General features: G+C 43.5%; 43 protein-coding genes (2 of these 43 running past the window's edge). 35 read left to right on the top strand and 8 right to left on the bottom strand.

Annotation, left to right across the window (positions count from 1 at the left end):
• On the bottom strand, positions 1 to 3,055 hold the 5' portion of the coding sequence (locus AACW75_RS06010; protein WP_237297674.1) for an HD domain-containing phosphohydrolase. Its footprint begins 116 nt before the window's first position; only the first 3,055 of its 3,171 coding nucleotides appear in the window; the start codon lies at positions 3,053 to 3,055; the stop codon falls past the left edge of the window.
• A 372-nt stretch (positions 3,056 to 3,427) separates the two neighbouring features.
• On the opposite strand from AACW75_RS06010, the gene AACW75_RS06005 reads away from it, so the two are divergent.
• The 21 genes from AACW75_RS06005 (at position 3,428) to AACW75_RS05905 (ending at position 30,323) form a co-directional block, all read left to right on the top strand.
• Positions 3,428 to 5,410 (top strand): type VI secretion system Vgr family protein, encoded by a 1,983-nt coding sequence (locus tag AACW75_RS06005; RefSeq protein ID WP_145570266.1) that lies wholly within the window; start codon positions 3,428 to 3,430, stop codon positions 5,408 to 5,410.
• 84 nt (positions 5,411 to 5,494) lie between these two features.
• Positions 5,495 to 6,055 (top strand): DUF6931 family protein, encoded by a 561-nt coding sequence (locus tag AACW75_RS06000; RefSeq protein WP_237297673.1) that lies wholly within the window; start codon positions 5,495 to 5,497, stop codon positions 6,053 to 6,055.
• 25 nt (positions 6,056 to 6,080) lie between these two features.
• On the top strand, positions 6,081 to 6,380 hold the full coding sequence (locus AACW75_RS05995) for a PAAR domain-containing protein (RefSeq protein WP_145570262.1): 300 nt from the start codon (positions 6,081 to 6,083) through the stop codon (positions 6,378 to 6,380).
• Positions 6,381 to 6,599: 219 nt separating this feature from the next.
• The gene (locus AACW75_RS05990) at positions 6,600 to 8,063 is read left to right on the top strand and encodes a type VI secretion system protein TssA (protein WP_145570260.1); all 1,464 of its coding nucleotides are present in this window, start codon (positions 6,600 to 6,602) and stop codon (positions 8,061 to 8,063) included.
• Positions 8,064 to 8,095: 32 nt separating this feature from the next.
• Entirely contained in the window at positions 8,096 to 8,617 is a 522-nt protein-coding gene (locus AACW75_RS05985; RefSeq protein ID WP_065111266.1) for an Hcp family type VI secretion system effector, read from the top strand.
• Between the two features lie 19 nt (positions 8,618 to 8,636).
• Complete coding sequence (gene tssB / locus AACW75_RS05980; protein WP_017110737.1) at positions 8,637 to 9,140, top strand: type VI secretion system contractile sheath small subunit; 504 nt, start codon at positions 8,637 to 8,639, stop codon at positions 9,138 to 9,140.
• Positions 9,140 to 10,618 (top strand): type VI secretion system contractile sheath large subunit, encoded by a 1,479-nt coding sequence (gene tssC, locus AACW75_RS05975; protein ID WP_145570258.1) that lies wholly within the window; start codon positions 9,140 to 9,142, stop codon positions 10,616 to 10,618. The genes tssB and tssC overlap by 1 nt, the downstream gene beginning before the upstream one ends.
• 38 nt (positions 10,619 to 10,656) lie before the next feature.
• Positions 10,657 to 12,051, top strand: coding sequence for a type VI secretion system contractile sheath domain-containing protein (locus tag AACW75_RS05970; RefSeq protein WP_145570256.1), 1,395 nt, complete (start codon positions 10,657 to 10,659; stop codon positions 12,049 to 12,051).
• Positions 12,051 to 12,473 (top strand): GPW/gp25 family protein, encoded by a 423-nt coding sequence (locus tag AACW75_RS05965; RefSeq protein WP_145570255.1) that lies wholly within the window; start codon positions 12,051 to 12,053, stop codon positions 12,471 to 12,473. The genes AACW75_RS05970 and AACW75_RS05965 overlap by 1 nt, the downstream gene beginning before the upstream one ends.
• Positions 12,466 to 14,217 carry a type VI secretion system baseplate subunit TssF gene (tssF, locus tag AACW75_RS05960; protein ID WP_145570253.1) on the top strand — a complete coding sequence of 584 codons (1,752 nt, stop codon included), beginning with the start codon at positions 12,466 to 12,468 and terminating at the stop codon, positions 14,215 to 14,217. The genes AACW75_RS05965 and tssF overlap by 8 nt, the downstream gene beginning before the upstream one ends.
• An 82-nt stretch (positions 14,218 to 14,299) precedes the next feature.
• Positions 14,300 to 15,238 carry a type VI secretion system baseplate subunit TssG gene (locus tag AACW75_RS05955; RefSeq protein WP_145570252.1) on the top strand — a complete coding sequence of 313 codons (939 nt, stop codon included), beginning with the start codon at positions 14,300 to 14,302 and terminating at the stop codon, positions 15,236 to 15,238.
• Between the two features lie 39 nt (positions 15,239 to 15,277).
• The gene (gene tssH, locus AACW75_RS05950; RefSeq protein WP_145570250.1) at positions 15,278 to 17,890 is read left to right on the top strand and encodes a type VI secretion system ATPase TssH; all 2,613 of its coding nucleotides are present in this window, start codon (positions 15,278 to 15,280) and stop codon (positions 17,888 to 17,890) included.
• A gap of 10 nt (positions 17,891 to 17,900) precedes the next feature.
• Entirely contained in the window at positions 17,901 to 20,468 is a 2,568-nt protein-coding gene (locus tag AACW75_RS05945) for an MFS transporter (RefSeq protein WP_145570248.1), read from the top strand.
• Positions 20,465 to 21,463 carry an ABC transporter substrate-binding protein gene (locus tag AACW75_RS05940; protein ID WP_145570246.1) on the top strand — a complete coding sequence of 333 codons (999 nt, stop codon included), beginning with the start codon at positions 20,465 to 20,467 and terminating at the stop codon, positions 21,461 to 21,463. Before AACW75_RS05945 ends, AACW75_RS05940 begins: the two co-directional genes overlap by 4 nt.
• Positions 21,453 to 22,178, top strand: a complete 726-nt coding sequence (locus AACW75_RS05935; protein ID WP_145570243.1) for a transporter substrate-binding domain-containing protein — start codon at positions 21,453 to 21,455, stop codon at positions 22,176 to 22,178. Before AACW75_RS05940 ends, AACW75_RS05935 begins: the two co-directional genes overlap by 11 nt.
• Before the next feature lie 3 nt (positions 22,179 to 22,181).
• The gene (locus tag AACW75_RS05930) at positions 22,182 to 23,132 is read left to right on the top strand and encodes an FHA domain-containing protein (protein WP_145570241.1); all 951 of its coding nucleotides are present in this window, start codon (positions 22,182 to 22,184) and stop codon (positions 23,130 to 23,132) included.
• Positions 23,129 to 23,617, top strand: coding sequence for a type VI secretion system lipoprotein TssJ (gene tssJ, locus AACW75_RS05925; protein ID WP_145570240.1), 489 nt, complete (start codon positions 23,129 to 23,131; stop codon positions 23,615 to 23,617). The genes AACW75_RS05930 and tssJ overlap by 4 nt, the downstream gene beginning before the upstream one ends.
• Positions 23,618 to 23,658: 41 nt before the next feature.
• Entirely contained in the window at positions 23,659 to 24,990 is a 1,332-nt protein-coding gene (tssK, locus tag AACW75_RS05920; RefSeq protein ID WP_237297672.1) for a type VI secretion system baseplate subunit TssK, read from the top strand.
• Positions 24,990 to 26,192 carry a type IVB secretion system protein IcmH/DotU gene (icmH, locus tag AACW75_RS05915; RefSeq protein ID WP_186437186.1) on the top strand — a complete coding sequence of 401 codons (1,203 nt, stop codon included), beginning with the start codon at positions 24,990 to 24,992 and terminating at the stop codon, positions 26,190 to 26,192. The genes tssK and icmH overlap by 1 nt, the downstream gene beginning before the upstream one ends.
• A 2-nt stretch (positions 26,193 to 26,194) precedes the next feature.
• Positions 26,195 to 29,587: a type VI secretion system membrane subunit TssM gene (gene tssM, locus AACW75_RS05910; protein ID WP_145570233.1), complete on the top strand. Its 3,393-nt coding sequence runs from the start codon at positions 26,195 to 26,197 to the stop codon at positions 29,585 to 29,587.
• A gap of 106 nt (positions 29,588 to 29,693) precedes the next feature.
• Positions 29,694 to 30,323, top strand: a complete 630-nt coding sequence (locus AACW75_RS05905) for a protein kinase domain-containing protein (RefSeq protein ID WP_339385027.1) — start codon at positions 29,694 to 29,696, stop codon at positions 30,321 to 30,323.
• A 155-nt stretch (positions 30,324 to 30,478) separates the two neighbouring features.
• Here AACW75_RS05905 and AACW75_RS05900 read toward each other — a convergent pair whose 3' ends face one another.
• Positions 30,479 to 31,708 carry a hypothetical protein gene (locus tag AACW75_RS05900; protein ID WP_145570231.1) on the bottom strand — a complete coding sequence of 410 codons (1,230 nt, stop codon included), beginning with the start codon at positions 31,706 to 31,708 and terminating at the stop codon, positions 30,479 to 30,481.
• Positions 31,709 to 32,028: 320 nt separating this feature from the next.
• Here AACW75_RS05900 and AACW75_RS05895 point away from each other — a divergent pair, with 320 nt between their 5' ends.
• From AACW75_RS05895 to AACW75_RS05865, 7 genes are all read left to right on the top strand, one after another.
• Positions 32,029 to 33,072 (top strand): response regulator, encoded by a 1,044-nt coding sequence (locus AACW75_RS05895; RefSeq protein WP_145570229.1) that lies wholly within the window; start codon positions 32,029 to 32,031, stop codon positions 33,070 to 33,072.
• Between the two features lie 32 nt (positions 33,073 to 33,104).
• Positions 33,105 to 36,782: a response regulator gene (locus AACW75_RS05890; RefSeq protein WP_145570227.1), complete on the top strand. Its 3,678-nt coding sequence runs from the start codon at positions 33,105 to 33,107 to the stop codon at positions 36,780 to 36,782.
• Between the two features lie 287 nt (positions 36,783 to 37,069).
• Entirely contained in the window at positions 37,070 to 38,041 is a 972-nt protein-coding gene (locus AACW75_RS05885) for a tripartite tricarboxylate transporter substrate binding protein (RefSeq protein WP_237297670.1), read from the top strand.
• 254 nt (positions 38,042 to 38,295) lie between these two features.
• Positions 38,296 to 38,793 carry a tripartite tricarboxylate transporter TctB family protein gene (locus AACW75_RS05880; protein ID WP_029225202.1) on the top strand — a complete coding sequence of 166 codons (498 nt, stop codon included), beginning with the start codon at positions 38,296 to 38,298 and terminating at the stop codon, positions 38,791 to 38,793.
• A gap of 10 nt (positions 38,794 to 38,803) precedes the next feature.
• On the top strand, positions 38,804 to 40,324 hold the full coding sequence (locus tag AACW75_RS05875) for a tripartite tricarboxylate transporter permease (protein WP_017076147.1): 1,521 nt from the start codon (positions 38,804 to 38,806) through the stop codon (positions 40,322 to 40,324).
• 247 nt (positions 40,325 to 40,571) lie between these two features.
• Positions 40,572 to 41,330: a sulfite exporter TauE/SafE family protein gene (locus AACW75_RS05870; protein WP_017076148.1), complete on the top strand. Its 759-nt coding sequence runs from the start codon at positions 40,572 to 40,574 to the stop codon at positions 41,328 to 41,330.
• Between the two features lie 278 nt (positions 41,331 to 41,608).
• The gene (locus AACW75_RS05865; protein WP_017076149.1) at positions 41,609 to 41,800 is read left to right on the top strand and encodes a hypothetical protein; all 192 of its coding nucleotides are present in this window, start codon (positions 41,609 to 41,611) and stop codon (positions 41,798 to 41,800) included.
• A gap of 99 nt (positions 41,801 to 41,899) precedes the next feature.
• On the opposite strand, the gene AACW75_RS05860 is transcribed toward AACW75_RS05865, so the two are convergent.
• Positions 41,900 to 42,313, bottom strand: a complete 414-nt coding sequence (locus tag AACW75_RS05860) for a VF530 family protein (RefSeq protein ID WP_102553252.1) — start codon at positions 42,311 to 42,313, stop codon at positions 41,900 to 41,902.
• A 409-nt stretch (positions 42,314 to 42,722) separates the two neighbouring features.
• On the opposite strand from AACW75_RS05860, the gene AACW75_RS05855 reads away from it, so the two are divergent.
• Positions 42,723 to 43,883, top strand: a complete 1,161-nt coding sequence (locus AACW75_RS05855) for an HD-GYP domain-containing protein (RefSeq protein ID WP_145570225.1) — start codon at positions 42,723 to 42,725, stop codon at positions 43,881 to 43,883.
• A 184-nt stretch (positions 43,884 to 44,067) separates the two neighbouring features.
• Here the strand turns inward: AACW75_RS05855 and gnd are convergent, their stop codons facing one another.
• The 5 genes from gnd to AACW75_RS05830 form a co-directional block, all read right to left on the bottom strand.
• Entirely contained in the window at positions 44,068 to 45,516 is a 1,449-nt protein-coding gene (gene gnd / locus AACW75_RS05850) for a decarboxylating NADP(+)-dependent phosphogluconate dehydrogenase (protein ID WP_004733587.1), read from the bottom strand.
• A 28-nt stretch (positions 45,517 to 45,544) separates the two neighbouring features.
• A complete protein-coding gene (pgl, locus tag AACW75_RS05845) occupies positions 45,545 to 46,279 on the bottom strand; it encodes a 6-phosphogluconolactonase (RefSeq protein WP_017072696.1) in 735 nt (244 codons plus the stop codon).
• Positions 46,276 to 47,778 (bottom strand): glucose-6-phosphate dehydrogenase, encoded by a 1,503-nt coding sequence (zwf, locus tag AACW75_RS05840; protein ID WP_029224719.1) that lies wholly within the window; start codon positions 47,776 to 47,778, stop codon positions 46,276 to 46,278. The genes pgl and zwf overlap by 4 nt, the downstream gene beginning before the upstream one ends.
• Positions 47,779 to 48,232: 454 nt before the next feature.
• The gene (locus AACW75_RS05835) at positions 48,233 to 48,928 is read right to left on the bottom strand and encodes a response regulator (protein ID WP_017072698.1); all 696 of its coding nucleotides are present in this window, start codon (positions 48,926 to 48,928) and stop codon (positions 48,233 to 48,235) included.
• Positions 48,929 to 48,997: 69 nt separating this feature from the next.
• Positions 48,998 to 50,647 (bottom strand): sensor histidine kinase, encoded by a 1,650-nt coding sequence (locus tag AACW75_RS05830; protein WP_145570223.1) that lies wholly within the window; start codon positions 50,645 to 50,647, stop codon positions 48,998 to 49,000.
• Positions 50,648 to 51,264: 617 nt separating this feature from the next.
• Here AACW75_RS05830 and AACW75_RS05825 point away from each other — a divergent pair.
• The 6 genes from AACW75_RS05825 to AACW75_RS05800 all read left to right on the top strand — a co-directional run.
• Positions 51,265 to 51,492, top strand: coding sequence for a hypothetical protein (locus AACW75_RS05825; RefSeq protein ID WP_017072700.1), 228 nt, complete (start codon positions 51,265 to 51,267; stop codon positions 51,490 to 51,492).
• 342 nt (positions 51,493 to 51,834) lie between these two features.
• Complete coding sequence (locus tag AACW75_RS05820) at positions 51,835 to 53,265, top strand: TolC family protein (protein ID WP_017072701.1); 1,431 nt, start codon at positions 51,835 to 51,837, stop codon at positions 53,263 to 53,265.
• A gap of 3 nt (positions 53,266 to 53,268) precedes the next feature.
• Positions 53,269 to 54,243 (top strand): HlyD family secretion protein, encoded by a 975-nt coding sequence (locus AACW75_RS05815; protein WP_017072702.1) that lies wholly within the window; start codon positions 53,269 to 53,271, stop codon positions 54,241 to 54,243.
• 7 nt (positions 54,244 to 54,250) lie between these two features.
• Positions 54,251 to 55,573, top strand: coding sequence for an ABC transporter permease (locus tag AACW75_RS05810; RefSeq protein WP_145570221.1), 1,323 nt, complete (start codon positions 54,251 to 54,253; stop codon positions 55,571 to 55,573).
• Positions 55,570 to 56,724, top strand: coding sequence for an ABC transporter permease (locus AACW75_RS05805; protein ID WP_145570219.1), 1,155 nt, complete (start codon positions 55,570 to 55,572; stop codon positions 56,722 to 56,724). Before AACW75_RS05810 ends, AACW75_RS05805 begins: the two co-directional genes overlap by 4 nt.
• Before the next feature lie 565 nt (positions 56,725 to 57,289).
• Positions 57,290 to 57,671, top strand: partial view of an alanine/glycine:cation symporter family protein gene (locus AACW75_RS05800; RefSeq protein WP_017072705.1) — the start only. The gene runs 1,160 nt beyond the window's last position; only the first 382 of its 1,542 coding nucleotides appear in the window; it begins with the start codon at positions 57,290 to 57,292; its stop codon lies off the right edge, out of view.

Genomic DNA, 57,671 nt, shown 5'->3' with positions numbered 1-57,671 from the left:
ACAGTTCTATATCGAGGTGCTCGTCCAACGCCATTTTGTACATAATATCGACAGCAACACTAATCGGCTTCGCCTTCTTATAAGGCCTATCCGCAGCGGTTAATGCCTCAAAAATATCGGAGATCACCAGAATACGTTCTGGAATGGAAAGATCGTCGCCAGTCAACCTCCTTGGATACCCAGTGCCTTTGAGTGTTTCATGGTGCGTCGATGCATAGCGAGGAACACGACTTAGTTCTTTCGGGAATGGCAGATTTTCAAGCATCTTAACCGTGCCAAGCATATGCTCATTTATCTTGAACCGGTCTTCAGCAGTTAACGTGCCACGTGCAATACTCAGATTGTAGACTTCGCCTAAGTTGTATAGGTGCTCCGGCACATCCATTTTGATTTGATGTTTCGGGTCAAACTCTAACGGCCTATCTCTTTTCACTATATGTTCAGGCTTATCACTTAACAGCGGCTCTGTCGCAGGCAAACTTGAAATCGGTTCTCGATTTAAGGCTTCTACCGGTGATAGGCCAAGTTGATCATCAAAGTTACGGATCCAAGTCGTCTCAGCTATCGAACGAATACGAGCCACTTTGTCATCGCTCATGAACTCACCACCAACGTTTGATATCGCGATAAAGGCAAAGTCATCTTGTAGTTGTTGCTTTGTCGCAGTTAATTCATCGGTTATCTGCTGCGCTGGCAGCGAACCTTCAAGTTGTTTTCTCAAAGCGGTAATTTCCGCATCACGCCAAAGCACTTCAAATCGCGTTCTCACCTCGTGAATTCGATTGTAGTTAGCCTCAAGCTTCGTACCTTTATCGACAATGTGTTCCGGTGTCGTGATCTTGCCACAATCATGAAGCCAAGCCGCAATTCTAAACTCACGACGTTCATCATCATTTTTAAACTCAAAATCTTTGAAATGATCACTTTGTGATTTCTCAGCCGCGTCAGCCAACATCAAGCCAAGTTCTGGTACACGGTTACAGTGCCCAGCAGTATAAGCGGATTTATCATCAATCGCTTGAGCGATGAGCTTGATAAATGATTCAACAAACGCCTCTTGAGTTTGCTCATGCTGTTTAAGTTCTGTCGACATCTCTTTGACTGCAACTGACAACTCCCATATTTCCTTAATTCGAGTATCCAGCACGGTCACACTGTCATAATCACGCAACTTAATCTTGCTCGTCTCTGCTTTTAATTGACGAATAGGACGAACAATAGGCGCACCAAAGATCCAAGCTACCGGTAAGGTTAGGCTCATAAGAAACACAGTCACGCCAATGGAGGTCGCCACTCGCTTGTTCACAGCACTGTAAATTTCCGCTTCTGGTATCGCTACTGCAAAATATTCAGAGTAATGCTCACCTGTCTCAATCTTTTTCAGATATAAGCGCTTAGCTTCACCATTGAGCACAATCTTAACCATGTCGCCTTCGGTGGTCGCTGTCGCGGTTCTATCATAGAGCTCAGTGTAAGGAATAGTTGTGCCTGTATTTAGGGCCGGATGTTGAAACCACTTTTGCGACAATGCGATTTTCTGTTCATCCGTTAATGCCTTTATGGCTTGGTTGATGATTGGTAACAGCTGCTGATGTTTATTCTGCAGCACAATGTGGAACTGATTTGGATAGCTCGCTTTCAAGTCCGAGAGCGCTTCATTAACTTTAAGGTTTGAATGGAAAAACTTACCCAAAGAAAACGAAAGCACGGGTTTCGCATCGAGTATCGCAAAATATTCGCCATTCTCAACAGCATCCAGTGCCGATTCCATATCGGAAAACTCAACAAGATCGATATTAGGGAAGTCTGCTCTCAACTGAGGTGTAATCGACCACCCTGACAGAATCGCGACTTTTTCACCTTCAAGTTCAGCGTAATTCGATAGGGTTTGAACATCACCTCGAGTGACAACAGAGAAAGGCAGTTCATAGATAGCGTCAGTGTATAAACCTTTCACGCCATTGCTTTCGTAGTTCTGAATCGAATGTAGGCCATCAATGCTTCCTTCATTAAATTTGCCGGTTAACGCCGCCCAAGAAAAGCCATTCACAAACTCAAATCTGACTCCACTCATCTCACTTACCATTTTTAGAAGATCAATCGCGTAGCCGTGTGGTTCTCCAGATACAGAGAAATCCATCGGACCCCAATCATTTTGATTCGAGAACAGCAAAGGTGGTGTTTTTTCTATGATGGCTTGTTGGTCAGAAGACCAATTGATTTTACTGGCCTGAGGAAGTTCGACTGTCGTATCCGCATCGCGGTTAGAGGCGATAATGTTGCCGGATTTAGAATATAAGAAAGATTCAACCTGACTGTCTTCATCCAAACCTAACGCGCTTGCAGATAGCTTACTCGCCAAAGAAGACAATACGATATCGATACCTATTACATGCTGCGTGTCGCTCGAGTCCTTTGATTCAAACGCTAAAGAATAAGTTTGGCCCGTGATCTGGAGATGTTGGAAAAGGTAAGGCTGCGTTTTTTCAACAGTCTCTGTATTCGCGGATTCATACCAAGGTCTTGTCGTCGGAAAGTAATTGCTCGGCTCCGTCTTTGACTCTCTGAGGTTAAACTCAAAGTCATAGTATTTGGTCGTGCGGGTACGGCCGGCTTCACTGTCACTGATCTCAATCACGACCCAACGATCTGAGCTATCAGCACCGATTTTATCTCTAACAAACGGAGAAGATTCCAGATTAATGATTTGGAAGAAACGCTCGTTAGAAGAACCTATATAGATACTGTAAAACAGTGGATTGTCTTTTATCGCTTCAGAGAGAATTCCACGCGACTCTTCTCGAGAGATTTGATGGCTAATAGAGCGATGTACTGAAGAGAGTAAACGAGCGGTATTTATCGCATCAGAATCGACGTTACCGATATAGTCGCTTAAGTCCTGAGATACCATGGTCAACTTAGACAAGGTATGTTCAGTCGCCATTTTCTTACTGAAGTAATATTGAAGTGAAACCGCCACGATCGCCGTAAGCACCGTCGCAAGTAAAAACATCCCTCCAACGGTAAACCGCAACGAGATTTTTGTGTTTGCCATTATTCTATCCTTGAATAACCACTAGTCCAGAAATGTAACATGCTAGCAATATTTATATTATTACTACGCCATACCACCTCTAGCAACACATTATTCTATATATCAATTACGAACTCCCCATATCCCCCTCTACGTCGCAATATCATTGTATTTAAATGACATTTAACAATATAAACCAGCAGCCAATTACCATAATTAATTTAATGGTATTAGTTTTCATAAAATAGAAACACCTCACGCCTTTGTTGTCAGGCTTATTATATTATTTACTTTATGCTATAAATTTAGATATAAAACTTTAACATTAAGCCAGTTCGTTGGTATCTACATAACCTTGTGTTAGAACATCTTCGAGCATTATCAGGCGAGCCTATGACGGACAATTTCTCCCCTTCTGCCTGCACCATTGTGGCAAAAGATTCTAAAAACAACGAGCATGCAATCAGTGATTTTACTATTTCTGAGTATTTATCGAAGCCTTTTAAAATCGAGTTAACAATCATCTCAAAGAACTTTGTTATCGATGACCAACTTGGTCAAAAACTCTCTATTACCCGCTTCGTTAATGACACTGATAACTTAACCGCTACCCGAGTATTTAACGGCATTGTCACTCAAGTTCAATTATTGGGTATGGACAGCAACCTGCAATACTCTAGTTACCGCGTCACTCTAAGACCGTGGTTTTGGTTATTGAAACACACTCACTCTTTCCGGGTTTATCAAAGCCAATCGACTAAAGACATTGTTTCAGACGTGTTAACCCAAGCAGGTTTCAGTGGCTCCTTTAAAGCAGGCACGATGCCCTCATCGAAACGCGAATATTGCGTTCAATACGATGAAAGCGACTTTGATTTTGTAACACGCTTATTGGCAGAGGAAGGCGTTCACTACTTTTTCCAACACAGCGATTCCGATCATCTAATGATGCTTCAGGACGCGCAGAGCCCTTTTCAAAAATCGGATGCTAGCAAACTCGACATGATTGAGGTCCCTTCAGGCAGTAATCCACTCATCAATAAATGGATGCCACAAGGTCAGTTTCATGGTGCCAGCATCGAGTTAACCAGTTATGACTACTCACAGACTAAACTTGTGAGTAGCAAAGAGAAGAAATCCAGCCATACGATCGCTAACAACACCAAGTTAACGAAACAGTTTTACCCGAAACTTGGCATCACCGGTGGAATGGAAGATCTCGCCAGCAACCTAGTTAAACGACGTATCGAACAACTAGAACAAAACTATCAAACTGTCGAAGCCGAAGCACAGCACGATTCATTTGAATTAGGTACGTGGTTCTCACTGTCATCCCACTTAGACAAATCTCAACTCGGCGATTATCTGGTCACAGAACTCCACATTCGATACAACACTGACAATCACTGTGAGGCACGCCTCACCCTACTTGATACTTCAATTCCTAATTACCCGACACCGCAAGATAAGGCCAGAATACACGGCCTGCAAAGCGCAATTGTCGCAGGAAGCACCGCGGGTGAGATCAATCAAGATGACCAAGGCAGAGTTCGTATTCAGTTTCACTGGGATACGGAAGCCTCTGGTGACAAAACAAGTTGTTATGTGCGCGTCGCCCAAATGATGGCAGGCAGTGGTTATGGTGCTCAGCTTATTCCGAGAGTAGGACAAGAGGTACTGGTCAGCTTTATTGATGGCGACCCTGACCAACCGATTATTACAGGAAGTGTTTATAACAGTAAAAATCCGCCGCCTTACAAAGAAGCTAACTCGACGAAAACAGGCATTAGCACGAAGTTGAGTGGGTTGGCGAATGAGCTCTATTTCGATGATAAGAAAGACAATGAGCTCTTGTACATGCACGCGAGCAAAGACTTCACCAAAGAAGTCGAGAACAACCTGACTGAGACAATCAAAGGCGAACTGCTTCAGAAAACAACGAAGCAAGTTACCGTCTCAACAGAAGATAATTACACACTTAGCTCAGACAAAGCGATCAGTGAGAAAGGCAAATCCATCTCGCTAGAAGCCGATGACAAAATAGAGCTAACGGTAGGATCGAGCAAGATCACCATGTCCTCATCTTCCATCAGTATCGAAGCCAGCAATATTGATATCAAAGCGAGCAGCGCACTCAACCTCGAAGGGATGAATGTGACGAGCAAGGCAACATCCGCCAACAAGATATCAGGTGTAACAACCGCTCTCGAAGCAACAAGCTCCAACAGTATTAAAGGGCTCAGTGTCGCCATTAAAGCGGATACAACACTCTCAGCTGAAGGCTCATTAAGTGCCGAATTCAAATCAGGTTTGAAAGGCACTTTTGATGGCGGAGTGATGGGCGAGCTGAAAGGCGCAATTGTTAAGGTGAATTAATGTATTCAAAAAAGTCACCTATCAATCTCAATCGCGATGGAAGTTCATCAGTCACCACGGACATAATTCAGGTAGAACGAAAACATGTATAAGAAAATTCCATATCAGACTGGCAGGCAACTGCTCGACAGGTTCTCGAGCTCTGACGAAGCACAAGCACTGATTGATGAAGATCTCAACATTGATGATTCCATTGAAGCTTTGTTGGAAAGCGAACTCTATTTCGACTTGGTTCAGTTCCTTGCGCACGGGCTGCCTGTTCGAGAAGCCATTTGGTGGGGTGCACATACACTCGATGCAAGAAATGATGTGTGGTCTACAATGCAAAAGCAGTGTATTTCAACAGCCAAGGCTTGGGTTAAGTCGCCTTCAGAAGAACAGAGACGAAAGAGTGAGCTATTTTCCAACAAGCTTAAATTAAATTGTGGCCCATCTTGGTTGGCTCAAGCCGTATTCTGGAATGGCGCTGGCAGTATTGTTGCGCCAGATTTACCTACGGTTTTACCCGACCCGTTCCTATACTCTAAGGCTGTGGCAGGTGCTGTAAATCACTCTGCAGCACTACCCAATTGGGATAAAACCAATGAATACTATAAGAAATCCATTGGTATTGCTCTAGAGCTTGCCAAAGGCAACCAATCATAAAAGTTACAGATGACAGGAGTTACTGATGACATTAGCTGCACGATTAACGGACATGCATGTTTGCCCAATGCAGACACCTGCGGTTCCGCCGATTCCTCACGTTGGCGGGCCAATCAGTGGACCCGGTGTACCCACTGTTCTCATTGGTAATATGCCAGCCGCCACGCTTGGGGACATGTGCGTATGTGTTGGAACTCCAGACAGCATCATTAAAGGCAGTGCTACCGTACTCATAATGAGTAAACCCGCTGCGCGTATGGGCGATACAACGAGCCATGGCGGCACGATTGTTCTTGGCATGCCAACTGTGATGATTGGAGGCTAAATACCTTACTTTTCATGGGGTTTCAAAAAACCGTGACATCGGTCCACTTTCTTAGATGAAGTTCAAAGTTTTAAGTAAATATCTATTTTGCATGAGACTTTTCACGAAAAAGCTCTAGAATTAATAAATGTTAACAAGTGTTTGCGAAACATAAGGATTATGTATCAAATATGACACTTTGGTGCGATCGGGATAACAATAGATTTTTACAGGATGTATATGACAGAAATCGCTCACCTACTTGTTCCAATCTCAGATGAAGAGCCTTCAGGCTCTTATTTGAAGTTAGATCGCAGTGCCTATCGCAGTTTAAGAAACTTTTACAATAGCGCTCAATCTTCATTTCGACAGCTGGTTGAAACCCCTGATGCATCGTCTGACCCCGCTATTGTTGACGCCAACGCAAAAAACTGGGCTGAGCTGAGAAAGGTCTCAGAAGAAACTCTTACTTCCCAATCTAAAGACCTAGAAATATTAAGTTGGTATGTCACTAGCCAACTTTTCACTTCACAGCCATTTCATAACTTTGCTAATGCTGTCCCTGCTTTAAATCTATTCATCGACCAATTTTGGGATACGCTTAATCCAATGCCGCCAGAAGCTAAACTCAAAGCTTCTGACGACGCAGGGAAAGCAAAGGAAATAACTGAGTTTCGGACTAAACCCCTACTTCAACTCGTAGGTGAGTCTGTTGACTCAAGTTCTGTGTATATCCCCTTTCAAATGCTCGATTTTTGCTGTGGTGTCACATTTGGTGATTACCTCACAGCTGAGCGTAAAGGCAACATTGCAGAACTGAAAGAAACAGCGTTAGGTTCATTTGATCAAAGCGTTTCACAGACACTCTTTCAATTGGCTAGTATTTATAGTGAATTGGAAGTTGCCGAAAAAAAACTAGCTGAAAAATGCCAAGCCGTTGGCGCAACCGTTATCAGTTTCAACTTCATCAAGGCCAACGTACGTGATCTGATTAAAGGGATACATTTTCTTGTTGGAGAAAAATTCACGCCTTGGCCTTTAGACAATGACTTCCACGTTCTACAGAGCACAGCTGAGGAACCTCAGCAAGGCGATTCGATACATTCGGCATCTAGGCAAGCGAATTCATCCTCGAACGACTCAGGTTCTGAACCTGAAGCAAGCCTAAATTCAGGGCAAGCTAACCCCGAAAATCAAGGCAACGGAAGTATTGCTAGTGGCAGCAGTCCAGTTCAAACAACTAACGGTCAATCCGCTCAAACTCAAATGACCGTACAAAATGTATCGAGCATCAACGGCATTGTGAATCGTGACCATGCGTTTCAAGAGATTAGAAGAATCGCGGAATACTTTAAAGAAACAGAACCTCATAGCCCTATCGCCTTCTTACTCGAACGTTCAATTCGTTGGGGTTATATGAGCTTTCCTGAGTTACTCAAAGAAATGGTTGGCAATGAAAGTGTCATAGCCCAAATCAATCAAATGACCGGAATGGACAACTTAGACAAGACAGACTTGTCAGGAAAGTCGGTTCCCGTAACAACTTTCGCTCCGGAGAAGATTCCGATAGCGACACCTACTATTAAAGAGCCAGCAGCAATATCGCCAGTTCCTGATAGTTCAAACAGTACGACAGATACAAACCAAACATCTGAATCTACTTCCACTTCATCATCGAGCAGCCTGCAAGATTTTGAGTGGTAGAGCACATTAATGCGTTGAGCAAGGAGAAAGTAATGGCTTCTATTTTTATGAGAATTGATGGTACGACACCAAAAGGTGCAGCAACTGTAGAGAAAATCGGGGGTAAAGATGGATTCTTTGCACTTGATAGCGTTTCTTGGAGTGCAGTGCGCGGTGTTGGTATCGATGTAGGTAATGCAAACAATGCGGATCAAGGCATGGTTGCTCTTGGTGAAGTCAACATGACTCGTGGCTGCGATGGTGCAACACCACATCTAACCACTTTTTTATATGCGCCGGGTCCAGAAGGTCGCACCGTTGAAATCGTAATGACAAAACCAAACCGTGAAGGTTCTGGTGCTGATCCATACCTGATTCTAACGCTAAAAATGGCTCGTATGTCTAGCTACAACATGTCAGGTACGGATGGTTCACTTCCAAGCGAATCTTTCAGCCTAACCTACACTGAAATTTCTAAGGCTTACTACATTGAATCCGACGGCGGTAAGATCGAGAAAGGTCCAGAGGTTGGCTTCGATGCTACAACAGCTAAAGTCACTTCAACTGCTAAGTAATTAAACAAGGAGAGTTACCGTGGCACTAAATTCCCAACATAAACGCGTAAGTAAGAACCGCGTAAGTATTACCTATGACGTTGAGACTAATGGCGCTGTAGAAACCAAAGAGCTCCCTTTTGTTGTTGGGGTTATTGGTGACTACTCAGGCCATAAGCAAGATAAAGAAGAAGTGGAAGATCGTACCTTCTATAACGTTGATAAAGACAACTTCGACACGGTAATGAAGCGCGTTGGTCCAGAGCTATCATTAAAAGTCGATAACGTTCTAGCGGGTGATGACAGCCAGTTTGCGGCGAGTCTTAAGTTCAATTCGATGAAAGATTTTGAACCTGAAGCGATTATCGAACAGGTAGAACCGCTTAAGAAGCTAGTCGAAACCCGTAATCAACTGAAGGTACTTCTTTCTAAAGCCGATCGTTCACGCGATCTTGAAAAGTTACTTAAAGAAGTTTTACAAAGTGCAGATACGATTAATGCTCTTTCTGATGAGCTTGGTATTAAAGAAGAAGGAGCTGAGTAATGAGTACTGAAACTGAGAATCAAGCGCAACCGGAGGCAGCGGAAGGCTCACTGAGCTTCCTAGACCGTGCGATTGAGGCAACCACTCAAACTCCCGCTGACACCACGAAAGAACTGTTTTCTGTACTAACAGAGCAAGCACTTTCTGGCACTGTGACGTGGGATAAAAACGTTACAAAAACGATTGAAAACGCTATCTCTGAGATCGATAAGAAACTGTCTCAACAACTTTCTGAAGTCATGCAACAAAAAGACCTACAGAAACTAGAAGGTTCTTGGCGTGGTCTTCAAAAACTCGTTAAAGAGAGTGAACTTGGCCGTGACTTAAAGATCAAAATGGTCGATTACACTCAAGAAGAGTTGCTTGATCAATTCGAAGATGCGCCTGCGATTGACCGTAGCCCACTATTCAATGCTGTTTACCAAGGCGAATTCGGTACTGCTGGTGGTGAACCTTACGGTACATTCATTGGCGATTACGAGTTTAGCGCTAAAGATGAAGATGTTGCTCTACTTCGCTACATGGGTGAAGTTGCTGCCGCGTGTCACGCACCATTCATTGCCGCTGCAAATGCAGAGATGTTTGAGTTTAACGACTTCCAAACATTCTCTGAAGGCAAACCAGTAGCCGCTGGTTTCGACTCTCCTGCTTACGCAGCGTGGAATTCTTTCCGTGAGAGTGATGATGCTCGTTACGTAACCCTAACACTGCCTCGAACTCTGGCTCGTCTACCATATGGTGACAAAGGTTTGAGCACTGATATCTTCGCTTATGAAGAGCTTGGTACAGATATGGATGGCAACCCTAAGCCAACCAGTAATGACCAATTAGTTTGGTCGAACGCTGCATATGACCTGGGTCTTAAAATGACTCAAGCTTATACCGCTTCAGGTTGGTGTACTTCCATTCGCGGACTTGATAACGGCGGTAAGGTAGAAAACCTTCCTAACTTAACTTACAAGTCTGAAGCTGGCGATCTACTTCAGCAATGCCCAACCGAAGTGAACCTAACTGACGAGCGCGAGAAAGAGCTGTCAGACCTTGGTTTCCTTCCTTTGGTTCACTACAAAAGCTCTAACTACGCAGTATTCATCGGTGGTCAAACAACGCAAAAGCCTAAAACCTTCACTGACCCTGACGCTACGGCGAACGCTGCAATTTCTGCTCGCCTGCCTTACATCATGGCGAGTAGCCGTATCGCTCACTATTTGAAAGTAATGGGCCGAGACAAATTAGGCTCGAATCTTGAAGCTCCAGATATTAAACGAGAGCTACAACTGTGGATCGACCAATACACCAACGCTGGTGCCATTGGTAATGAGCAACGTGCAAGAACGCCTCTTTGCGAATCTCGCATTGAAGTGGTCGAGCAGCCAGGTAAGCCGGGAGCCTACTCAGCTGTCGCTCATTTAAGACCTTGGTTACAACTTGAAGAACTGACTACCTCAGTTCGAATGGTTGCTAAGATTCCAGGCTAATATGGATTTGGCCGGAGCAATCCGGCCAAAAATTTTGTATGAAGTTAAATACAGAATGGCAAAACAAATTCAACCAATTAGATGACACAGATAATACCTTTATGAAAGAGGCTTTATCTCTGTTATCTGATCTAGACAAACACTCCTTAAGCTCTAAACCCTCACTAATTTCATTGATATCAACACTTATATCAACAATAGATAAAGAGCTCAGCTTACAACTTGATGAGGTCTTACATGAACCAGAGTTCCAAAAGCTAGAACGTAACTGGCTAAGCCTTCAACAACTCGTCTCCTTGCCCGTCAGCTATCAAAGATCTCATGTGAAGCTGCTCGATATGAATTGGGCAGAAATTTCCAGCGACGTCAATCAAGCCTATTCAACCAAATCCAGTGACTTATATAACAAGATAGGCAATAACGAATTGAATACCTTGGGGGGACACCCCTTTGGTTGCATCACATTCAGCCACTCTATCTCGATGGACATCGATTTTGACGCCGATTACGACGATCTGTTTACCGTAGAGCTGCTAGGTAAGTTAGGCGAAGCCACACTGTGTCCCATGTTGTTCTCACCAGTATCAACATTTTTTGGTGAAAATGGGGCTGATTGGTTATCCGATATAGAACGTATCAACAAGATTCTTTCAGGTCCCGATTATAAAGCGTGGCAAGATTTACGTAACAAGCCCAGCTCTCGCTTTATTGGTATGGCACTACCTCAAGTTCGCCTTCGGGATGCTTACAAAAATAGACGATCTGGCTTCATTTACAATGAGCAAGGCCAAGGTTCCTGGGGGCTAGCCAATATGGTGCTGGCGACCACTATCATGAGAGAATTTCATCGTGTGAATTGGTTTGGTTTTTTGAAATCTCGCTGGAACGACAAGCTTCAAGGGGCGGTCATTAATCTCCCTGCGAATCACTATTTCGACAGCCATTTACAAAAGCCCATAACGGACATTAGTTTGTTCGGACAGCTGTCGAATTTCTACGCACAGAGTGGCTTTATTCCATTAACGAAGAGTCCTCTAACCGACAAATTTTACTTCAATGGCAACAATTCTATCTGGCAATGCGGACAAAGTGACAATGACAAAGTGCTTACCCAGATTCAAACCACACTGATGTCTTGCAGAATCGCTCACTACTTAAAAGTTCAAGTAAGAGAGATGATCGGTAGCTTCAACAATGCCACAGAATGTGAGTTGTTTTTGACACACTGGATAGAGAAATTCTCAAGTAACGTTTCATTTGCCAATGAAGAAACCTTATCCAAATACCCGTTGAGTTTCGCTAAGGTGAGTGTCACAGAGTCAAGTTCACAAGCTGGCAGCTTCGCTTGTACTCTACGCATCGTTCCTCAATACCAGTTTGATTATTTCAGTGGTGAAGTGGTTCTGACCACCGACCTGAACGAGGTGGCATAATGAGCTTTTGGAAGACCTTCATCAGTGATTCGAAGCCTTATAAGGATGCAGAGGTCGAAGACATCAAGTTCCATCTCACTAAACTCTTAGAAGCCGAGGCATCACTGACAGACATTGATAACAGGTTGGTCGAAGTAAACCGTTCCAACTTGAAGTTTGGTATCGAAGATATTCAGTTATTGAGTGCAACCTTAGAAAAGACTCAGCTTACCTTACGTATCGAAACATGGATTAAAAGCTTTGAGCCAAGACTGCACGACATATCCGTTGAGCTCGGAGAACGTAAAGAAGGCGACAACTCACTGTCGTTCAACATCATTGCCAAGGTTAAAACTAGCTATGGTGAACAAGACCTTATCTTTGATTCCAAAATCGCATTAAGCGACTTAACGACCTCCTTAGAAGAAGATAACTATGACTGAACCTATTATGCGTTACTTCGAGCAGGAACTGGCCTTTGTGCGCCGTTCATTAGGACAGTTTGGTCAGGAATACCCGACGCACGCTGAAAAACTCAATATTCATCAAGGTAAGATTGAAGATCCGAGCATGGCTCGCTTATTAGACGGCGTCGCTTTATTGAACGCGAAAGTAGAAAAGAAGCTCTCTGAACAACTACCTGAGGTTATTGAAGGCATTTTGAGTGTTCTCTACCCTTCTTATATTCAAACGGTTCCCAGTGTCGCTTATCTTGAATTACTTGCCGAAGATGGCCCCATTGAATCAAGTACGTTGCCAAAAGGCTCGTTGTTTTCGAGCACCAACACCAAAAACGAATGTCTATTTAGAACCGTTGACGAGCTCAAAATTGCCCCATTTAACCTGAGTAATATCAAAGCACTAAGCGCGCCGTTTAGCTTTAATAGGCCTAAGTCAGCCAATCAAAGCTCCGCTGTTGTTCAGGTCTCTCTTAGCACTGGCGATCCAGAAGTACATTTTAGCCATTTAGAATTGAATGACCTCGACTTCTTCGTCAAAGGTTTCGAAAATAACGCAGACTCACTAGTTGAGCTTCTTCTCAGCAATACCTTATCGATTTCAATTTCAGACAGTGAATACGCTCGACACATTCCCGTTGATAGCCACCAGCTTAAGAACCGAATCAGCGATCTTGAATTCAAGTTTTTACCTGAGCACGGTAATCAATTCACGGGTTACCAACTGATTAACGAATTCTTCTTTTTTAAAGAGAAGCGCCAATTCTTTAGACTTAAGAACTTTGCCGAATACGCCAGCCAATTTGACGAATCTGAAATCATCATTAACTTGTTCATGTCGTCATTACCGTCTGAGTTTATCCGTCTATTCAATAAGGATGTCTTCAAGCTTAATGTGATACCTGCAATTAACTTGTTTGAACAAACAGGCGAACCGATCCCGTACGATCACAGAACTCTATCGGTACCAGTCAATGCCGACGCGCATAGTGACAACAATATCGAAATCATTGAAATTCAGAAGGTGTATGAAATCACGCCTAACGGTGAAATACCGTTAGTCCCTCTTTTTAAAGAAAAATACTCGCACAACCAACAGTACGATTACTGGCAAAGTAAACACAATCACTTCGGTGAAATGAGCATCGCTATTTCATTATCTGAAACGCCAGATAATGAATTTAGTAAGCTACTGGGTACTAGCCTACTGTGCACGAATGGTAAGCAAGCTTGTGGTGTAAGCGGTACATTAGAATGCCTAGAAAGCATTGATTTGCCCGGTGATTTTTCACCTATTTATCCGCCTTCAGCACCCATCACAAAGGAAGTAGACCAAAACATCCATTGGGAATTTATTAGCTTACTGAACACCAACTTTTCATCATTGGTGCAATCAAGTAATCCAGTGGCCGACCTTAAACACATGTTGAGTTTGTGCAGTCGTGAACAGGTATCAAGCGCTGAAATCCAGATGATTCACTCTATTACATTCAACTCCCAAGTGTCCGCTATTCGCGTGTTGGGCAAGAACGTGTTCTCTCCCGGAACCGAGATTGAACTGACACTTGATGCGACCTCCCCTTATTTAGCGTTTGCCGATGTGTTGAATCGCTTCTTCCAGCAGTTTTGTAGCTTTGACCGATATATCCAACTCAAGGTCCGTATCTACGGACGAGATGGTGTGATCAAGAAGTACCCTAAAATTCACGGTAGTCAATTGTGCTTATAACTCAGAGAATGTCAGTAGCTCTACGAATGTCAGTAACTATGCGAGCTAAGCATAGCCAAGACGATGGTCATAGGGAGATGATATGAAGCATTTCATCGAAGATTTAGCGACTCAGCCTGAAAAGTACGACTTCTCACAGGCAATGAGATTGTTGGAACAACTTCAATCCCAAAGTACGACACCGTTGCAGATCCAATTAAAATCTGAGGCTATGCCGACGGGCAATCCTCAAGAGATTCAGTACTTCTCGTTAAAGGGGAATAAAGCAAAACTCAGATTAGCGAAACAGGCGCTCTCTGGTGTTAAAGGTGTCATACCCAATTATATTTACGAAGAATTGTTAGCCGCGATCCATAACGAAGATCATTCACTGCAAGATTTTCTAGACGTGTTTAATCAACGACACTTTGAAATCACCTATAGAACCAATGCACGACGTTGGTTGCTTGTTGAAAGCGAACAAAACCCGAAAAAAACAGCATTGTTAAATCACTTTGCAGCGTTAGGGAAAGCACACAAAGAGTACCTGCAATATTCACTGTTACTGAGCCAACAAAGTCGCAGTATTACAACGCTGAAAAAGATCTTAAACGACTTTTTCCCCTACTCCATCGAGGTTGAATGTAAAGCTTTTGAACGACGCCTTTTACCCGCAGATTCGTTGACTCGAATCGGTACTAATCGTGATTTCAACAGTCGCTTAGGACAAGGTTTTTTAGTTGGAAAAACCTGCCTCGCCCATTTCAACAACTTGAGTCTTTTTGTTACTCCACAAAACAGAAATGAGTTTCTTGAAATTCAACAAGATGACCAATTTGCTACGGCCGTGTTGTCGTTAACCCAACATTACTTAAAAGACAGCACGCCAGTTGCCATTTATCTGAACGTTAAGCGTTCATATTTAACCAGACCCCGTTTATCAAGCAATGTTTCTATTGCTGCTCGCCTAGGTGAAATTGACTATCTTGCACCTGAGCGTAGCCCTAATGAAACCGTAAAGATTTTGCTTTGTAGTTCGTAATACGGAATGTATAGATTATAGAGATACAAGGAATTGACTATGACACAAGTAACTCTCACTAACTTAGTAGGAAAACTATCTCCCGAGCTCAAGCAAGCGCTGGAAGCGTCTGCGGGCGCGGCGATGAACCAAGGTGTTGGAGCGATAGAAACAGAACACTGGATTCTTCAACTCATCTCCCAGAAAGATCCAAAGCTCATGACGCTGTGCGAATCACAAAATCTTTCATTAGACGCGCTAGTTAATGAACTGACCAAAAAAATCTCTATGTTGCCCAAAGGCAATGAAGGTCAGCCAACATTAAGCCACAGCCTGACCGAGTTAATCAAAGATGCTTGGATGATTGCGTCCGTAAACTACGGACACGGAGAGATTGTCAGCTTGCACCTTATTCAGGCTCTGATGCAACAAAACGTGCTCGGCGTGAATACCCTACAGCTTGAAACATTAAGCAGTGTGTCATTAGAATCTCTGCAAGGTCTGATCAAGAAAACCCCTATTGCACGTAATTCTGCCGCCTCTTCTACCAATGGAGCTGTCGACACTACACCCGCTGGCAACGACGCATTAAGCAAATACACCGTCAACCTGACTCAACAAGCGATTGACGGCAATATCGACCCAATTTCTGGCCGTAATGCCGAAGTCAGAAAAGCGATTGATATCTTATGTCGTAAACGCCAAAACAACCCGATTATGGTAGGTGAACCTGGAGTAGGTAAAACCGCTGTTGTCGAAGGCTTAGCGTTAAGAATCGCGGAGGATGAAGTACCTAGTGCGTTGCAAGGTGTACAAATTCACTCGCTAGATCTTGGGTTACTGCAAGCTGGTGCAAGCGTTAAAGGTGAGTTTGAAAACCGCCTAAAAGACGTCATTAACGAAGTAAAAAGCTCCGAAATTCCTATCATTGTGTTCATCGATGAAGCTCATACTCTCATTGGTGCAGGTGGTGCTGCCGGACAAAACGATGCCGCCAATCTTCTCAAACCTGCGCTAGCACGTGGTGAATTCAAAACCATTGCTGCGACAACTTGGGCGGAATACAAGAAGTACTTCGAAAAAGACCCAGCTCTAACACGTCGATTCCAAGTCGTGACCATTGAAGAGCCTAACGCCGAAGATGCAATGCAAATGCTGCGTGGCGTAGCCGCTTCATTGCAAGCTCACCATGGTGCGTTTATCGCTGAATCAGCAATTGAAGCAGCGGTTAACCTATCGATCCGTTACCTACCAAGTCGCCAACTACCAGACAAAGCGATCAGTCTGCTCGATACCGCCAGTGCACGAATCGCACTGACACAAGGTGCAAAACCTGAAGTATTGGAAACGCTAGAACAAACCATTCGTTACCAAGAAAATGAGAAGTCGGCGCTCGAGAAAGAAGAGGCGTTGTTCTCGAACAGTTCAGAGTTAATCAAAGAACTGACTCTATCAATTGAAGAAAACCAAAAAGCATTGGCTGCTTATTACACGCGTTGGGAAAAAGAGATTAAGTTAGTCGACCAAGTCAAATCTGTTCAACAAGAGATAACAGAAGAACAAGAGCAAAATGCGGTTGATTCCAACAAACAGAAACAACTCGATACTCTCAGAACTGAATTAGCGGAGCTTCAAGGGGAAGAACCTCTTGTTTATGCCATGGTCGACGACAACACCATTGCTCAAGTCATTGCCAATTGGACTGGTATCCCTGTGGGCAACATGATGAGTGATGAAATCGCTAAGCTGCTTACCTTGGAAGACGAACTTAATACTCGAGTAATTGGCCAAGATGTGGCGAAGAATGAGCTCGCAAAAGCGATTCGAATCTCCCGTGCCGGTTTAACCGATAATCGTAAACCTATTGGTGTGTTCTTAATGTGTGGCCCGAGTGGTGTGGGTAAAACCGAAACTGCCATGGCGCTTGCGGAGCAACTGTACGGAGGTAGCAACGACCTTACCGTGATTAACATGACCGAGTTTAAAGAAGAACATAAGATCTCTATGTTACTAGGCTCGCCTGCCGGTTATGTCGGCTTTGGTGAAGGTGGTGTGTTAACAGAAGCAATCCGACGCAACCCCTATTCAGTACTGCTTTTAGATGAGATGGAGAAAGCACACCCTGGCGTACATGACTTGTTCTATCAAATCTTCGATAAAGGCCATATCAAAGACAGTGAAGGTCGCACCGTCGATTTCAAAAACACCATCATCATTATGACGTCGAACGCAGCTGACCAAGCTATCTGTGATGTGTGCGCTAAAACCACAGACCGTATCGATAACGACGAGTTACTTGAAGCCATTCGTCCAGATTTGCAGCAATACTTTAAGCCTGCTTTCTTAGGCCGAACCACTATTGTTCCTTACTACCCGCTTAATGATGAAGAGTTAGCGAAGATCACAGAGATCTCGCTCAATCGAATCAAGAAGAAACTTGCGGAGCAGTATCAGGCTTCGTTTACTTGGGATGCAGATTTCATCCAGTTCGTGGTTGACCGTAATACCGATCCTACGACCGGTGGCCGTGCAGTTGAGCAAATCATTAATCGTTCATTGATGCCTAGATTGGCTGAAGAATGTATTGGTCGACTCAGCCGTAGCGAACCGATAACTCAAGTCACTGTTAGCGCGACCAACAACAGTGCCGACTTCGATTTATCTATTAAGTAGGTCTTAACTAATGAACAGCAAAGCCAGCCAAAACTTGACCAAACCTTCATTACTTAACCTGTCTCTTCGGGTTAAGTTGATGTTGGCCATCATGGCGGTTTTGCTGTTTTCCATCACCTTAAATGCTACGTTAAACTATTTCAATTTCGAGAAAAGACTCACTGAAACTTCAGATTCTATCTATGAGATTGTGTTGGAAGAAACACATAACGATATCAACCAGGCCATCAGTTTAGGCTTACCCCTCTCGGCGATATCCAACATCCAAAGTATGTTGGATCGCCGTTTAAAAATCGTTGACGGCATTACCGCCTTGGTGGTCGTCTCTAGTTCGGGCGAACGACTCTTTGGTACCGGAGAGGGAAATCAAGAAAATGACCGTCAGCTATCGCTCGATATCACTAACTCCTTTGGTTTAGTCGAAGGCCAAGTAAAGCTCTACTATTCGACAACGCTGTTAGAGCAACAGAAAACCTTCATACTCAAACTCCAGTTCCTCTATTCGGCGATTTGGATACTGCTCTCTTGCCTGTTTGCCTTTATTGCCTTGAAATACCTATTGGAAGGTATTGTAGGCCGGGTGAAAAGCGCTACTGCGATATTTGAATCCGCGACCGATTCAGATGAGTTACTTCCAACCATCACTCAAGCTCACAAGGCGCTACAATCACCAAGTTCGCTGTCAAAATTTGAAAAGCTGAAAACAAAACACTTTCCGGTTTTCATCATCTCTCTTGCTATCCTATTAACGATAATTGCTAACCTTGGGGTTTCTTACCAATCGCTAGACAAATTTTCACAGATTTACGAGGTTAAGCTCGAGCAAAAGTCTAACCTGATTGGCGACTCGTTAAATCAGATGATTAAAGGGTTACTCGACAAAGGCGTTCCTGACGACAAACTGCATGGCCTAGAAAATGAATTTGCTTTCTTCGTTGATCACCATAGCGAGATTCTGTCGATAAACTTTGAGGGACAGTCTGGCACTTCCTATCGTTATCCGGCAGAACAAGTTGAGCACCCTTCTATCCGAGAATCGACGTTCTCACTCAACAACAGTCATACGATTCAATTGAACGTAACCACAGATAACAATTTGATCATCAACCTACTCAAAGAAAGCGTCATGGACATGATTACTGTCTTGGTCGCCTCTTGCCTTGTGGTTGCCGAAATCATTCTGTTTATGTGTAATTTCATGATTATTTCGCCATGGAACCAAGTAAAGAAAGTGTTCATGTTGGTGAACCGCGACATTGTGAATCACTTGGCGAAGATCTCGACTCGTGATGAAATTGGCAAACTGCTCAACCTGACGAATCAAGCCATTACTAAGCTAAACCCTAGTCAGCCATCTCAAGATATCGACAAACAAGACTTTCGATTCATTCGCTTACCCCTATTTTTATTGGTGTTCTCAGAAGCGTCTTCGCTGGCCTTTTTCCCTAGGTTTGTCTCTTCGCTAGAAAACACAACCGGCTGGATACCTGAAAACCTAGTCACTAGCTTACCCATTTCCCTGTTCATGCTTTGCTGGGCTATCTCGCTGCCGTTTGCAGGTTATTGGTCAGACAAAGTAGGCAGAAGACGCTCATTAATGACAGGGGGGCTGATCACTTGTATCGGTTTAGTCGCAACGGCTTTCATTCAATCTTTAGAATTCTTGCTGCTCGCTCGCGCTTTTACGGCAGTCGGTTACGGCATCGTGTTCATTTCGGCGCAAGGCTATGTGTCCGATACCACCAATGATTCTAATCGCACTAAAGGCATGGCGACTTTCTTGTCATCATTCTTCTCTGGCTCTTTATGTGGAGCCGCTATCGGAGGAATCTTAGCGGAGAAACTTGGGTACTCAGAAACGTTTATGCTCGCCGGACTATTAGCAACACTCAGTGTGTTACTCGTCTATGTGTTTTTTGAAAAATCAAACACCGGAAACTCAAGCAAGCCCGTCAAACTACAAGATTTCAAGCTGCTGCTAAGTAATAAGTACTTTGCCTTAATCACGATATTCAGCGCCATACCAGCGAAGATTGTACTCACTGGTTTCCTTTACTACATCTGCCCTGTTTATCTGCAATTCCTTGGTGAAAGTAGCTCTGTTTCTGGCCGTGTCATTATGGCCTACGGCCTTGCCATCATATTAATTTCGCCATTGAGTGCCATTTTGGTCGATAAACTCAAAAACAAAATGGCCTTTATTTTTATTGGCGGATTACTTTCGTCCCTTGCCTTGCTCAACTTCTATTTTTTCCAAGGCACATTAGGGTTACTACTTATTGTAATTATTATTGGTATCGCACACGGCATCTGTGTTTCCCCTCAAATACCTTTGGTCATCGACCTCCTGTCTGGTCAGGGCATTGAGAAGGGCAAAATCATTGGTATTTTCAGGCTTACTGAACGTATTGGTAATATCGCGGGGCCAATGCTGGCTGGGGTTTGTTTAAGTATCTTCGGTTACGACCAAACCATTCTTATATTTGGCGCGTCATTACTCGCGAGTTCCTTTAGTTTGATTGTGTTTTTCTCAATATTTCTGAAGTCTGATAAACAGAAGCTAGGGGTTCAATCATGAGATTTATAGTGTTCGTCCTTAGCTTTATTTTAATTACCCCACTTTCCTTCGCTAAAAGTGATGAAAAACATGTCATTCTTTTATTATGGCGAGGGGTAACCGATGCTGAACAAGGCTTCATGGATTATTTATCCCAACATGTTGATGTTCGATTTACCATTCTCGATGCAAATAGAGATAAAACACAGCTCAAACAACACATTAGAGAGCTAGAATATAAAGATGCCGATCTCATTTATTCGTTCGGTACGACTATCACCTTGAATTTACTAGGGACTTATACAGAACCCAGCGAATTTAGAATGAATAATCCAACGCCTGTTGTGTTCAGTATTGTGACCGACCCTGTTGGCTCAAAGTTGATTGCTGATTTATCTTCAGACGATAGAAATTTTACCGGTGTATCGCACATCGTACCCCATGAAATACAATTTAAAGCGATAGAAAAACTCAGTAACATTTCAAGCCTTGGGGTTATATATAACGCTGACGAAAATAATTCGATTATCACCGCAAATAAAATGATGGAGTTATCGGAAATTTATAACAAGCGTGTTATGTTGTACCCACTAAACATTGATAAAAGTAAGTCAAACAGCGACTTAATTAACCTCACGATAAACAATATGAAACGTGATGGTGTCGATATGGCTTATTTACCACCTGATTCATACATCATCACCCAAGGAGGGGAAGTCGTCTCAGGGCTACATTCAAAAGGTATCCCCACATTCTCGGCAACCGAAAGCCCAATAAGAAACCATAAAGCCTTATTTGGTATTGTCAGCCGTTATTACAATGTTGGTCAATTTGCTGGATACAAAGCGAAGAACATATTGAAAGGAACTCAGAAAGCTTCAGACATTCCGATAGAGTCACTTAGCCAATATTCCTATATTGTTAATATCGAAGCCGCTCATAAGCTCGACTATTACCCGCCAGTGTCAATTTTGAAGATCTCTGAAGTGATAGGACACTCTAACGATGTTAACTAGAGCCTCTACCATCAGATTATCGCTAGTCGCCCTACTCATCTCGACGTTTTGGTCGATGAGTGCTTCTGCTCAAGTGAAAATTGGGCCATCTCGCCTAATGCTGACCACACAAGATTGGCCGCCGTACCAAACCTATGAAAACGCTTCGATGCAAGGCATCGTATTAGACAAGGTTAAATGCGCGTTAAGCATGATGGGACAACCTTACCAACTTACGATGACCACTTGGTCTGATGCACAATTGCGTGTTCATAGTGGCAGCCAACACGGTTTCTTCGTTGCAACCCAAACCTCAGAACGTGATGAATACGCAACGCTCTCGGCACCTATCGCAAAACAAACCTTGAATTGGTATTTTGGCCCCGGAGTGGAGCCGAAGGTTGATGAATTGTCAAAGTTAAACCTTAACTTTTCTGCCAAATTTGGCTCAAACAAATGGTTTTGGTTAAAACGTAATGGATTTAACGTCGTTAAGCAGCCACGAGATGCTAAAGTATTACTAAGACTTTTAAAACAAAGGGAAATTGATGTTGTTTTAGAGGATGAGTTGGTCTTTAAAAGAGAGTTGGACAAAGCCTCTTTACCACTCGATTACTTCAATTCGACGAACTTAGATACCAAGGATATGGGGGTCTACTTCTCGAATCGATTCCTTAAAACCTACTCAGGTTTCTTAGACAGTTTTAACTCAGCCATATCCAAGTGCAAGGAGTAGCCATTGTCCATCAGTGTCCACATGATTTCTGTACCTGCTGAAGAGATCGTTTCCTCTAGAGTAACGTATCTGCCCGAAAGTGGCGGAAGCTTGGGTCGTTCTCCATCATGTGATATTGCGCTACCCGATCAAACTAAATGGATCTCAAGAACTCACTGCCAGCTTTACCCTACAGATCGTGGTTACGTAATTAAAGACATCAGTAACAATGGGGTGTCGTTGAACGACAAATCGTTGGCAAAAGAGAAAGAGTACGTCATTACCGATGGTGACATCATCAAACTGGGTAGCTACACACTACTAGTGAGCCTGTTGAGTAACCCGAAAATGAACGCGGTCAATAACACCACACAGGATGAAACTTTTATAGAACCTTTCAACTTAAAATTGGATGACAGCGACACGGATTTTTTAGATGACGCACCACAAGTCACGACAGTTAAGAAAACCTCAAACTTCTCTTCGAAGAATGTGTTGAGTGACGACCCCTTCTCATCTGATCCTTTTGAAGACTTAGACGAAGACAAAGTCGTACCCAACATTGAAGTCGACGAAATTGCTCATCGCGATAGTAACTCCCTGTCTCCTGCTGAGTTAGAGTACTTACCCGTTAATGTTGATAACAACACCCGTATTGAAGAGTCGATCGACAAACTCATTACGTTAACTGAGAAGAATCAACAGTACTTACAGAACCCACAGCTACAACAAAAAGCGCTGTTCGACGCATTAGAACAGACGGTTGATCAGTTCTTAAATGAATTTGCACCAAAGCAGCTTGAGAACCAGTTTAGTGAATACGTGAGTAGCGGCATTTTTGCCAACAAAGATAAGAAATATTGGAAGATCTACAGAAAGCACTTCCAACACCGCCAAGACAACGGAGAATTTAGACGTCAGTTCAAAGCGCTGTTTATGGAGAATATGCAAAAGCAAAGTGAGGAGAGAGAATGAAACGTCTCATACTCTTATCGCTTTGTTTACTGATCACTGCATGTTCTTCATCGGAACCTGCTCCTGTTGTCACTCAATACTCGTTGACCGTTAAAGCAGATGCGACAGTCAACCAATACAACGACGACCAAGCCAATCCTGTTGTGGTTAGGCTTTACCAATTGACGGATCAACAACTGTTTAAGCAACTGCCGTTTATTGATTTATACAACAATGACCTACAGTTATTGGCAGCCAACTTAGTTTCAAAACAAGTGCTACCGATTGTACTGCCGAACTCAGAACAAAAACTGACGTTAGATATCAATAAAAATACTCAATACATTGCAGCACTGGTCGAATTCGCTGATTACCAAAATGGCACAACCAAGACCGTTTTGATGATGCCTTCCGATCCAGAACAAACCTTAGAGTTAACGATTACAGGGAAGAAAGCAGAGTTAGCCGTGATACAGCCTGACTCCAGCTGGTGGCAAATCTTTTAATAAAAAAGCCAAGATATAAAAATAATAGAAAAGGATTTTACGTGGACGCTTTCAAAAAAGTAGTTTGGCAAGAAGGGATGTTTATTGCACCTCAGCACTTTCAGCAGCAAGACCGCTATGTGCAAAACTACATTCGTCAGAATATCGAAACACTGGCCGGTTTTGCCCCTTTCTTCGGCATCACCGAGTTAGTGCTTAACCACGATTTATTGAAGATCGGCAAGCTGTCTATTCCAAGCTGTTCTGGTGTGTTCCCCGATGGAACCCAATTCAATCTCAAGCAAGAAATCGTAGTCGACATTCCTCAAGGCACCATTGAAACCATCGTTTATCTTGCTCTGCCAATCTCCTTACAAGGCAACAATGATTACAGCGAAGATGGCCAGGAACAAAGCCGTTACCTCACCCGTTCAATCAATGTATTCGATACTTCTACCTCTGAAAATGCCAGTGTTGAAGTTGATGTCGCTCAGCTTAATATCGGCCTCAAATTCGCTGGAGAAGACACGTCTGGTTTTACCCTAATTCCCGTCGCTAAAATTTTAGAAATTAGTGATTCTGATGAAGTCATGCTCGATAGAGCCTTTATCCCTGCCTGCTTACATTACGGCGCTTCAACACTGCTTAGTGAACGAGTCAAAGAAATTCATGCGTTGGTAAGTAACCGAGCTCAAAACCTTCTTAAACGCATCGAGGCTGGCCAAGGTCAAAAGAGTCCTCAGTCGATGATGCAAGATTTCTTGTGGCTTCAGACTCTCAACACCTGGCTACCGTGGTTTGAATTAACCATCAGTAACACTAAATACCCAACTCACGAATTGTATTCAAAGTTGAAACAGTTCCAGGCTCAAGTCATGGCGTTAACACCAGCGATTCCAGATGAGTGCCAGCCTTTAAAATATGACAAGCTCTATGACAACTTTAACCCACTGTTTTCGAGCCTAAGAAACTTACTGACGCTGGTTCAACAAGACTCGGTTATCGAGTTCAAGTGGGATATTTCACTGTTTGAGAAACGCCGTTTACTTCGCACGTTGATTAAAGACCCTAGCAGCGTTTATAACCGACGTTTCGTTCTAAGTGTTAAGTCCGATATCAGCAGTACAGAGCTAAATGAGCTGTTCCCAATTTCGGCCAAGTTAAGCAGTAACAACAAGATTGTTGAGTTAGTGAGAAGTTCGCTGTCTGGTATTTCATTAACGCCTTTACCTATCGCACCGAGTGAGCTCAAACCGATGCAAGGTGTCGCTTATTTTGAAGTCGACACCAAAGACCGGAATTGGTTGGATATGCTTGATACGCGTGATGCGATTGCGCTGCACGTCGATGCTCGCATACCCGCTCTCGAAGTTGTTCTTTACGCGTTGAGATAATGGCCATGGATTATTTAGACGAAGAAACGCTGGTCATAGATAAAGCATCCAAAGGCTCTGCGAATACAGAGTCAGACCAAGCTTTCTCTAAATTAGTCGGGGTGCATTCCACCAGCACCCAAGAAGAGTTTCTGCGTCACTTTGATAAAGCAGAAAATCAGCTGATCAACATCAGTAGTGATTTACTTACTAAAACACTCAAAATCTCAACGCTGTCTGAACCTGACGATTTAGCCGTTTTCCGTGAGCAGTTTATTCAGGGCATTAACGACATAAAGGCTCAAGCAACCGAACTTACCTACCCTATTGCCGTTATCGATAAACTTTGCTTTTTGTACGCTGTAGTCATTGATGAATTCATCATCTACACCGAATGGGGAGAGCAACGCGGCTGGGAAAACAAAACTCTGCTGAGTGAACTGTTTGGCATGCGTAATGGTGGTGAACTTTTCTTCTCTGTTGCTGAAAAAGCAGCAAGACAGCCACACAAACTGATTGATCTTCTGGAGATCATCTACCTCTTTATCAATATTGGATTCAAAGGCCAATATCGTGAAGGAGGTGCTGAACAGTTAAAGGCATTCGTCCATCAACTAGAACAAACCATCAGCCAATATCGCACCGCCAGTGGCGTTCACTGCCACACTAAGGTAAAGCTACCTGACGTAAGAAAACCAACAAGACGTAAACGTTACTTCATTACTAGCTTGTTTTTCTTTTGTTTGATAGCAACCAGTATTGGCTTAACAGAGTTCTGGTACAACAAGACCCACGCACAACGATCTCGTGATTTCACCTTTTTACCGAACTTTAGCGAACGCTACGTTCTCTCTGGAGAAATCAAAGACATTGTCTTCATCAGCCAAGATAACGACTTAGAAAACCCTCCTCGTCACGCGAGTAAAGCTGACGCAGTAGAAGCCTCAAAAACGACTAACTTCACGCCAAGTTCAGCTAATTGGTTGGTTCAACTCGCAACGTTCTCAAGTAAGAAAAATGCCCAAGCTTTCATCAATAACCTATCTCCGTCAGCTTATGAACCAATAATCTCACCTTACAAGAAATACTATCGAGTGATATTAAGAGCCAACACCTCAGAAGAAGCGAGAACAACCAAAGCTTGGTACGTAGAAAGTGACCAAATAAACGCCATTATTGTTCGCACTTCTGCACATGACTTAAACAAGGAAGAGTCTAACTGATTATGCCGGATGCCAAATCAAACAAGTCAGGCAACGTTAAGAAAACAGTGGGCATCTCAGCCCTAGCCTCTGTCGCCTTTTTTACCGTCGCCTCTAGCATTATTCTATTAACACCACTCAATGCTTATTTGGTGTGGGCGCTGACGACTATCGCCATTATCTCTACGCTTATCGGCTTCATTTGCTATTGGGTGGTCATTAAACGCAGCGCAAAATCACAAGAAGAGTCTTTAGACAAAGAACTGATTCAGAAAAGACAAAAGCAATTAGCAAATCATTTTAAACGGATGATCAGCGGGCAGAAACGTAAAACTCGCTTAACTAGCCGCTACGACCAACCGATCTATTTACTACTGAGTCAAAACCCGAACAAAGACAAAAGCATCATCACTCAAATGGGTTACGAAGCCTATAAGCTTGACGACTTCGGTAATGACATTGAATTCCCTGTTCTATTTTGGGTAAGCGAGCACTCTATTTTAGTGTCGGTGAGTATGGGGGAAGACCAACATCCTGAATATCTAAAAACACTCAGTCAGTCTCTAACCGCATGGCGCCCGAGACAAGCAGCTAATGGCTTGTTGCTTACCACTGACGTATCGTCACTACTGGAAAATAACGAACAGATAACACAACAGGCTGACGAGCTTAAATCGACAATCAAGACGTTCAATCAAGCTTTTGGGGTCAGCCTACCGATTTATAACATCATCTCGAACATGGGCAGCATCAGCGACTTTTGTCAGTTCTTCTCTGCTTTTGATGAGTCGAAAAGAGATGAAGTATTCGGTGCCACAGCTCCTTATTCAGCACACGGTGGCATCGATGCGAACTGGTTCAATAATGAATACGATCATTTAATCAGTGAATTGATTGCGAACATGAGCAATGCACTGGCAGGTCAATTGAATCAAGATTATCGAAACTCTATTGCCAGTGCTCCTTTCCAGTTTGGACTATTGAAACAAAATCTTTGGCTGTTCCTCAATCGATTGTATCGAGGTGAGCAACTCAGTGACGCACTGCAGTTCAGAGGCTTCTATTTCACTCATGACGGCCAAAGCTCTTCGCAATCAGACTTGCTGGCGAGTGCGGTCTCTTATTCTGTAGGACACGAGCATTACCAACAGAACGAGCAAATCCCTGTTAATCAGACTTTGTTTGCCCAATACCTCATGACACACGTGATCCTATCGGAACACGAACTGGTCGGCGTAAACAAGCGTAAAGAGAACACCTTGTTGGTTAACCAAGTTCTGTTCACACTCTCTTGGATTGGTTTACTCGCAGCGGTGTTATTGGTGATTAAGTTCGATTTTGATTTCCAAAATCAACGTGAAACCAAAGCTGATATAATGCTAGAGCGCTACAAAGAAGCGATATCTGCCTCTCCTTATGATATTGAAAACATGGCAGATAACATTCCGAATCTGTTCTCACTGCAGCGAATCTATAACCTCTACAAGCAGCCCGAGCCTTGGTATAGCCTGTCGTTTATGCCAAACCCTAGCATCAAGGAAGAAGTCGAAGAAGCCTATTTCACGGAGCTACAACAGGTGCTTATCCCTTCGATGGAAAATACGATCGAGAAAGACTTGTTTGTGTACGTAAACCTTGAAGACCAATCTCAAACGCTGTCTCTGCTTAATAACTACCGTTTACTTTTCAGCAAAGACAGAACCAATGTCCAAGAGCTTAAAAACTACTACGTTCGTACGCTGCAAGACCAAGGAGAGGCAGATAGCGTCAACATTGCTCAGCTAGAAGTACTATTGAATGACATCTTTGCACGTAACCTGACGCCAATAAAATCGAACCATGATTTAGAGAGCCTAGCCAAGAAAGTCATCACACAGACAGGTATTGAAACCTTGTTGTACGAACATATCCAAAGTTCTACTACCTATGCAAAGCGCGTCGATATTCGTGGTGAATTAGGTGATAACTTTGGTTCAGTACTTCAATTTTCGCCAAGTTACGCTGGCTACTTAGTTCCTTATATCTATACGCCAACGGGATTTAACGAGCTCGATTTATCAGTCAACTCTCCGACTCTAAGATCGGCATTGCAGTCTTATGAGGGGGTTGCCGGAGCTTATCCTAGCGCGCTGGAGCTTCATCGAATCAGCCGAGAGTTGAAGCAAACCTACCAGAATGATTACATTAACTATTGGCGTGATTTGGTCCGTAATGTCGAAGTCAAAGAAGTGGCCGATCCTACGCAATTAAAAAATACGTTAACGAGCCTGTCGGAAGCCAGTAATAATCCACTAGTCAGTTTGTACTCGACGATAGCTAAGTACACCTATGTAGAACTAGAGATACCAGCCAAGGATGACAAGGAACAAGATCCTGCAAGCATGCCGATTCAAGATCCTGATAAAAAGGAATCCGCTCGTCAGATATCTCTTAGTTTCCAAGCATACAAAAAACAGGTTTCTGCCAATGACCAAGGTAAGAAGCCCATCGACAACCTACTGACAGCCTTTATTAATGCTAAAAAATGGGGAGACAAGTTTTACGAGACCAAAGAGCCACAAAAGGTCGCCTTTGAAACACTGTCTGTGACGTTGCAAGCTGGTAATCCGATTGCGTCACTATCAAGCCTCTCCAACAATCATTTAGCGGTCGCTGAAGAGCTAATTAATAAGGTGGTACACCAGAGTAATGAAACGGTGATGTCACTGGCTCACGACTACCTGAATACAGCGTGGTCGAAAGAAGTGTATCAACCTTACCAACAGCGATTGGCTTCGTTTTATCCGTTCAACCGAAAATCTAAATCAGACGTGAGTGTCGCGGATGTTAAAGCCTTCTTCGTTACTAATGGCATCGTCGATAAATTCTCTCAAACTCGTCTAAATGGATTTATCAAAAACAGTGACGAAGCCCCCTACTTACCGGGGTTACTACCAGGTACAGGGTTATCCATTACACCTGAAGTTTGGACAATGATTGATAAGGCCGCTGATATAAAGAACGCCCTATTCTTAGCGGATCCATCGAACATTCTGATCAATTTCCAACTGAAGGCCGTCGATATGACGCCAAACATCACGGAGTTTTCGATCATTTCAGATAAGCCTATCTTTACCTATCGTCATGGCCCAACACTATGGAGCCAACAATCATGGCAAGGTGACGCGAAGTTTATCGAGAAGCTAGGCATTCAGCTTAATGCTCAGGATTCTACAATTGGCCAGAACACCGTAAAAGGGACATGGAGTTGGTTCCGCTTGTTTGAGCCAAACGTGAATTTTACCTCTGCTCAAGATACTCAAGTTGAGTTTGTATACGGTGATAGCAAAGTGAAGCTGACCATCAAAACTCAAGGCCAATCGAACCCATTTGTTCCCGGCTTCTTCTCTGGATTCTCGCTACCAAGTGGTATCTAATAACACACTTTCAAACAGCTCGCCTTGCACATCAAGGCGAGCTCAACCTTACGAAGATGATGCCTCTTCAAAAAAAAGGGGTTTGAACGATGAAAAGCTTCTGCTAGTGTTCAAAGCTCATGGATACACTAACCTCGTTCGTTTAAGTTCACGGGTTTTCCGAGCCCAGCACTCTAGTTGGGGACTGGTGACCATTAAATACGCTCAAGAGCTAAAACACCGTCACTTTCTAAAACAAGAAGCTGAGTTTCTGTATTCAAATACCAATTTCAATACCGGTTTCAATACAAAAGATATCTGGTCGAACTATTGTGATTATTTTTCTAGCCACAAGAGTGACTGCTTAGTTCTTTCTTACATGAATGGTAAAACACTGCTAGAAATACAAGCAGATTCAAATTTAACGGAATGTTTACCCTCACACTGGCTTAACGCTTTAGAAGCTACAATTAACCAAATCCACACCTTAGGCTTCATTCATGGTGATATTAAGCCATCCAACATCGTGTTCAACCCACAAGGACAAGCTCAACTCATCGACTTTGGATCTGCTACTAACATTGGCATTGAACGCGCACAGCTTCGCTTTGATAGCTACACGCCTCGATACTCAAGGGCACAGTCAGTCACAAGCAAGCTTGACGATTGGTTCGCTGTCGCGGTTATGTTAGAAGAATTTTTAGATGACGCAGCCCTACCCAGTCGATATCAGGTTCTATTAAAACAGCACAGATAAATCGGCCATATCGTATCTGTAGGCAACGAAAAAGCGGATGATCGATCATCCGCTTTTTGCTCGCTTTTAGCCAATTAGCCTATATTACGAACTAGATAACCTGAGTGATTCAAGTTGCACTTTATTCTAGTCACTTTGTTATTCAATAAGTTTTGTTATTCAGGTACTAACAGTGACTCCAACCCGCCAGCAACGGTTGAAGCCAACGCTTTTGGGGAGAGACTTTCTTTTACGCTCTCTTTGATAGTGGTGCCATTGAGTAGGTTTTTAACCTGCTGTTTTCTTACTGCTTTGGTAAAGGCCTTCTCATCCGTTCCCGGAATAAAGTTCGGTTCACCGCGCGCGGCATTTAACGCCTGTTTCACACCAAGTTTATTACTCTCAAGCGCTATTTCGCTATTGGCAATAAACGCCTTGGCTTCTTCTTGCAATGTGGCATAAGCACTCAAAGTCGATTTCTGGAAAGATAACTTGATCACTGAAGGATCGGTATTCACCTTACGACCAAACTTACGCTTAATTCTTCGAGTTAAGCGAGTCCTCATATTCGGCGGTGGTGGCGTTATATCGGTAATTGAAAGGAAGTTATATGGTGAACTGTAGCAAGGCATACAAACCATATAAGAAGCAATCACAGGAATTTCCTCCAACTTCATTTTGAACCAATCTCTGAAGAAATTCGCACCGATAACGTCTCGCTTTTGATTTAGCATCACGCACTCTTGCTTAAACTTGCGAAACTTTCTTTCCATTACCCACTTGTCGTATAAACCACGGAAAAAATTAAAGATAGAAAGGACGGCTTTAACGATGCTGGTTACGGTGGCACCAATACCTGAGCTGGCTAGATTAATCGCAATGACTCCGCCATGAGCCAGTGCAATCATTGAATCTTCGATGGCAACAGCACGAATCTCACCACGGATTTTATCAATCACGTCAGCACCAACACGAGTGGTTGTCATAGAGCTCAAATGGCGAGTTTTGTGGTTGTTAACCGCTTTGCTTAGAGCCGAATAGATTCGAGTGGCCGCTTCTTTAATGTCATCAATCGCTGGCGCCAAATCAGCAAATATCCGTTTTACCAAGCTTGGAATCATGCTCAATATCTGAGCTTTAATATCATCCATCGCTATGCTGGTAATGCTCTTTGCATAATCGAGGAATTTTTCTTTTATCTGCTCAGTTATGTTTTCAATCATACCAGCAAGGCTTGTTCCACTCCCTGTCACAGCCTCGGTAATGGTGCCCGTAAAGCTGTCTACTTCGGTGGCAGCTGCAACCGCAATCTTAACTTTGTCTACTTTAGTAACACCCACCAAATCAGCATTCGCAAAAAGCGATAGCATATCTTTCTGAATGATGGTTAGCCCTGTATTCGGCATCGTACGTTCTCCCTGTAACAAGCCCACGATAGGTTTGAAAGTAACTTGAACGACTAAGTCCCTCTGAATCATTCGGTCTTAGCGAACTAAACCCTGGACAATTCAACCCTGATCGCACTGCTGCACAATCTATGCAGTTATTCTTTGTTAAATAAAGGTTAACATATAAAATATCTATTCATATAAAGGTTCATCATTTATTCCTTTTAGATTCCAAAACCAACAATTAACTCTCCTGAAATCATGCGTTTCCACCAAATTCCACTACGCTTTATTAGCATAGAACATAGCAATCTGATTAAATTTTTTAGGGACGAAAAATGAATCAAATTACGACAGATAAACCCATTATTTTGGTTGTTGATGATATCCCAGACAACATCCACACTCTCTCGGGGATCCTTAACGACGACTTTAGGATCAAAGCGGCTACATCAGGCGAAAAAGCGTTAAAGATAGCTTCCTCCTCACCAAAACCTCACCTCATTCTTCTCGACATCATGATGCCTGAAATGGACGGCTATGAAGTTTGCCACCGACTTAAAAGTGACCCAGTCACGTCCGATATCCCCGTTATCTTTGTTACCGCCAAAACCGACGTGGTCGATGAGCAACGAGGTTTTGAATTAGGTGCGGTGGACTACATAACCAAGCCTGTCAGTCCACCTATCGTTAAAGCGCGTGTGGTTACTCATATTTCTCTCTATGACCAAAACTTGGCGCTGTCTCGTAAAGTAAGGCAGAGAACCGAAGCATTGGCTATGAGCCGACTTGAGATTATCCGCAAACTCGGTCGTGCAGCAGAGTACAAAGACAATGAAACGGGAATGCACGTCGTTCGAATGAGCTACTATTCTAAAATTCTTGCCCAACAGTTAGACGTAAATGAAGAATGGGTTGAGCTTCTCTTTCAAGCGGCACCAATGCACGACATTGGTAAAATCGGTATCCCCGACTGCATATTAGGTAAGCCCGGTAAACTTGATGCAGATGAATGGGCAATAATGCAAACGCACGTCACTATTGGCGGAGACATTATTGGAAGTAACGACTCCAAATTGCTGAAGCTTGCTCAAGAGATCGCCCTTTACCACCACGAGAAATGGGATGGCAGCGGCTACCCTCACAAACTCTCCGGCGACGATATCCCACTCAGCGCACGAATTGTCGCGATTGCCGACGTATTCGACGCACTGACCAGCGAACGCCCTTACAAAGAAGCTTGGCCTATTCAAAAAGCAATTGAGCTTATTCAAGAACAAGCCGGCCATCATTTTGATCCTAATTTAGTGCCAATCTTCATTAGTAAGCTCGACGAGATGTTAGCGATCAAAGACTCTTTTACTGATGAACCAGAAAACTAAGTTCGCTGGTACTATATAAATACAGGTATTTTATGAATACTGTTTCAAGATTTGCTAACGATTCGAAAATAATCTTAGTCTCTTTTCTCGTAGCGGCTATCGTTGTGTTTTCCGTCGCAGTCGGCGCTTGGATCAACCTCAATAACCGCTTCATCGGCGTTGAAGAATACGCTTCCAGTACTCGTGTGCTGACCTCACTCGATAAACTGCGTGTTTATGAGCTGTCTTTCAGTAACGACTACAACGAACAAGTCGTCTCTAGTTTTGATCAAGAAGCAGAACAAACCGTAAGTCTAGCTAATGATTATGCCGATCAATATGCAGCATCACTTCCTATCAATTTACTCACGGATTATTTGATTCAATTCAAGCAATATGTCGACATTGTCGAATTGAATCAATCGACTCGAACACTTATGGATGAGCGTTCCAATGCCGCGACAGAGCTATTACGAGAGATGAGGGATCTGCATAATCAAGCCATTAATCAAAACAGTCAAAACATTCGAGGATTACGATTAACCAGTGAAGAACTCACCAACATTACCTTAAAAACCAGTCAACTCACCACTCTCGCGGTTAATATACAAAACCTCGAAAAAGAGTATTTACTCGATGGTAACCTAAAGACCTACTCACTGGTCAAGATTGAGATGCAAAAGGCTTCACAGTTGATTACCGAGTTACACGATCAGATTTTAGATGACAAAGGACAACAGCTTTTAGAGATTGTCGAAAAGGCAAAAAATCGTTATTACACCAACTTAGTTCAGCTTCAAGGTGTACCGATTTCGTCTAAAAAGTTAAGAGCCTCGCTCATCAATCAAGTCACCCTTAGTGGCTCTGAGTTTTCTCGTTCGGTCGGATTACTCTATCAAGCTAAACAGAGCCAAGTCGCGGAACTGAATCATCTCGTTTCTCAATCTCAAGCAGAACTCTCTTCCCAATTGCTCATAGGGCAAGACTTATTGGCAATTCGCACGCTACTAAGTCGTTCAAATCGATTCAACCGAGATTTTCTGCTCGCAAATTCAAAGGAACAGAAGCTCATCGCCGACAAAGTATCGCGCGTTATTAATGAGATGCAATCCAAGGCTTATAATGCGCAACGACTGATTACCTTGTATGCGCCAGATGTAAAAACTACCTCCTTTGACAACCATATCAGTGTCTATGAATCACAATTTACGGAATTAGTTAATTCACAAATGCGAGGCCACCAGCTACTTAAGGCGATGGATAAAAGTTTCTTAGAACTGCGAGATTTCGTTTCCCAACGTCACTTGACTGAAAGTGTTAATGTTAAAGACTCATCTAGTGTAACTTTCCATTTAGCCGTCGGTGGTGTGATTTTCTTTATCATTATTTTATTGATGGGTTTGCTTGCCAACAAAGCGCATTCAGCTTTAGAAGCTTTCGCGTACAGCCTAGCCGTTGCTCGTGATGACGCTGACGCTGCCAATCAAGCTAAGTCCGATTTCCTTGCAAACATGAGTCATGAAATCAGAACTCCGATGAACGCTATCATTGGAATGAGCTACCTAGCTTTGAAAACAGACCTTACGAAAGCGCAGCGTAACTACATCCATAAAGTGAAACTCTCTTCAGACACCCTATTGGGGCTAATCAACGATATTCTAGACTTCTCTAAAATTGAAGCGGGTAAATTGGACATCGAAAACGTCGATTTCCACCTTGAGAACGTACTAGACAATATTACTAACTTAGTCGGATTACGAGCGTCAGAACGCGGTTTAGAACTGCTTATTCAAGTAGACAGAGACGTACCAACTAACCTTATTGGTGACCCTTTAAGACTCGGCCAAATCCTTATCAATCTCAGTAACAATGCCGTCAAATTTACCGAGAAAGGCGAAGTTAAAATTTCAATATCCGTTGAAGAAAGACACGCTGACAACATAAAACTGAAATTCGCTGTGTCTGATAGCGGTATTGGTATGACACAAGAACAAGCCGCCAAACTATTCACTAAATTCACGCAAGCTGATAGTTCTACCACTCGGAAATATGGCGGTACTGGGCTAGGTTTAGCGATCAGTAAAGAGCTCAGCCAACTGATGGGTGGAGACATCCAAGTGACGACAGAGCTTGGCAAAGGATCAACCTTCTCATTCTCTATCTCCACTCGTGTTAGTCGTTCAATTACCCAAAACCGAGTAGTCGTTCCAACCTCCATTAATCATTTGAAGGTCTTAGTGGTTGATGACAACTCAAGTGCACGCTTGATCGTCGGTGATATCTTAGAATCCTTGAAGCTCACTCCAACATTAAGCGCCTCCGTTGATGAAGCCTTAGTTGAACTGCACACCGCTGACACTGATAATAAGCCATTTGATCTTATTATTTCAGATTGGAAGATGCCCAAACGCGATGGTGTTGACCTATTGGAAGCACTGAATCACGGCTTATCGCTGAGTAAAGAACCGAAAATAATGATGCTGACTGCTTATGGCCGAGAAGAATTAGCCGAAGCCATAACCAAAAGAGGATTCGAGGTCCCGAGTATTTTGGACAAGCCTATCACCTCTTCCCACCTCTATGACTCAATCGTCTCTCTTTACGGGCTCGATTCAGACCGCGTATCTCGCAGCGAATTAGAACAACAAAATCAACTCGCCAACGTTCAACAATTAGCCGGCGCTAACATCTTATTGGTTGAAGACAACGAGATAAACCAAGAGCTCGCGACAGAACTGTTAGAGGGGCAAAAAATCAAAGTCACCATTGCTGAAAATGGCCAACGTGCAATCGAGCTTTATCAACAAGCCATCACTAATGACTTACCTTTCGACGGCATATTGATGGACTGCCAAATGCCAATCATGGACGGTTACGAGGCAACACAGCATATTCGTAACGAAATAAAAGATACACAAACCCCAATCATTGCGATGACCGCAAATGTGATGGAGCGAGACAAAGAGAAGGCGCTCAACTGCGGGATGAGTGACATTATCGCAAAACCAATTGATGTCGGCTCAATGTTCGCGACCTTAGCAAGCTGGATCTCACCTTCTAACCCAGTACAGTTCAATGTTTCGTTACAAGAGTCCACCACCACAAATCTACAAGGTGATAGCAGTTCAGAGAAAGCGCCGAAGGTGTTACCTGTCATTGACGGTCTTAATACCAAAATGGGGTTAATGAGAGCTAGCAACAATCATCAGTTATACATAAAGCTTTTAAAACGATTTATCGAAGCCTACTCTGATAAAAACACCTTAGATACCGAACTATCAAGCAGTGCACATCAACGTTACTTACATACCCTCAAAGGTGTCGCTGGTAACCTCGGGGCTAGCGACTTGCATCGTCTATGTGAAAAGCTGGAATCCGAACTCACTGATACCGATTTAAAAGAGAAGGTCATCAAAACCACGATCACGTTAAGCCAACAGATCGCAAGCTCACTCTCGCAGTCAGAACCAACCCATAATGATTTGGAGGAGAAAAAGACAAACACGGATTCCTCGCCTAACCAGCCAAACGCCAAGTTGTATCATCAATTGCTGGAAGCCGTTGCCAACGATGATACAGAAGCACTCAACATCATTCTTAACCTTGAAAACGGTGCCGTGGTTGGGTTAACACCTTCTGAGTTTAAGAGGTTGGAAAACGCACTAGAAGAATTCGACTTCGATACCGCCACTGAACTGCTCAAAGGCTCAGCATTAGCTAATTCATCATGATCAGGCTGCATTTGTTCTAACTTTCAAACCGTTAAAGAGAGCCTCAGAGGCTCTCTTTTTTATGTGTAACAACCAATAGAGACATTCACACCTCCCTGTGAACTTTATGAACTTTATTCACCCAATGTTCTTTATCCTCAATATCGCCGCATTAAAGACAATTAGTTAACACATCGTTAACTTTAACCTCATCTGCTAAGCAATGCCCTACTCGTGTGTTTAGCAGCTGGATATAAAACATAAGTTTCTCTCCATTGAAGAGATCCCCTACATAAGGAACGTGAACCATGTTCAAGGCACTGAAACCTACTCTTGCGGCTTCTATCATCGCAGCTACCTTTTCTTTCAACACTTTTGCTGCTGACCTAGAGAAAATCCACTTCCTAATCCCTGGCGGTGCTGGCGGCGGTTGGGATATGACGGCTCGTGGCACAGGTGATGTATTAGTGAAATCAGACATCGTTGAAAATGTCTCTTTCCAAAACTTGTCTGGTGGCGGCGGCGGTAAAGCCATTGCACACCTAATCGAAACAGCTCAACGCCAAGAAGACACGTTGATGGTGAACTCAACACCTATCGTTGTTCGCTCACTAACAGGTATCTTCCCACAATCTTTCCGAGACCTAACACCAGTTGCAGCAACTATTGCCGACTACGGTGCAATCGTGGCGTCTGCTGATTCGAAGTACGACACTTGGGAAGATGTAGTAAAAGAGTTCGAAACCAACCCACGTAAAGTGAAAATCGCAGGTGGTTCAGCTCGTGGCAGTATGGATCACCTTGTGGTAGCCGCGGCGTTCAAAGGCGAGGGTTTCGACGCTAAGAAAGTACGTTACATCGCATATGATGCAGGCGGCAAAGCAATGGCAGCGCTACTGTCTGGCGAAACACAGCTTCTTTCTACTGGCCTTGGTGAAGTCCTAGAAATGTCTAAATCTGGCCAAGTAAAAGTGCTTGCTGTAACGGCGCCAAAGCGTCTTGATGCTGCACCTAATATCCCAACACTGACTGAATACGGCAACGAAACAGTATTTGCTAACTGGCGTGGTTTCTTCGCCGCTCCTGGTACTAGCCAAGCAAAAATCGACGAGTGGAATGTAGCGCTTGGCAAATTGTACAAGACTGATGAATGGCAAGTGGTTCGTGACCGTAACGGTTGGATCGACAACTACAAAGCTGACAAAGATTTTTACGCCTTCCTAGAAGACCAAGAAAAACAGATGGGCGACCTAATGCGTGAGCTTGGTTTCTTGAAATAATCTATAACCGAAGAGGGTATCTTATCCATTCCCTCTTCACTCTTTCCTTGTTTCGCCGTACATGAGTTAACTTCAAACTCCTTTGTTTACTCGTATCGAATTACTCACACTTGTCTAATCACTAGAGAAGCAAGTGGCTTAAATATTAAGCATTGTAATCCGCTTACCTTAGGTTAGTGATCCCAGACATTATTCACTAACTCGCTCATGTACGGCTTTTTTACGTTCCTTTATTACCCCAAACGGAGTTGGATATGTCGGACCTACCAACCAAATTTTTAAGTAAAGAATATTTGTTATGTCGCGATCGCGTCGGGGCAATGATTTTTTTACTCGTGTGCCTTTGCTATGGCTACCAAACCACACTCATTCCTCTTTTCCCTGGCGACGAGTATGAACCTTTTACGGCTCGCACATTACCAACACTTCTAACCTTTGCGGGTATTGGATTATCACTGCTGTTGCTCGTTACTGGGCAAGTAGACAAAGAAAGCGGTGCAATCTCTGACTTTGATTGGAAGCTACTGATTGGGTTCTTGGTGTTAATGGCACTGTACGGAGTTGGCCTTACTTACCTTGGGTTTGTTCTGGCAACAAGCTTCTTCTTACTCGCAGGCTTTTACTTATTGGGTGAACGCCGTAAATCTATTTTGTTTGGCGCGTCATTCCCATTCGTTATCGCGTTCTTTCTTCTATTAACTCAAGGCTTAGATATCTACCTAGAGCCTGGTTTAATCTTCACTCTTTGGTAGGGATAACATTATGTTAGATGGAATTTTACAAGGACTTTCGACCGCTGTGATGCCAATGAACATCATGATGGTCATCGTAGGCTGTTTTGTTGGTACCTTTATTGGGATGCTTCCGGGATTAGGTCCTATTTCAGCCATTGCGTTGATGATACCGATTACTTACGGCTTAGATCCTTCTTCTGGTCTTATTCTTATGGCTGGAGTGTATTACGGTGCGGTATTTGGTGGCTCGACGTCATCAATATTAATCAACGCTCCAGGTTGTTCTTCAACGGTAGTAACCGCATTCGATGGCTACCCAATGGCGCAGAAAGGACAAGCAGGCAAAGCGTTAGCATTGGCGGCTTACTCATCGTTTACTGGCGGTACACTTTCAGCCATTATGTTGTTGATTGCGGCACCGGCCTTAGCAAGCGTGTCTTTGAGCTTCCAGTCGTCAGACTACTTCGCCCTAATGTTACTTGGGTTATCGGCTGTAGCCGCATTTGCAGGCCCCGGCCAAGTCATTAAGGCATGGATGATGACTATCCTTGGCCTAATGCTTTCAACAGTTGGTATTGATAAAGGCGTCGGTGTAGAGCGATTCACATTTGGCTTAACAGACCTTATGGATGGCTTTAGCTTCTTACTATTGGCAATGGCAACATTCGCTTTAGGTGAGACTTTAATGGGCATTTTGAAACCAGAAAAAGACACTAGCGGCGAAGAAAGCCAAAAGATGGCTGATATTGGTAGCATGAAAATCACCAAAGAAGAATTCAAAGAAGTTGCTCCCGTTTCAATTCGTTCTTCAATCCTTGGTTTCTTTACTGGTGTTCTACCCGGTGCAGGCGCAACCATCGCGGCTTTCTTAAGCTACGGTATGGAGCGTAGTTTAGCGCCAAAGGACAAACAAAAAGAATTTGGTAAAGGCAGTATCCGAGGTTTAGTGGCTCCGGAATCTGCCAATAACGCAGCATCAAGTGGGTCATTTGTACCGCTGTTAACGCTTGGTATTCCGGGTTCTGGTACGACAGCCATTATGCTCGGCGCGTTGATCGCTTACGGTATTCAACCTGGCCCGCGTCTGTTTGTTGAACACCCTGATGTTTTCTGGTCAGTGATTATTTCAATGTACTTCGGCAACATCGTATTGGTTATTTTGAACTTACCGCTGATCCCGTACATTTCTAAGTTACTAGCGGTACCAAGAACCGTACTTTTACCAATGATATTGTTCTTCTCTATTACAGGTGTTTACTTAGTTTCCTTTAATACCATGGACGTTTTCATCATGCTATTGGTCGCGATGGCAGCTATCGCATTGAGGTTGGCTAATTTCCCGCTAGCACCGTTGTTGTTAGGTTTCATTCTCGGTGGTTTGATGGAAGAAAACTTAAGACGAGCATTGATGATCAGCGATAATGGACTTAGCTTCTTGTGGGAGCGTCCGATTACAATGACCTTCACCATTCTTGCTGTACTTGTACTTTCTAGTCCAATCTTGGTTAAGCTATTTAGAAGCTTTAGAAGAAAGCCGGTAGAAGTCTAAAACTCAACAAAGACAGCAGAACGAAAAAGGAGCCTTGGCTCCTTTTTTTAACCATAGCAGTGACAGCAATAACAGCAATAACAGCAGCAGAAACAGAAACGGCAGTAATCGCAATAACAACAGCGGTAAGCTAAATAGCGAGTTGGTAGCAAACTCACAAACTCGATCCTTCATAACACATAGCTCTGATATTCATAACGAAATCAAGTAAGGTAATTATTCATTTAACGCATTGGATTTTTAAACTATGGATTGGTTGATTCTATTCTTGTCTGGGGTGATTGGCGGTGTGCTTAACTCCATCGCGGGTGGCGGCAGTTTCATCACCTTCCCTGCTTTGTTATTTGCTGGCGTCCCTCCGATAGCCGCTAACGCCACCAACACCTTTGCTTCATGCGCGGGTTATATCAGTGGTGCTTACGCGCTTCGACACGAAATTCAATCAGGCACAAAACAACTTAAGCTCGTCATCGCTTTGTGTGTCATTGGTGGAGGTATTGGTGCGTTTTTACTATTGCACACACCAGAAGCCTTATTTACTCAATCCGTTCCTTGGTTACTACTTTTTGCAGCACTTCTATTCACCTTTGGCGGAACGCTTAATAAATGGCTCAAAAAAGTTACGGCTAAACACAAACACGCCACCAGCGCAGGGGTATTCTTTTCAGCTGTATTGCTTTTGATCGTGTGTATTTATGGTGGTTACTTTAATGCAGGTTTGGGGATAGTGACATTGAGTTACTTGGCTCTGGCTGGTTACACTAACATCAACGTAATGAATGGCATCAAACTGCTGGTTTCTGCGTGTGCATCGTTAGCGGCAATCGTGTTTTTCGTCATCAATGGCTCGATAGACTGGCCGTCAGGAGTAGCTGTTTTATGCGGAACCTTGGTCGGAGGTTATTATTCAGCAAAAATCTCTCGCCGTATTCCACAGCAGTACATTCGTATCACAGTGATTGTCGCTAGCTTTTTGATCACCGCTTACTTTTTTTATACCAACTAGGTTCCATGCCAACTAAGTTTTATTCGAACTACTTCTTACAGTAATCACGGTTTTCATTCGCAAAACACAACGCAAATCGTTAAGTATTGAAGAGGTATCAAATCAACCTCAAACATCTCCCTGGTTATTTTATGAACTATAAAATAGCCAAGCCGTAATATGTGAAGCAAGTCCTTCAATTAGTAAATTTGATAACAATTTAGACTATTTTTTAGCCTTTATTTTAATGAAAGTGAGATAATTCGCCTGTCAAAAGTGAGACTTCATTAGGAGGCGTTATGAACATCAAACTCGGTCATGTCATGTCATCAAGTCGACTCATTTGCTTTGTCGCTTTTCTTGCTGCCACATTCGCGTGGATTCTCAAAATGCCCGCTCTGTTTTCTGTGTCAGCGCTATTCCTACTGATCAGCGCCATTGTCTATGTTGTTGACCTTTGGAAGAATCAAAGAAAGAACCACGAAGCTTAAGGCTCAAAACAATGAGCTTTAGACGTATTTAAAAGTTATACGCATTAAAAAAGGAGCGCTTAGGCTCCTTTTATATTTTGCAGTCAAGACTTCGTCTATCTAACGACGAAAGTTACGGCCGTTACCGCCTCGGCGCTCTTTAAATGCAGACGCCGCTTTAGCTTGTGATGCAAGAATCGACTCTACTGTCAATTCCATTGGCTCACGTGGTTCTAGTCCATGACGGAATGTACGTGAACGTGGGGGCATCTGATACTCGATATCTGAAGCTTTAGGCATACGCTTAAAACGGTAAAGGTAGAAGTTTTCAACCTTTTCACGTGCCCATTCTGTTTTCTTCAAATATTTAACTGCACTTACTACCGTTGGCTTAGTATTAAAGCAGTTCATACGCATTGCTGCATCCAAAATTTCCCAACCATAATGATCCACTAACTCAGTGATCATGATGTCAAGCTTTAAGCCGTGTAGAGGGTTGTTTTGTTGCAGTTCGATTCTTTCTTCTTCAGTCATAACATTACCTTTTTCAAGGCAGCTCACGGCCTTGAATATACTCTAGAACACCGTCATCACTGACCGTTTCTAGCTCAATCACTTAGGCATTATATCCATTGCCCTTATTTATGCCTTTATGATGGCATAAAGCATGTGCGTTATCCTATTTATCTTTTGATTTAATTTCAAAACGGTCATTTAACGCTCGGATTCTCATTCACATCACTTCCTTTCATCAACATCGCATACTCTTCTCTAATTAAGAAAAACACAGCAGTTCAAGTTAACAAAAAATGATGGTAACGCTATGAAATAACCATTTATTAAATGATGACATTGCACTTTATCAGTACGCAATGCTATGGTTTTATCGATACTAAAAATAATAAAGATCTGACTAAGCTATTGATATAAATATAAACAAAGGTTGGCTTGCAATATGTTTGACTACTCCCAGCTCAACAGAGTAGCCGCACAAGATAAGGACATTATCGCCATCGTTGATGACCTTTTCCGGCTCGCTCGTGAACATTACCCCATCTTATCTCGGCTTTCAGTCGTACTGTGCAGTGAAAACAGAGCCTCGAATTACTTTGTTTCGGATAGCCTTTGCCAAGAAGCCGAACATCGCTATATCGAGCAGGAACTTAAACCAGAATCTGAGCTGTCTCGAATGGCTGAATCTCTAGACACTCGAATAATCGACGACCTCACCTCTACCCATCCGACAAAACAAGTTTCACATCTATTAAAACTTGGTCACCAAAGCAGTTACACGACGCCTATTCACTACCAAGAAAGTAACCTTGGGTTTGTGTTTATTAACGCTTCATCAATCGGTTTTTTTGCTCAGCAATACATTCAATGTGATATTGCTTATCTCACTCAAGTCATTTCTAGCTTGTTCATTCAACTGTTTGAGCGACAGCGTCACTTTCAATCATCATTAGCGATTGCCTTAAACATGGGGCACGCTCGCGATCCAGAAACCAAAGAGCATCTAATACGAATGGGGAAATACAGTGAACAGCTGGCCCGCACCTTATCACACAGTAACAATGAGATTACTCATCAGTTCATTCATCGTATTCGGTTATATGCCCCTTTTCACGACATAGGGAAATATCGGATCCCAGATAACGTGTTATTCAGCACTGGCAGCTTCACCAAAGAAGAAAGAGCCATCATGAACAATCACACCTTGTATGGTGAAGAGATGGTTAATGACGTGGTCGCCCTCTCTCACCACAGCTCAATGTGTATGGATGAAATACAGTTCATTAAGAATATTGTTCGCCACCACCATGAGCGATTTGATGGCAGAGGATTACCCGACGGGCTAAGCCAAGACGCGATCCCTCTAGAGGCGCGAATCGTGACACTCGCGGATGTCTTTGATGCACTCATGAGCAAAAGAGCTTACAAACACGCTTGGTCACTGAATGACGTAATGGCTTATATTGAGGCGCACACTGGTTCTATGTTTGATCCAGAATGCGTTTCAGCGCTTAAGCAAAATCTAGAGCATTTCATGTCGATTCGAGAGCAGTACAACGACGAAATTCAGCCACATATTATGACCGCCTAAATTAGCTTATAGGCTGCTGCAACTGTTATGTGCTAAGTGCTCTAAGTGCTCACAGTAAGCCGCAGATCATTGACCGTCAAACCAAACCTAAAAACCAACAAAAAAGGATGCCAATTGGCATCCTTTTGTTTTCTAGTTTTCAGCTTAAAGAACAAACGTGTTCTTAACTGCTCCTAACTAACGATTATACGTCGTAAGTTGTAGAAGCAGTGTCGCCGCCTGTACCAGTCCAGTTTGTGTGGAAGAACTCACCACGTGGACGGTCAGTACGCTCGTAAGTGTGAGCACCGAAGTAATCACGTTGAGCTTGTAGAAGGTTCGCAGGAAGACGAGCGGTAGTGTAGCCGTCTAGGAACGTTAGTGCAGAAGTCATACATGGCATTGGGATGCCTGATTCCATAGACTTAGCTGCAACTTTACGCCAAGCGCCCATGCAGTTATCTAGGATGCCTTTGAAGTATGCATCTGAACCTAGGAATGCGATCTCTGGGTTCGCTTCGTAAGCATCACGAATATTGCCTAGGAATGCAGAACGGATGATACAACCGCCACGCCACATAAGTGCAACGTTACCGTAGTTTAGATCCCAACCGTTTTCGTTCGACGCTTCACGCATTAGCATGAAACCTTGAGCGTAAGAGATGATCTTAGAAGCAAGTAGAGCCTGACGGATTGCATCAACCCACTCTTGCTTGTCGCCTTCAACTGGAGCAACAGTTTTGCCAAACAGTTTCTCAGCTTCAACACGTTGATCTTTAAGTGCAGACAGGCAACGAGAGAATACAGACTCAGTGATTAGAGTCAGAGGGATACCCATATCTAGTGCATTGATGCCTGTCCATTTACCCGTACCTTTTTGGCCAGCAGTGTCTAGGATCTTCTCAACTAGCGCTTCACCGTCTTCATCTTTGTAGCCAAGGATGTCAGCAGTGATTTCTACTAGGTAGCTGTCTAGCTCAGTTTTGTTCCAGTCAGCAAATACAGCCTGCATTTCGTCGTGGTTCATACCTAGGCCATCTTTCATGAACTGGTATGCTTCAGTGATAAGCTGCATGTCACCGTATTCGATGCCATTGTGAACCATCTTAACGAAGTGACCAGCACCGTCGTTACCAACCCAATCACAACAAGGCTCACCCGCGTCAGTTTTCGCTGAGATGCCTTGGAAGATAGGCTTAACCGCTTCCCAAGCTTCAGGAGAACCGCCTGGCATGATAGAAGGACCGAAACGAGCGCCTTCTTCACCACCAGAAACACCCGTACCGATGAAGTGGATGCCTTTCTCGCGAAGAGCAGCAACACGACGGTTTGTGTCTGGGAAGTTAGTGTTACCACCATCAATGATGATGTCGCCTTTGTCTAGAAGTGGTACAAGTTTGTCGATGAACGTATCTACAACGTCACCAGCACGAACCATAAGCATCACTTTACGTGGCGCTTCTAGTTTCTCAACTAGCTCTTCTAGAGAGTAAGCACCAACAATGTTAGTACCTTTAGCCGGGCCTTCTAGAAACTCGTCTACTTTAGCAGCAGTACGGTTGTGAGCCACAACTTTGAAGCCGTGGTCGTTCATGTTTAGGATAAGGTTCTGACCCATTACTGCTAGGCCAATTACACCGATATCACCTTTCATTATTTTATCTCCTTGCGGCTATTCGCACTTATGCGATAGCACTTGCTGCATTTGAATCTAGGAACCACTCTGTTTCGCCAGTTTTAGACTGGATTTTCGCTGCCGGGTAAGGCAGTTCTGAAGCAGGAGTTGTATGAATTTCTTTAACGATCTCAACTTTACCTGCACCCAGTACTAGGTAGCTGATTCGTTTTGCTGCTTCTAAAACTTTCGCTGTTTTAGAAACACGGATCTGACCCGACTCTGGGTGAGAAGCTAATACAGATAGGTTCTCATCTTGGTAGTCAGTTACACCCGGGAATAGTGAAGCTGTGTGGCCGTCTGCGCCAACACCTAGCAGAATCCAATCGAATACAGGCGTGCCGTTTTCAGTTGGAATCACGTCTGCCATCTCTTTTGCGAAACGCTCTGCTTCTGCTTTAGGCTCATCTTCACCACGGATGCGATGGATGTTCTCTGCCGGAAAGTTTACTTGAGAAAATTCTCTTAGTTTTGAAAACAATAGCGCGTTCGCTTCGCCGAAGTTGCTTTCTGCATCATCAGGTGCAACGCAACGTTCGTCGCCCCACCAGAAGTGAAGGTTATTCCATTGAATACCTTCCGCGTATGGAGCTTGAGCTAAAAGCTTGAAAAGCATTTTTGGCGTGCTGCCACCAGACAGTGAAATGTGAACAGGTTTGCCCTGCTCGCTGTAAGCTTTCATTTCGTTTGCTAGGTTTTCAACGACCAGTTCAGGCGTTGCAAAGATCTTGTGATTGATCATAGTTCGCAGTAATCCGTGTCTGTTAAGTTTTTGCATGGGAAACGCCATGCGCGGCCATCACGTCGCAGAAGTTCATCCGCTTCTTGCGGGCCCCAAGTACCACAAGCATAGCCAAACAGTGCTTGAGGATCTTGCTTGAAGTCTAAGATTGGTTGAACGTATTTCCAGCATGCTTCTACTGCATCGGTACGTGCAAACAGAGTCGCATCACCGTTCAGCGCATCAAGAAGAAGACGCTCATAAGCCGTCAGCATTTGAGTTTCAGGCAAGTCAGAGTAAGAGAAGTTCATCTTCACTTCTTTTGCCTTGAAGCCTGCTCCTGGCTCTTTCAAGCCAAAGCTCATCTGAATGCCTTCATCCGGTTGGATACGGATAATCAGCTTGTTCTCTGGCGCATCTTGACCAAACACTGGGTGTGGTGTGTTCTTAAAGTGAATCACGATTTCAGTTACGCGAGTTGGTAAGCGTTTACCCGTACGTACGTAGAAAGGAACACCATTCCAACGCCAGTTGTTGATATGTGCTTTAAGACCAATGTACGTCTCAGTACGTGAATCATCAGCAACACCATGCTCTTCGCGGTAACCCGGCAAGTGCTGACCACGAACATCAGATGCTGTGTATTGACCTAGTACTAGATCTTTACGTAAGTCACCTTCCTCTAGCGGTTTCAGGCACTGAAGTACTTTAACCACTTCATCACGAATCGAATCGGCATTGATTTGAGCAGGTGGCTCCATACCAACCATTGCCAGAACTTGTAGCAAGTGATTTTGGAACATGTCACGAACTGCGCCAGAACCGTCGTAGTATCCGCCGCGCTCTTCAACGCCAAGGAACTCAGCACCTGTGATTTCAACGTATTCAATAAAGTTACGGTTCCACAGTGGTTCGAACATCGCGTTTGAGAAACGAAGCACTAGAAGGTTTTGAACCGTCTCTTTACCAAGGTAATGGTCGATACGGTAGATCTGGTGTTCTTGGAAGTGATGATGGATCTCTTCATCTAACGCTTGAGCTGATGCTAAGTCGTAACCAAATGGTTTCTCGATGATCAAACGACGCCAGCCGTTCTTTTCGTCGTTCAGGCCATGCGCAGCAAGATTTGCTGGGATCACACCGTACAAGCTTGGCGGGGTTGCCAAGTAGAACAATGTATTGTGGTTTTCGAATTGGTAGTCTTGCTCAAGCTTGTCTAGACGTTGTGCTAAACGAGCGTAATCGTCTACATCTGAAGTGTTGATCGCTTGATAATGCAGATGTTCAATAAATGCATTCAGCGTCTCAGGTTCAGTTTTTTCCATTTCCTGAAGAGACTTCTTCAGCTTCTCACGGTAAGACTCATCGCTGTACTCAGTACGGCTCACTCCAAGAATCGCAAAGGATTCAGGTAGTTGATTGCTAGCATACAGGTGGTACAAGGCAGGAATTAACTTACGATAAGTTAGATCTCCCGACGCACCAAAAATAACGATGCTGCTGTTTTCAGGTATTACCATCATCTTTCCTATAAAAACAAGGTTTTTAGTATTCGCCAAAGGTATCAGCGACATACGAAAATAGATAATAGGTCTTGGCTATTACATCAATAGCGAGTGCCTATTACACTTGAGAATGCGTTTGGTAAACGAGGGTGAAGACTATCACCTCTATTCGGGACAGTATTGTCTATGACTATTTGATTTACATCAACCACTGTGAAAGCAATCGATTAAATATTGACTTGTTTCGAACAAAATCTAATCGATAGTTGAGTTAACAAAGACTGAAACAGAAGCAAATCAGCATTCACAAACATTGTAGTCAAGAAAGAATGGTATCTGGTCGGCGGAGTGGGATATGAGGGGTGATAAGTAAAATGAAACCAGTTTATTCAACTGGTTTTACATTTTGACTTTAATATAAGCACTGCCTTTGAGCTCTTTAATATGAAAGCTGTCTTTTGACTTCATGTTATCTTTTCGGTTTGTTGTAGCAACGCTCAGGGCGACCGACTGTCCCATAATTTAAGTCAGCGACTAATTCACCCGATGTGATCAAAAACTCTAGGTAGCGTCTGGCTGTGGTGCGGCTTGCTCCAATACGTTCACCCGCTTCATCTGCAGTGATATTGTCCACATCCGTTTGTTGAAATATCGCACGGATTTTATCTAGCGTTACCCCATCGATTCCTTTAGGCAACGTTGATAGCTTGCCTGAATCGGCTTTGGCATTCGCTTGTAGCATCTTATCTACTAATCCTTGATTGAGATCCGACGCACTTTCAAACTCTTGTTGTTGTGATTGGTACTTTTTCAACGCAGCTTCCAAGCGAGGATACATCACAGGTTTAAGCAGATAATCCACCACCCCACCGCGCATGGCTTGTTGCAGTGTATCGACGTCACGAGCTGCGGTAATCAAGATCACATCACATCCCTGATTACTGCCGCGAACGTGGTTCAAAATATCAAGTCCACACCCATCCGGCAGATACACATCCAATAAAACCAAGTCAGGCTTTAAGATATCTAACTGCATCAACGCTTCAGACTGTGTGGTCGCAATCCCAACCACATCAAAGCCACCCATCTGTTCTAAATAACGATGGTGCAGCTCTGCAATCGCAATATCATCTTCAATGACCATGACTCTCGTGATTGCGTTCATTTATGTTCTTCCTTTAACCATTATGTTCTCGTCACGATGATCTTCTCTCGATCGCTCCGTGCTCAATTATTATTGTTCTTCTTTCGGTAAGTACACCGTCACGCGTGACCCAAAGCCTGGGTTATCAACCATTTCTAACTGCCCTTGATAACGGTCAGCAAGTTGCTTAATGAGATACAAACCGACACCGCGATTCTGCTTCGCCTTACTAGACACACCTTTTTCTGTCAGCGCATCGGTCGCCAAGTGTTTCGGCAAACCACATCCTTTGTCTTCCACTTCAACAATAACTTCATTGCCAAAATCACTGATCGACACGTCGATAACGCGGCGTGCTGGAACAATCTGCCCTTCTTGTTTAATCGCCATCATGGTGGCATCGAAAGCGTTATCAATCAGATTGCCAAGAATTGTGACAACGTCATCAGAATTTAATCGGCTTGGTAACGCTTCTAACCTTGAACCCTCTTCGACTTTCAGTTCCAGACCGATCTCACGCGCTCGCTCTGTTTTCCCCAACAGCATGCCGGCGATAAGTGGATCTTTCACCGTTTCTCTTAAGAACTCGATGAGGCTTTGATAATGAGCCGTTTCTTGGCCAATCAAATGCTGTACCGATTCCAACTCACCCATCTGAATCAGGCCACTAATCGTATTGAGCTTGTTCTGGTGCTCATGCGTTTGCGAGCGCAACAAATCTGCGTATTCTTTAGTTTGAGAAAGTTGATCCGTTAAGTCATTGATTTCGTCTCTTAAACGGAAACTGGATACCGCGCCAACCACTTCACCAGCAACAATAATCGGACTGCGGTTTGCAATAATTCGCTTATTGTTGAGAAACAACTCAACGTCGTGATCGGATTCTCCCGTCGATAACAGCAATTCCAAGTCACTGCCCGCCAGCACATCGGAAAGACGCTGGTTAATTGATTGTTCTCTGTTTATCGATAAAATATCGCACGCACTTTTGTTTATTGAACGTAAAATACCGTTTTTATCGATGCTTAAAATACCTTCTTTCACGGTACTCATGGTCACATCGAGCTCAACGTACAAACGACCAATCTCTTCAGGTTCAAATCCCAAGATAGCGCGTTGAAAACGACGAGAGACATAACTTGAAATCACTGCATTAACCGCAACCACTAACAGCGCCATCACAATCAAGAAGGCTAAATAAGATTCGATTCTGTCTTGCAGCGAATCCAAAAGGTAACCAACAGATACAACTCCAATTACACCACCCTGCAGATCTTTTACGGCAGACTTACCACGAACAGAGAAACCAAGCGATCCTTTAGCCGTCGACACATAAGACTCGCCTAACACGAGGGCTTTTTGATTGTCGCCACCCCGCATTGGTTTACCGAGCCTGTCGTCATACGGGTGGATCAAGCGGATACCTTTGTCATCACCTACAACGATAAACGCCGCACCAATTAACTGGGTGAGGTTGCGAAATTTAACTTGGGTCTCTTCAGATAAAACGTAGGGAACGCCATCCGGATTTAAAGAGCCATTTTCTTTGAGAATACTTGTAACAAGTGGCGATTCAGAAAGAAATTCAGCAACACCTAGCGCTTTCAAACCCATCTCTTGTTCTTGAGATTGTTTGATATAAGAAAAACCTGCAGCTGAAAGTATCAAAAGTTCAACGAGGCCAGTTACCGTCATGATAATCAGCAACCTTTTTCTGAAGCTGATGCTACTCCATTTCATATAAAACCGTCCCTAGTACTTAGCGAACAATGTTAACACCAAGTTAATCAAATGGCCTTTTTACTTATACGAATCTGTGACTGTTACTCAACTAAATAATTGACCAGATTATTAATTGATATTCCTTTACGTTATACCGCTCGAAAACCTGTTTATTTTTAGAACTGATTAGCTTAAAAAGACAAATAAACGAATAAATATTGAGCTAGATCACTAAGGTTTTAGGTGTTTTTTAGGTTGTTCAAAATAAATACAATTATAATGGTTGCATATGAAGAAGTTTATTGTTGCCAAGCCATAAGTCATGATTTTCAGACTGTGCTTTAAATCGAAATTTCGGTTAACAAAAAGACAACAACTCTTCGCTCACTGGACGTATCTATAACTAAAAGTTGCACGCTCGCCGCTACGATTGTTGAACAAACAGGTTATCAACCTAATCTCGTTCATACATCTCTATTTACACTATAGGCCAGCAGACAACTCAGAGGTGACTGATGAAATCAGCGCCCAATAATAAAACATTGATGAGCAGGAAGTTTAGATCAGTGGCAACGTCCAACAGAAACAGGATTAAAAACATAACGTACAAACATTGTTGAAAAGGAAACCAGGCAATGAAACGCGATAATTTTGGAATTTGCCTTACTAAGGCGATGCTGTTCAATAACTTGCAATCTACTTTTACTCATGTCAGAGCATATGAGAAGGATGAGAGATCCCCACTCGACCTAAAAGTGTTGTTAGCTTTCCCACAAATGTCAGGCAGAGATTTATTACAAACGATGCAAGGTTCTCGACAATTGGTGTGGCGTGCCGACCACCATTGCCCAAGCTTCAAATAGATCCCTTCATTTTGTAACAAATATCTCTATACTGAACCTAAAGAGCACGCTTTGTCGTGCTCTTTTCGTGTCGTTTGTCCCTGACACCATACCACTCAGCCTGTTCACACTAAATTAACGAGTGGTATCGTTCTCTGCCAATGTGAGTCTTTTGGTTTAATAGGTGCTATCTGTTAATAAGTGCTATCTGTTTATAGATGTTATCTATCCATAGAAGCGAGCTGCTTATATGAAGCGACCTATTTAAAGAAGCCTACTGCTCATAGAAGCAATCTGTTCAAGACAAACGACGATCGCCCTGTTAACATTAGAGTTAATACTCTAAATTGGTAATGAGTTCCGATGACCAAACCGAAATTCCGATGCCTTGCAATTGCCAGTATTCTTATCGGTACTATCAGTTCGCCTAGCTATGCAGCCCCACTCTCTTTTTCAGAAGCGTGGCAAATACTCCAAGAGAACAACAACTCTCTTGCTGCTCAACAAGCTAATGTTGAGCGTTACCAACATCTTCAAAACGCAACTGGAAGCCTTAACCTCCCTTCTGTTACGTTAGGTGCAAATTACACTCACCTTGATAGTGATGTGACCATTAATGGCGAACAATTTGGCGACAGCTTAAGTGGTGTAAACCCAGCATTTGCGCCCTTATTAGGCCAACTAGGTGGCATCACCTCAACCATTACCGAGCAAGACATCTTTAGCTCTTCGATTCGAGCCATTTGGCCTATCTTTACTGGCGGTCGAATTACCGCGGCGCAAAACGCAGCAGAAGGTAAAAGTGAAGAAGCGCAAAGCCAACTGTTAATGGAAAGACAGGCTCGCTACGAAGACTTAAGTAAATACTATTTCTCGGTGATCTTGGCGGAAGACGTTGTGAAAACACGTCAAGCGGTTGAAGCAGGTCTAACTCAACATCGTGATTTCGCCATCAAGCTTGAACAACAAGGACAAATCGCACGAGTAGAACGCCTGCAAGCGGATGCTTCATTAGACAAAGCGGTTGTCGAGCGTACTAAAGCTCAGAACGATCTCAAGATTGCTCAATTAGCGCTGACTCAGATCCTTGGTCAGAGCCAAAGTGTAGAACCCTCAGAGCAACTTTTCATCAATAGAAACCTGCCACATATGGACGTTTTTATTGATCAAACATTGATGACTTACCCTGGTTTGAAGATCCTTGATGCGAAAGAGAAACAAGCAAGCAGCTTAATCAAGGCCGAAAAAGGTAAGTACTACCCAGAAGTATACCTTTACGGTGATTACAACCTTTACGAAGATGATTCGTTAGCCAGTGAGATGAAACCTGATTGGTTGGTCGGCATTGGTGTGAATGTACCGTTGATTGATACGTCAGGTCGTTCAGACAAAGTCGCCGCCGCCCACAGCGCAGTATCACAAGTGCAATTCCTTAAGTCTCAAGCCAAGCAAGACTTAACGGTGTTGGTACAGAAGACTTACCTTGAAGCAAACCAAGCAATTGAAGAGGTTCAAGGCCTGAACTCAAGCTTGGCTTTGGCTCAAGAAAACCTATTGCTCCGTAAAAAAGCCTTCACTCAAGGGCTTTCTAACTCGCTAGAAGTGGTTGATGCAGAGCTATATCTTGCAAGCATCAAAACACAGCAATCTGCTGCGCGATTCAAATACCTAATTTCTCTCAATAAGCTTTTGGCGCTAACCAGCGAAATGAATGCTTACTCAAGTTACTTAACATCTTCTGTTTCGTCTGATTTCGACTCAAAAACAGACACCGATAGCCAGTCAAAAGGATAATTCATGAAACCTATTAAGCCCCTTCTTCTATCTTTAGTTGGTATCGGTGTTATTGGCTGGGTCGGATACAGTTTTTACCAAGCGTATCAACCACAACCCGTTAAACTGCAAGGCCAAATTGACGCACAGCAGTACAGTATCTCATCCAAAGTGCCTGGACGCATTGACCAGGTGTTTGTACGTAAAGGTGATGCTGTTGAAAAAGGCGAATTAATCTTTTCTCTTCTTAGCCCTGAGATCGACGCGAAACTAGAACAAGCAAAAGCAGGTCAAAAAGCGGCTGGGGCATTGGCTCAAGAAGCAGAGAATGGCGCCCGGACTCAACAAATCCAAGCAGCAAAAGACCAATGGCTGAAGGCAAAAGCAGCTGCCGATCTAATGGATAAGACCTACCAACGTGTAAACAACCTTTACAACGACGGTGTCGTCGCAGAACAAAAACGTGATGAAGCCAAAACACAATGGCAAGCCGCAAAATACACCGAAAGTGCTGCCTTCCAAATGTACCAACTAGCCCAAGAAGGTGTTCGTGACGAAACCAAAGTGGCTGCCGCTCAAAAAGCACTAATGGCTGCAGGTGCAGTAGCAGAAGTTGAAGCCTACGCAAAAGACACTCAGATCTACAGTTGGTTTAACGGCGAAGTCGCTCAAGTACTGTTGAGCAGTGGTGAACTAGCGCCACAAGGCTTTCCTGTCGTAACTGTTATCGATACGAAAGACGCTTGGGCAGTGCTCAACGTTCGTGAAGACATGTTAAAACATTTCGAGAAAGGCACTCAGTTTGAAGCTTACCTCCCTGCTTTAGATAAATCGCTCACCTTTAAAGTGACGCATATTGCCGTAATGGGTGATTTCGCAACCTGGCGCTCAACCGATGCTGCGCAAGGCTTCGATTTACGTACGTTTGAAGTAGAAGCTCGCCCTATCGACACGAGCGAAACACTGCGTATGGGTATGAGCCTTGTGGTTGAACTTTAGGTGACTTATGTCTGCTAACTCTCGATCTACAGGCTCACAATCAACTGAGCATCATAGAGCGAAGAATACCTTGCTTAGGCAGTGGGCGATTGTCCGCAAAGACAAGTGGTTATTGTCGTGCCTAACTTGGATACCCTTGCTTCTTGCTGCCAGTATTTGGTTGATTTTCTCACAAGGCATCGCCCGTGATTTACCCGTTGCGGTGGTTGATCTTGAACACAGCCAAATTTCGCAACAGTTCACGCGCTTAGTTGATGTTTCACCGACGCTGCAAGTGAGTCAGAAATACAGCTCGGCTAGCGAAGCAGCTAAGGCGATGATTGAACGCGATATCTATGGCTATGTTGTCATCCCTAGACACTTTGACCGAGATATTTACCTAGGGTTAAACCCGCAAGTATCCGTGTTCTATAACAGTCAATTTATCTTGATCGGCAAACTGGTGAACTCGGCTCTGCTGCAGGCTCAGGGGACTTTTAACGCACAACTTGAAGTCGTTAAACAGCTTTCACACGGTGATACCACAGTACAGTCGGCGTTAGGCCAAGCGGTTACCGTTCAAAGCCAAATCACGCCACTGTTCAACAAGAACACCAGTTATGCTCAGTTCTTGGTGTCTGCGGTTATTCCTGCACTATGGCAGATCATGATTGTGGTGGGCACGATATTGGTTTTGACGGCGAACGTTAGAGCTCGTGGCCTTCATGCTTGGTTATCCAACGCCCCGATAAAGTCACTCGCATCAACATTAACGCCCTACCTTGTCTTGTTTTTGATGTTTGGTATCGCGTTTAGCTTTTGGTTCTATGTCCTCTTAGACTGGCCGTTTAACGGCAGTTTTGTGGCACTGACCGTCGCCCAACTGCTTACCGTCATCAGTTGTATCATCATGGGTTGTTTGTTTTTCTTCTTAACGCTTGATCCAGCAAGGGCGATGAGTTTCGCTGGCGCCTTTACAGCACCAAGCTTTGCGTTCATGGGTATTACCTTTCCAGTAACCGACATGAACACAGCAGCTCAAATCTGGAGAAGCTTACTGCCCGTGAGTCATTACATCGAAGTACAAACAGCACAATCAAGTTATGGCGCGAGCGCGGCACAGTCGCTTATCAGCCTCTCCTCTATGTTGTGGTATGCGATACCTGCTTTCGTGGTGATGTTGTTGATTAAGAAACACTTGGCGCAATCGGATCTGTCTGCACAAACGGCTCTAACAGCCCAAGCAGCCCTATCTGCAAAAGCAACGCCGTCAACACCTTCAACACCTTCAACACCTTCAACACAGCAAGAGAAATCTGAACAATCAGCACCACAAGGAGTAAAACGATGAGCTTTACTCAACTGCTCAAGCAAGAACTGTTAGCGGTACTGCGTAACCCTGTTGTACTTCTTACGGTATTTGGTGGTGTGGTCTTCTATTCATTCTTGTATCCATTGCCTTACGCGCACCAAGTTCCTCAACAGCTTAAAGCCTCGGTAGTAAACTTGGACAAGAGTCAAAGCAGCTACCAATTAGAACGAATGGTGGATGCCACCTCTCAAATCGAGTTGGTACGTCGAGACTCCAACATCGCTGATGCAAAACAAGCCGTACTTAACCAAGAGATCGGTGGGTTCCTCGTCATTCCAGAAGACTTCTATAAAGACTTGCTGCTCGGTAAGAGCCCGACGCTTTCTTACGCCGGCGATGCTTCTTACTTCTTAGTGTACGGAACCATTGTTGAAGGGCTTGCCAAGGCCGGTGGCACGTTAGCTGCACAAGTTAAGGTCAGTCACTTGTTAGTAGAAGGAGTGCCTTTAGAATCCGCAGCCAAAGGCTACAGCGCGTTTAGCTTGAACCTAAAACCAACGTTCAATAGCCGCATGGGATACATCGATTACGTGGTTCCAGCCGTCTTTGTGTTGATCCTGCAACAAACCTTAGCCATGGCTTCTGGTTTAGTTGGGGCGACCCAAAACGCTCAATCCACCTTTGGCTACTGGAGTAAAACCTCTCCGGCAAAACTGATGCTTGCTCGCTGCTGTACTTTAGTTGGCATTTATTACTTGTTGTCGATGTACTACTTCGGCGCGAGCTTTTCGATGTATGGAATAAACTTACTCGCCTCAACGACACAAATTTTGACCTTACTGCTGCCCTTCTTATTGGCCAGTTGTTTGATCGGGATTTTTATTGGTGAGCTAGTGCCAAGAAGAGAGTTAGTCACGGTTGTGGTGTTAATCAGTTCAATGCCGCTGATCTTCTCTTCAGGTTTTATCTGGCCTGTTGAAATGATGCCTGAATGGCTAGTACTGTTATCGCAATTATTCCCAAGCACACCAGCTATTCAAGGCTTCTTAGCGCTTAATCAGATGGGTGCATCTTGGCAAGAAGTGGCATCTCAATGGACATTGCTATGGGGACAAGTCGCTTTATGGGGCTCGCTGTTGGCGCTCAAGCTCTACCACAAATCGAGTAAACGTATCACTGGGGCTGTGTAGCACTAGTCTCTAAACGCTAAACCTCATGTTCATGTTCATGTTCATCGTAAACCATTAAAAAGGCTCTGATAAAGGGCCTTTTTAATACCCTCTCGCCTGATTCCATCTTAAGCCATCAATTGTATAAACGCTTCCCAAGCACATATCGAATATTCAAACTCGCCGACTTCCCTGTGTTCCCCTACTATAATTCACCTTAGCCCGTCGCTATAACAGCCACTGCATATGCCTTTTGCAACCTAAAAAGCATCGACTTATTCCAAAACAATGACAAAACCCGAACAATTGTAAATTTATTGTAAAAATTTCTTTGAGGGTATTATTTTTATGTATAGGATTATCAGTAGGGCTTGGTAGGCCGAATACCATAGTCTTATTGGTTCACATACCAAAAGGATATCCATATAAAGCAAGATCAGTACTTATATTTATTTCGTTTTTCGACCTAGCTACAGCCGTTTATGTTGCCGTCGAGTGAAATAGATGAGTCACTGAAACGTAAAAAACAAATAGAAAACAAACACAACAGCAGCAAACATAATTTAATAAAAAGACAGGGAAAACCATGAAAAACTTACGTGAATTATTTTTTGGGTTTATATTATTGTTTAGTTCCAGTGCATTTGCAGAAGAAGGATCATTTAGCCAAAGTATCAGTAACTTGAGCCAAAGTGTTGATGGTTTTTTCAATGACTACACAGGGTGGTTCGTTGGATTAATATTTAAAAGTGTCCCACTTGGTGAAGCAAACTTCCCAATCATTGTTGGCTGGCTATTGCTCGCCGCGATTATCTTTACTGTTTATTTTGGCTTTGTTCAATTTAAACGTGTTGGCATGGCCATCGACATTATCAAAGGTAAGTATACCGACCCTAACTCCAAAGAGGATGGCGAAGTATCTCACTTTCAAGCGTTAACAACCGCGCTTTCAGGAACCGTAGGGCTTG

This window comes from Vibrio sp. L3-7 (assembly GCF_963898195.1).
GTDB lineage: Bacteria > Pseudomonadota > Gammaproteobacteria > Enterobacterales > Vibrionaceae > Vibrio > Vibrio echinoideorum.
The sequence above is the reverse complement of the archived record's forward strand: the minus strand, read 5'-3'. Positions and strand labels throughout refer to the sequence as shown.

What these genes read in the sequence shown, in the direction of transcription:
- AACW75_RS05965 (WP_145570255.1), top strand. Translation starts at nt 12,051, where the DNA reads ATGAGCTTTTGGAAGACCTTCATCAGTGATTCGAAGCCTTATAAGGAT.
- AACW75_RS06000 (WP_237297673.1), top strand. Translation starts at nt 5,495, where the DNA reads ATGTATAAGAAAATTCCATATCAGACTGGCAGGCAACTGCTCGACAGG.
- AACW75_RS05835 (WP_017072698.1), bottom strand. Translation starts at nt 48,928, where the DNA reads ATGAACGCAATCACGAGAGTCATGGTCATTGAAGATGATATTGCGATT.
- AACW75_RS05940 (WP_145570246.1), top strand. Translation starts at nt 20,465, where the DNA reads ATGAGATTTATAGTGTTCGTCCTTAGCTTTATTTTAATTACCCCACTT.
- AACW75_RS05805 (WP_145570219.1), top strand. Translation starts at nt 55,570, where the DNA reads ATGAGCTTTACTCAACTGCTCAAGCAAGAACTGTTAGCGGTACTGCGT.
- AACW75_RS05860 (WP_102553252.1), bottom strand. Translation starts at nt 42,313, where the DNA reads ATGACTGAAGAAGAAAGAATCGAACTGCAACAAAACAACCCTCTACAC.
- zwf (WP_029224719.1), bottom strand. Translation starts at nt 47,778, where the DNA reads ATGGTAATACCTGAAAACAGCAGCATCGTTATTTTTGGTGCGTCGGGA.
- AACW75_RS05825 (WP_017072700.1), top strand. Translation starts at nt 51,265, where the DNA reads ATGAAACGCGATAATTTTGGAATTTGCCTTACTAAGGCGATGCTGTTC.
- icmH (WP_186437186.1), top strand. Translation starts at nt 24,990, where the DNA reads ATGGCCATGGATTATTTAGACGAAGAAACGCTGGTCATAGATAAAGCA.
- AACW75_RS05985 (WP_065111266.1), top strand. Translation starts at nt 8,096, where the DNA reads ATGGCTTCTATTTTTATGAGAATTGATGGTACGACACCAAAAGGTGCA.
- AACW75_RS05945 (WP_145570248.1), top strand. Translation starts at nt 17,901, where the DNA reads ATGAACAGCAAAGCCAGCCAAAACTTGACCAAACCTTCATTACTTAAC.
- AACW75_RS05810 (WP_145570221.1), top strand. Translation starts at nt 54,251, where the DNA reads ATGTCTGCTAACTCTCGATCTACAGGCTCACAATCAACTGAGCATCAT.
- AACW75_RS05895 (WP_145570229.1), top strand. Translation starts at nt 32,029, where the DNA reads ATGAATCAAATTACGACAGATAAACCCATTATTTTGGTTGTTGATGAT.
- AACW75_RS05865 (WP_017076149.1), top strand. Translation starts at nt 41,609, where the DNA reads ATGAACATCAAACTCGGTCATGTCATGTCATCAAGTCGACTCATTTGC.
- pgl (WP_017072696.1), bottom strand. Translation starts at nt 46,279, where the DNA reads ATGATCAATCACAAGATCTTTGCAACGCCTGAACTGGTCGTTGAAAAC.
- tssJ (WP_145570240.1), top strand. Translation starts at nt 23,129, where the DNA reads ATGAAACGTCTCATACTCTTATCGCTTTGTTTACTGATCACTGCATGT.
- AACW75_RS05830 (WP_145570223.1), bottom strand. Translation starts at nt 50,647, where the DNA reads ATGAAATGGAGTAGCATCAGCTTCAGAAAAAGGTTGCTGATTATCATG.
- AACW75_RS05890 (WP_145570227.1), top strand. Translation starts at nt 33,105, where the DNA reads ATGAATACTGTTTCAAGATTTGCTAACGATTCGAAAATAATCTTAGTC.
- AACW75_RS05970 (WP_145570256.1), top strand. Translation starts at nt 10,657, where the DNA reads ATGAAGTTAAATACAGAATGGCAAAACAAATTCAACCAATTAGATGAC.
- AACW75_RS05880 (WP_029225202.1), top strand. Translation starts at nt 38,296, where the DNA reads ATGTCGGACCTACCAACCAAATTTTTAAGTAAAGAATATTTGTTATGT.
- tssF (WP_145570253.1), top strand. Translation starts at nt 12,466, where the DNA reads ATGACTGAACCTATTATGCGTTACTTCGAGCAGGAACTGGCCTTTGTG.
- tssC (WP_145570258.1), top strand. Translation starts at nt 9,140, where the DNA reads ATGAGTACTGAAACTGAGAATCAAGCGCAACCGGAGGCAGCGGAAGGC.
- AACW75_RS05990 (WP_145570260.1), top strand. Translation starts at nt 6,600, where the DNA reads ATGACAGAAATCGCTCACCTACTTGTTCCAATCTCAGATGAAGAGCCT.
- AACW75_RS06005 (WP_145570266.1), top strand. Translation starts at nt 3,428, where the DNA reads ATGACGGACAATTTCTCCCCTTCTGCCTGCACCATTGTGGCAAAAGAT.
- tssH (WP_145570250.1), top strand. Translation starts at nt 15,278, where the DNA reads ATGACACAAGTAACTCTCACTAACTTAGTAGGAAAACTATCTCCCGAG.
- AACW75_RS05885 (WP_237297670.1), top strand. Translation starts at nt 37,070, where the DNA reads ATGTTCAAGGCACTGAAACCTACTCTTGCGGCTTCTATCATCGCAGCT.
- AACW75_RS05815 (WP_017072702.1), top strand. Translation starts at nt 53,269, where the DNA reads ATGAAACCTATTAAGCCCCTTCTTCTATCTTTAGTTGGTATCGGTGTT.
- AACW75_RS05870 (WP_017076148.1), top strand. Translation starts at nt 40,572, where the DNA reads ATGGATTGGTTGATTCTATTCTTGTCTGGGGTGATTGGCGGTGTGCTT.
- AACW75_RS05900 (WP_145570231.1), bottom strand. Translation starts at nt 31,708, where the DNA reads ATGCCGAATACAGGGCTAACCATCATTCAGAAAGATATGCTATCGCTT.
- AACW75_RS05875 (WP_017076147.1), top strand. Translation starts at nt 38,804, where the DNA reads ATGTTAGATGGAATTTTACAAGGACTTTCGACCGCTGTGATGCCAATG.
- tssM (WP_145570233.1), top strand. Translation starts at nt 26,195, where the DNA reads ATGCCGGATGCCAAATCAAACAAGTCAGGCAACGTTAAGAAAACAGTG.
- AACW75_RS05995 (WP_145570262.1), top strand. Translation starts at nt 6,081, where the DNA reads ATGACATTAGCTGCACGATTAACGGACATGCATGTTTGCCCAATGCAG.
- gnd (WP_004733587.1), bottom strand. Translation starts at nt 45,516, where the DNA reads ATGAAAGGTGATATCGGTGTAATTGGCCTAGCAGTAATGGGTCAGAAC.
- AACW75_RS05820 (WP_017072701.1), top strand. Translation starts at nt 51,835, where the DNA reads ATGACCAAACCGAAATTCCGATGCCTTGCAATTGCCAGTATTCTTATC.
- AACW75_RS05935 (WP_145570243.1), top strand. Translation starts at nt 21,453, where the DNA reads ATGTTAACTAGAGCCTCTACCATCAGATTATCGCTAGTCGCCCTACTC.
- AACW75_RS05955 (WP_145570252.1), top strand. Translation starts at nt 14,300, where the DNA reads ATGAAGCATTTCATCGAAGATTTAGCGACTCAGCCTGAAAAGTACGAC.